47 protein-coding genes, 2 tRNA genes, 1 pseudogene, 1 riboswitch and 1 other annotated feature (1 of these 52 running past the window's edge) are annotated in these 57,671 nt (G+C 29.8%); of the genes and pseudogenes, 47 read left to right on the forward strand and 3 right to left on the reverse strand.

The window, feature by feature from the left end:
• The 12 genes and pseudogenes from J2Z39_RS07150 to J2Z39_RS07200 all read left to right on the forward strand — a co-directional run.
• A partial coding sequence (locus tag J2Z39_RS07150; RefSeq protein ID WP_483414904.1) for an EF-Tu C-terminal domain-related protein occupies positions 1 to 156 on the forward strand: 156 nt, incomplete at its 5' end.
• A 538-nt stretch (positions 157 to 694) separates the two neighbouring features.
• Entirely contained in the window at positions 695 to 1,933 is a 1,239-nt protein-coding gene (locus tag J2Z39_RS07155) for a YkvI family membrane protein (RefSeq protein WP_209814534.1), read from the forward strand.
• A 113-nt stretch (positions 1,934 to 2,046) separates the two neighbouring features.
• Positions 2,047 to 3,492 carry a PTS system trehalose-specific EIIBC component gene (treP, locus tag J2Z39_RS07160; protein WP_209814536.1) on the forward strand — a complete coding sequence of 482 codons (1,446 nt, stop codon included), beginning with the start codon at positions 2,047 to 2,049 and terminating at the stop codon, positions 3,490 to 3,492.
• Between the two features lie 9 nt (positions 3,493 to 3,501).
• Entirely contained in the window at positions 3,502 to 5,181 is a 1,680-nt protein-coding gene (gene treC, locus J2Z39_RS07165) for an alpha,alpha-phosphotrehalase (protein WP_209814539.1), read from the forward strand.
• A 118-nt stretch (positions 5,182 to 5,299) separates the two neighbouring features.
• On the forward strand, positions 5,300 to 5,458 hold the full coding sequence (locus J2Z39_RS07170; protein ID WP_209814541.1) for a hypothetical protein: 159 nt from the start codon (positions 5,300 to 5,302) through the stop codon (positions 5,456 to 5,458).
• Positions 5,459 to 5,520: 62 nt separating this feature from the next.
• Positions 5,521 to 5,736 (forward strand): annotated as a pseudogene (locus J2Z39_RS08715) (hypothetical protein); the annotation flags it as partial.
• A 75-nt stretch (positions 5,737 to 5,811) separates the two neighbouring features.
• Positions 5,812 to 6,048: an LPXTG cell wall anchor domain-containing protein gene (locus J2Z39_RS08520; RefSeq protein WP_245325743.1), complete on the forward strand. Its 237-nt coding sequence runs from the start codon at positions 5,812 to 5,814 to the stop codon at positions 6,046 to 6,048.
• 156 nt (positions 6,049 to 6,204) lie between these two features.
• A riboswitch (FMN riboswitch) is annotated at positions 6,205 to 6,317 on the forward strand.
• 94 nt (positions 6,318 to 6,411) lie between these two features.
• Positions 6,412 to 7,485, forward strand: a complete 1,074-nt coding sequence (gene ribD, locus J2Z39_RS07180; RefSeq protein WP_209814544.1) for a bifunctional diaminohydroxyphosphoribosylaminopyrimidine deaminase/5-amino-6-(5-phosphoribosylamino)uracil reductase RibD — start codon at positions 6,412 to 6,414, stop codon at positions 7,483 to 7,485.
• The gene (locus J2Z39_RS07185) at positions 7,466 to 8,083 is read left to right on the forward strand and encodes a riboflavin synthase (protein WP_209814546.1); all 618 of its coding nucleotides are present in this window, start codon (positions 7,466 to 7,468) and stop codon (positions 8,081 to 8,083) included. The genes ribD and J2Z39_RS07185 overlap by 20 nt, the downstream gene beginning before the upstream one ends.
• Positions 8,084 to 8,088: 5 nt before the next feature.
• The gene (gene ribA / locus J2Z39_RS07190) at positions 8,089 to 9,294 is read left to right on the forward strand and encodes a GTP cyclohydrolase II (protein ID WP_209814548.1); all 1,206 of its coding nucleotides are present in this window, start codon (positions 8,089 to 8,091) and stop codon (positions 9,292 to 9,294) included.
• A complete protein-coding gene (ribH, locus tag J2Z39_RS07195) occupies positions 9,294 to 9,752 on the forward strand; it encodes a 6,7-dimethyl-8-ribityllumazine synthase (protein ID WP_117522116.1) in 459 nt (152 codons plus the stop codon). The genes ribA and ribH overlap by 1 nt, the downstream gene beginning before the upstream one ends.
• A 283-nt stretch (positions 9,753 to 10,035) precedes the next feature.
• Complete coding sequence (locus J2Z39_RS07200) at positions 10,036 to 11,793, forward strand: prenyltransferase/squalene oxidase repeat-containing protein (RefSeq protein ID WP_209814550.1); 1,758 nt, start codon at positions 10,036 to 10,038, stop codon at positions 11,791 to 11,793.
• A gap of 206 nt (positions 11,794 to 11,999) precedes the next feature.
• Here J2Z39_RS07200 and J2Z39_RS07205 read toward each other — a convergent pair whose 3' ends face one another.
• Positions 12,000 to 14,735, reverse strand: coding sequence for an ABC transporter ATP-binding protein/permease (locus tag J2Z39_RS07205; RefSeq protein ID WP_209814552.1), 2,736 nt, complete (start codon positions 14,733 to 14,735; stop codon positions 12,000 to 12,002).
• Between the two features lie 87 nt (positions 14,736 to 14,822).
• On the opposite strand from J2Z39_RS07205, the gene J2Z39_RS07210 reads away from it, so the two are divergent.
• From J2Z39_RS07210 to J2Z39_RS07320, 23 genes are all read left to right on the forward strand, one after another.
• Positions 14,823 to 15,890, forward strand: a complete 1,068-nt coding sequence (locus tag J2Z39_RS07210) for a hypothetical protein (RefSeq protein WP_209814554.1) — start codon at positions 14,823 to 14,825, stop codon at positions 15,888 to 15,890.
• A 112-nt stretch (positions 15,891 to 16,002) separates the two neighbouring features.
• The gene (locus J2Z39_RS07215; RefSeq protein WP_209814556.1) at positions 16,003 to 17,292 is read left to right on the forward strand and encodes a dicarboxylate/amino acid:cation symporter; all 1,290 of its coding nucleotides are present in this window, start codon (positions 16,003 to 16,005) and stop codon (positions 17,290 to 17,292) included.
• Positions 17,293 to 17,385: 93 nt separating this feature from the next.
• A complete protein-coding gene (locus J2Z39_RS07220) occupies positions 17,386 to 18,543 on the forward strand; it encodes a nucleotide sugar dehydrogenase (RefSeq protein ID WP_209814558.1) in 1,158 nt (385 codons plus the stop codon).
• Positions 18,544 to 18,598: 55 nt separating this feature from the next.
• Complete coding sequence (locus J2Z39_RS07225) at positions 18,599 to 19,288, forward strand: beta/alpha barrel domain-containing protein (RefSeq protein WP_117522109.1); 690 nt, start codon at positions 18,599 to 18,601, stop codon at positions 19,286 to 19,288.
• 54 nt (positions 19,289 to 19,342) lie between these two features.
• Positions 19,343 to 20,287 (forward strand): P1 family peptidase, encoded by a 945-nt coding sequence (locus J2Z39_RS07230; RefSeq protein WP_117522108.1) that lies wholly within the window; start codon positions 19,343 to 19,345, stop codon positions 20,285 to 20,287.
• A 79-nt stretch (positions 20,288 to 20,366) separates the two neighbouring features.
• Positions 20,367 to 20,651 carry a 30S ribosomal protein S6 gene (gene rpsF, locus J2Z39_RS07235; protein ID WP_117522107.1) on the forward strand — a complete coding sequence of 95 codons (285 nt, stop codon included), beginning with the start codon at positions 20,367 to 20,369 and terminating at the stop codon, positions 20,649 to 20,651.
• A 3-nt stretch (positions 20,652 to 20,654) separates the two neighbouring features.
• A complete protein-coding gene (locus J2Z39_RS07240; protein ID WP_209814560.1) occupies positions 20,655 to 21,209 on the forward strand; it encodes a single-stranded DNA-binding protein in 555 nt (184 codons plus the stop codon).
• Positions 21,210 to 21,229: 20 nt separating this feature from the next.
• Positions 21,230 to 21,460 (forward strand): 30S ribosomal protein S18, encoded by a 231-nt coding sequence (gene rpsR / locus J2Z39_RS07245; RefSeq protein ID WP_117522105.1) that lies wholly within the window; start codon positions 21,230 to 21,232, stop codon positions 21,458 to 21,460.
• Positions 21,461 to 21,610: 150 nt separating this feature from the next.
• On the forward strand, positions 21,611 to 23,572 hold the full coding sequence (locus tag J2Z39_RS07250) for a sodium-translocating pyrophosphatase (RefSeq protein ID WP_117522104.1): 1,962 nt from the start codon (positions 21,611 to 21,613) through the stop codon (positions 23,570 to 23,572).
• 301 nt (positions 23,573 to 23,873) lie between these two features.
• Positions 23,874 to 24,102, forward strand: a binding site (T-box leader).
• Positions 24,103 to 24,177: 75 nt separating this feature from the next.
• Positions 24,178 to 25,419 (forward strand): argininosuccinate synthase, encoded by a 1,242-nt coding sequence (locus tag J2Z39_RS07255; RefSeq protein ID WP_209814562.1) that lies wholly within the window; start codon positions 24,178 to 24,180, stop codon positions 25,417 to 25,419.
• A 1-nt stretch (position 25,420) separates the two neighbouring features.
• Positions 25,421 to 26,797, forward strand: coding sequence for an argininosuccinate lyase (gene argH, locus J2Z39_RS07260; protein WP_209814563.1), 1,377 nt, complete (start codon positions 25,421 to 25,423; stop codon positions 26,795 to 26,797).
• 16 nt (positions 26,798 to 26,813) lie between these two features.
• The gene (locus J2Z39_RS07265; protein ID WP_209814564.1) at positions 26,814 to 28,274 is read left to right on the forward strand and encodes an ABC transporter substrate-binding protein/permease; all 1,461 of its coding nucleotides are present in this window, start codon (positions 26,814 to 26,816) and stop codon (positions 28,272 to 28,274) included.
• A complete protein-coding gene (locus J2Z39_RS07270; protein ID WP_117522100.1) occupies positions 28,267 to 28,992 on the forward strand; it encodes an amino acid ABC transporter ATP-binding protein in 726 nt (241 codons plus the stop codon). The genes J2Z39_RS07265 and J2Z39_RS07270 overlap by 8 nt, the downstream gene beginning before the upstream one ends.
• Before the next feature lie 60 nt (positions 28,993 to 29,052).
• Positions 29,053 to 29,142: transfer RNA gene (locus J2Z39_RS07275), tRNA-Leu, on the forward strand.
• A gap of 78 nt (positions 29,143 to 29,220) precedes the next feature.
• Positions 29,221 to 30,057 carry a 4-(cytidine 5'-diphospho)-2-C-methyl-D-erythritol kinase gene (ispE, locus tag J2Z39_RS07280; protein WP_209814565.1) on the forward strand — a complete coding sequence of 279 codons (837 nt, stop codon included), beginning with the start codon at positions 29,221 to 29,223 and terminating at the stop codon, positions 30,055 to 30,057.
• Positions 30,050 to 30,799 carry a glutamate racemase gene (murI, locus tag J2Z39_RS07285; protein WP_209814566.1) on the forward strand — a complete coding sequence of 250 codons (750 nt, stop codon included), beginning with the start codon at positions 30,050 to 30,052 and terminating at the stop codon, positions 30,797 to 30,799. The genes ispE and murI overlap by 8 nt, the downstream gene beginning before the upstream one ends.
• Complete coding sequence (locus J2Z39_RS07290; protein ID WP_209814567.1) at positions 30,800 to 31,708, forward strand: Ppx/GppA phosphatase family protein; 909 nt, start codon at positions 30,800 to 30,802, stop codon at positions 31,706 to 31,708.
• Between the two features lie 2 nt (positions 31,709 to 31,710).
• Positions 31,711 to 33,903: an RNA degradosome polyphosphate kinase gene (locus J2Z39_RS07295; protein WP_209814568.1), complete on the forward strand. Its 2,193-nt coding sequence runs from the start codon at positions 31,711 to 31,713 to the stop codon at positions 33,901 to 33,903.
• Between the two features lie 229 nt (positions 33,904 to 34,132).
• Positions 34,133 to 35,134 (forward strand): M15 family metallopeptidase, encoded by a 1,002-nt coding sequence (locus tag J2Z39_RS07300; RefSeq protein WP_117522095.1) that lies wholly within the window; start codon positions 34,133 to 34,135, stop codon positions 35,132 to 35,134.
• A gap of 59 nt (positions 35,135 to 35,193) precedes the next feature.
• Complete coding sequence (locus J2Z39_RS07305) at positions 35,194 to 35,565, forward strand: RidA family protein (protein WP_117522094.1); 372 nt, start codon at positions 35,194 to 35,196, stop codon at positions 35,563 to 35,565.
• Positions 35,566 to 35,625: 60 nt separating this feature from the next.
• Positions 35,626 to 36,816: an amidohydrolase gene (locus J2Z39_RS07310; RefSeq protein ID WP_245325744.1), complete on the forward strand. Its 1,191-nt coding sequence runs from the start codon at positions 35,626 to 35,628 to the stop codon at positions 36,814 to 36,816.
• Between the two features lie 44 nt (positions 36,817 to 36,860).
• Positions 36,861 to 37,313 (forward strand): redoxin domain-containing protein, encoded by a 453-nt coding sequence (locus J2Z39_RS07315; protein WP_117522093.1) that lies wholly within the window; start codon positions 36,861 to 36,863, stop codon positions 37,311 to 37,313.
• Positions 37,314 to 37,530: 217 nt separating this feature from the next.
• A complete protein-coding gene (locus tag J2Z39_RS07320) occupies positions 37,531 to 38,898 on the forward strand; it encodes an aldehyde dehydrogenase family protein (protein ID WP_117522092.1) in 1,368 nt (455 codons plus the stop codon).
• A gap of 50 nt (positions 38,899 to 38,948) precedes the next feature.
• Here the strand turns inward: J2Z39_RS07320 and J2Z39_RS07325 are convergent, their stop codons facing one another.
• Positions 38,949 to 40,169 (reverse strand): FprA family A-type flavoprotein, encoded by a 1,221-nt coding sequence (locus J2Z39_RS07325; protein WP_209814569.1) that lies wholly within the window; start codon positions 40,167 to 40,169, stop codon positions 38,949 to 38,951.
• 190 nt (positions 40,170 to 40,359) lie between these two features.
• Between J2Z39_RS07325 and nadE the strand changes: the two genes are divergently transcribed.
• From nadE to queC, 4 genes are all read left to right on the forward strand, one after another.
• Positions 40,360 to 42,174, forward strand: a complete 1,815-nt coding sequence (nadE, locus tag J2Z39_RS07330; protein WP_209814570.1) for an NAD(+) synthase — start codon at positions 40,360 to 40,362, stop codon at positions 42,172 to 42,174.
• Positions 42,164 to 42,970, forward strand: coding sequence for a metallophosphoesterase (locus tag J2Z39_RS07335; RefSeq protein ID WP_117522089.1), 807 nt, complete (start codon positions 42,164 to 42,166; stop codon positions 42,968 to 42,970). The genes nadE and J2Z39_RS07335 overlap by 11 nt, the downstream gene beginning before the upstream one ends.
• Positions 42,956 to 43,029 (forward strand) — tRNA-Arg (locus J2Z39_RS07340). Before J2Z39_RS07335 ends, J2Z39_RS07340 begins: the two co-directional genes overlap by 15 nt.
• 17 nt (positions 43,030 to 43,046) lie before the next feature.
• Positions 43,047 to 43,703: a 7-cyano-7-deazaguanine synthase QueC gene (gene queC / locus J2Z39_RS07345; RefSeq protein WP_117522088.1), complete on the forward strand. Its 657-nt coding sequence runs from the start codon at positions 43,047 to 43,049 to the stop codon at positions 43,701 to 43,703.
• Between the two features lie 243 nt (positions 43,704 to 43,946).
• Here the strand turns inward: queC and J2Z39_RS07350 are convergent, their stop codons facing one another.
• Complete coding sequence (locus tag J2Z39_RS07350) at positions 43,947 to 44,357, reverse strand: Fur family transcriptional regulator (RefSeq protein ID WP_209814571.1); 411 nt, start codon at positions 44,355 to 44,357, stop codon at positions 43,947 to 43,949.
• Positions 44,358 to 44,455: 98 nt separating this feature from the next.
• Between J2Z39_RS07350 and J2Z39_RS07355 the strand changes: the two genes are divergently transcribed.
• The 8 genes in view from J2Z39_RS07355 to J2Z39_RS07390 are tightly spaced (at most 54 nt apart) and all read left to right on the forward strand, a layout consistent with a single transcriptional unit that may run on beyond the window.
• The gene (locus tag J2Z39_RS07355; protein WP_209814572.1) at positions 44,456 to 45,619 is read left to right on the forward strand and encodes a metal ABC transporter solute-binding protein, Zn/Mn family; all 1,164 of its coding nucleotides are present in this window, start codon (positions 44,456 to 44,458) and stop codon (positions 45,617 to 45,619) included.
• On the forward strand, positions 45,619 to 46,284 hold the full coding sequence (locus tag J2Z39_RS07360) for a metal ABC transporter ATP-binding protein (RefSeq protein WP_209814573.1): 666 nt from the start codon (positions 45,619 to 45,621) through the stop codon (positions 46,282 to 46,284). The genes J2Z39_RS07355 and J2Z39_RS07360 overlap by 1 nt, the downstream gene beginning before the upstream one ends.
• Positions 46,277 to 47,095: a metal ABC transporter permease gene (locus J2Z39_RS07365; protein WP_117522084.1), complete on the forward strand. Its 819-nt coding sequence runs from the start codon at positions 46,277 to 46,279 to the stop codon at positions 47,093 to 47,095. The genes J2Z39_RS07360 and J2Z39_RS07365 overlap by 8 nt, the downstream gene beginning before the upstream one ends.
• 54 nt (positions 47,096 to 47,149) lie before the next feature.
• Complete coding sequence (locus J2Z39_RS07370) at positions 47,150 to 47,872, forward strand: YaaA family protein (protein WP_209814574.1); 723 nt, start codon at positions 47,150 to 47,152, stop codon at positions 47,870 to 47,872.
• On the forward strand, positions 47,869 to 48,969 hold the full coding sequence (locus J2Z39_RS07375) for an exonuclease SbcCD subunit D (RefSeq protein WP_117522082.1): 1,101 nt from the start codon (positions 47,869 to 47,871) through the stop codon (positions 48,967 to 48,969). Before J2Z39_RS07370 ends, J2Z39_RS07375 begins: the two co-directional genes overlap by 4 nt.
• Positions 48,966 to 52,022, forward strand: a complete 3,057-nt coding sequence (locus tag J2Z39_RS07380; protein WP_117522081.1) for an AAA family ATPase — start codon at positions 48,966 to 48,968, stop codon at positions 52,020 to 52,022. The genes J2Z39_RS07375 and J2Z39_RS07380 overlap by 4 nt, the downstream gene beginning before the upstream one ends.
• The gene (locus J2Z39_RS07385; RefSeq protein ID WP_209814575.1) at positions 52,019 to 55,384 is read left to right on the forward strand and encodes a PD-(D/E)XK nuclease family protein; all 3,366 of its coding nucleotides are present in this window, start codon (positions 52,019 to 52,021) and stop codon (positions 55,382 to 55,384) included. The genes J2Z39_RS07380 and J2Z39_RS07385 overlap by 4 nt, the downstream gene beginning before the upstream one ends.
• A protein-coding gene (locus J2Z39_RS07390; RefSeq protein ID WP_209814576.1) for a UvrD-helicase domain-containing protein crosses the window boundary here: on the forward strand, positions 55,377 to 57,671 show its 5' portion. The gene runs 1,083 nt beyond the window's last position; 2,295 of the gene's 3,378 nt are visible here — the first part of the coding sequence; its start codon is at positions 55,377 to 55,379; its stop codon lies beyond the right edge, outside the window. Before J2Z39_RS07385 ends, J2Z39_RS07390 begins: the two co-directional genes overlap by 8 nt.

A 57,671-nucleotide genomic window follows, 5' to 3' on the forward strand; every position in this document is an offset into this window, starting at 1 on the left:
TTAGAAGAAGGCGTAGAAATGGTAATGCCAGGAGACAACGCAACATTTAAAATCAGCCTACAAAAACCAATAGCCCTAGAAGAAGGACTAAGATTCGCAGTACGTGAAGGTGGTAGAACAGTAGCATCAGGTGTTGTTACTAAGGTTATTAAATAATTTTATACAATATAATTATTTTATTAAAAGAGCAGAATAATTTCTGCTCTTTTTTGTATAAAATAATAAACTAAATTTATATAAAACATACAGAAATACTTTTATTTGCAAATATAAAATTAAAAAAGGGTAAAAATTAAACTAAGATAATTTGGACTTTTACCTTAGCTATAATTATAGTTGTAATAATTTAGCTTTAAAATATCATAAAAAGATACATCTATTACAGGTTTTAGAAGGAGTCCTAGTATAAAAAAATTAGTTAAATTGTAAATACACTAATTTCTATACTGAAAAAAGTATTACCAATACTAGTCATTATATTTACATGGTTATTAAAAATATTTATGTATATTTTAATCACAATAAAGATAAAAAAGAAGTTAGATGAATTTCAAAAATGAGAGAATTATTAGAAAAAATCTGTTTAAGTTTTTCTAGAGTTACTTTAGCAATAGTCTATTAATAGATAGTGTATACATATTATCAATTATTGATTATAGTGATTATTAAAGTATACTAAACTCTTGGAGGATTTATGAGTAAAAAATCAATAGTGATAATGTTAGCATATGTAGGAATCATTACCGGAGCGGGACTAGCTTCTGGACAAGAGATCTTACAGTATTTTGTATCCCTAGGAATACCTGGACTTATAGGAGCGGGTGCAATAGGAATTTTACATATATTATTTGGAGGCATACTCTTACAGTTAGGTTCAATGTATTTAGCAACTAATCATGAAGATGTTTTTGATCAAGTAACAAATAAATACGTAGCAAAATTTATGGACTTAGGTCTAATATTTAATTGCTTTGTAATGGGTTTTGTTATGATAGCTGGTGCAGGAAGTAACCTAAATCAAGCTTTTGGCATAGATAAATGGATAGGTCAATTGATTTGCACTTTTTTGATAATATTTGTTGGTATGCTTGATTTTGAAAAAGTTTCTAAGATTATAGGCTCTTTTACACCTATTATAATCACTTTTGTTTTAATAGGTGCTATATATACATTCACCAATTCAAACCCAAATTGGGATTATTTAAATACAGTAGCAACTAGTTTACCATCTAATTTTAGCAATGTTCCACTATCTGTATTCAATTATTTTGGTCTTTGTATGATGTGCAGTGTATCAATGGGATTTGTACTAGGTGGAGAAGAGATGAATCCTAGCGAAGCTGGCTTGGGTGGACTTCTAGGAGGAGCTATCTCAGGTATACTTGGTTTACTAGTTGCCTTTACTATATTTATTAGAATTGATGAAGTAGGACAACTAGATATACCAGTGTTATATATATTAGAAGATATTCATCCAGTATTAGGAGTTTTAATGGCCATTACAATCTTTGGTATGATATTTAATACTGCAATATCACTTTTCTACTCCCTATCAAGAAGATTTTCTAAAGGAGATGAAAATAAGTTTAGAAAGATGCTTATAGTAATAACTTTAGCAGCATTTGCACTAAGTTTTGGTGGATTTAAAAAATTAGTATCTACTTTTTATCCAATCATTGGCTATATTGGTATAGCTCTTATGATTTTATTACTAGTGGCTTGGTTTAGAGATAGGCAGTCAATAAAATATGAAAATTACAAAAGAGTTGGCATAAACCATTATATGAGAAAGAAAATGGATGATAATGAAGACTTTAGTAGAGAAGACGAAAAAAAATTAAAAAAATTAATAGATAGATCTAATATAGATAATGAACAGATGCAAGAAGTAGCTGAAGAATATGTTCAAAAAGAGTTAGAGGATGAAGAATAGAACTGTGGGTCTTTATAGGCCTGCAGTTTTTTGTTTTTTATATTGGTATATTAATATGGTTTGTAAAAGGGTAATAATATCCTATAATATATATAATTATTTAAGGAGGTATTATGAGAAAGTATATTGATGATGCTCGTAAACTTCATGAATATGTTGGCGGTGACGAGAATATTTCTTCAGTAACTCATTGTGTTACTAGGATGCGCTTTGTATTAAACGAACCAGCCAAAGCAGAAATAGAAAAAATTGAAGCCTTACCATCAGTAAAGGGAAGTTTTACTCAAGCAGGACAGTTCCAAGTTATAATTGGCAATGACGTTGACCAGTTTTATAACGATTTTATGACGATTTCAAAAGCTAAGGAAGCTAGCAAGGATGAGGTAAAAGCAGATGCAAAGAAAAACCAAAACTGGTTACAGAGAGTTTCTGCAGTATTGGCAGAAATATTTGCACCACTTATACCTGCTATTATAGTAGGTGGCTTGCTTTTAGGATTAAGGAGTATCTTAGAACAGATACCTTTTGATAACCTAGGTGGACAAACAATTGTTGAGCATTCACAGTTTTGGTCAGGAACTAATGATTTCTTATGGCTAATATGTGAGGCTATTTTCCATTATTTACCTGTTGGTATTGTATGGTCTATTACTCGTAAAATGGGAAGTACACAAATACTTGGTATAGTATTAGGTATTTGTTTAGTTTCTCCTAATATATTAGCTAATGCATATACAATTGCAGAGGGTGGAGAAATACCTATTTGGGATTTTGGATCTTTTCAAATTCAAAGAGTAGGTTATCAAGCTCAAGTAATACCAGCTATGCTTGCAGGTTTTACCCTAGTTTATTTAGAAAGATTCTGGAAAAAACATATACACCAGTCAGTTTCAATGATATTTGTACCACTTCTATCCTTATTGCCAGCAGTTATACTTGCTCATACAATATTAGGCCCAATAGGTTGGAAGATAGGAACAGCTATCTCTAATGGAGTTTATGCAGGACTTACATCAAAGCTCAACTGGTTATTTGGTACTGTTTTTGGATTTTTCTATGCTCCACTAGTTATAACAGGGCTTCATCATATGACAAATGCCATAGACTTACAACTAGCCAGTGATTTTGGTGGCACTATACTTTGGCCAATGATTGCCCTATCAAATATTGCACAAGCTTCTGCTGTGCTTGCAGTTATCTTTCTTCACAAAAATGATGAAGCAGAAAAGCAAATATCTGTACCAGCAGCAATATCAGCTTACTTAGGAGTAACAGAGCCAGCCTTATTTGGTATCAATATCAAATACGGATATCCATTTATGGCTGGCATGATAGGATCAGCTATTGCTGGAATGTTCTCTGTTCTTACAAAAACAACTGCTTTTAATATAGGTATAGGAGGATTACCAGGATTACTATCTATTCAGTCTAGCTCATATATAACATTTATAATAGCTATGATCATTGCTATAGTAGTTCCAATTATTTTGACTGTAGTATTTAATAAGAAAAAAATGTTCCAGAATAAAATTGAATTTAAGACACCAAGTTTTAGTTAGGAAAAATTTATGAATTTAGGAAAAAAAGTAATTTATCAAGTGTATCCTAGAAGCTTTAAGGATACCAGTGGTGATGGAATAGGAGACCTTAGAGGCATTGCTTCTAAGGCTTCTTATATTAAAGATTTGGGAGTAGATATGGTTTGGTTAAATCCATTCTTTATCTCTCCACAAAATGATAATGGTTACGATATAGCGGATTATTACCATATAGATGAGAAATTTGGTAGTGAAGAAGATTTAGATTATTTAATAAAAATCTTTGAAGAAAATGGATTAGGACTCATGTTTGATATGGTATTTAATCATACGTCAATAGAACACGAGTGGTTTAAAAGAGCCTTAGCAGGAGATAGGTACTATCAAGATTTTTATTATATAAGAGATCCAAAAGAAGATGGATCACTTCCTACAAATTGGGAGTCTAAATTTACTGGAGATGCTTGGGCACCATTTGGAAATACTGGTAAGTACTATCTATGCTTATACGATAAAACTCAAGCAGACCTAAATTGGCATAATCCAAATGTTAGAAAAGAATTATTTAAGATAGTGAATTATTGGATAGATAGAGGTATCAAAGGCTTTAGATTTGATGTGTTAAATGTAATAGGTAAAGATCAGCTTTTAAAAGATAGTACTGGAAATATTGTAGAAGAAAAAGCTTTATATACAGATACTCCTATAGTTCATAAATGGATAAGAGAGCTTAACCAAAATACATTTGGTCGACATGAAGATATCATAACAGTAGGAGAGATGAGCTCTACAAATATTAAAAATTCTATTATGTATTCCAATAATGATAACACAGAACTTTCCATGGTATTTAGCTTTCATCATCTTAAAGTTGACTATGAAAATGGAGATAAATGGACAGACTATGCCTTTGACTTTAAAAAAATAAAAGAAATTTTAAATGAGTGGCAGGTAGGCATGGAAGATGGTGGAGGTTGGAATGCTCTATTTTGGAATAATCATGACCAACCAAGAGCTAATAATAGATTTGGAGATGTAAAAAACTACCCATACGAAACAGCAACTATGCTTGCTCAAACTATGCATATGATGAGAGGAACACCATATATTTATATGGGAGAAGAAATAGGTATGAGTGACCCAAACTATGATTCAATAGACGATTACAAGGATATAGAAAGTCATAATGCCTATGAAATGCTTATAAAAGAAGGAAAATCTAGTGAAGAAGCCTTCTATATAATTAGCAAAAAATCAAGAGACAACTCTAGAACACCTATGCAATGGGATAGTAGCGAGAATGCTGGATTTTCAAATATAAAGCCTTGGCTTAGAGTAAATAGTAACTATAGACAGATCAATGTAGAAAGTGCATTAAGCAATAAAAATTCAGTCTATTATTACTATAAAGAACTTATTGAACTAAGAAAAGAAAAAGACATAATATCCGATGGGTCATATACTCCAATTCTGGAAGATCATCCAAGGGTTTTTGCATATTTGCGTAAATATAAGGATCAAGTTTTAATAAATTTAAATAATTTCTATAAAGAAGAAGTGGAGATTGACTTATCAGCAATACTTCCAGATTATAAAGACTTTTCATATCTTTTAGGTAATTATGGTAATAGAGAAATGAAAGAAAAAATAATATTACGAGCTTACGAATCTATATCTTTTATAAAATTTATAAAGGATAGTAACATTTGAGAAACTATATGATTATCAATATATATTAAGGATTTTTATATATTTTGGTATATTTAAGAAAGTGATATAATAATATCGATAAATAAATATATAAGCTTAAAAAGAATAGTGAAGTACTATGAAAACAAATAAATCTAATAAAAAATCTGTAACAATCTTATCGTTAGCTATGATTTTATCTTTACCGATTACTAGTCATGCTGATGGACAAGCAAATCAAAACAATCATTTAAATATTCAAGGTTGTTGTCCTAGAGAGATTACATCTAAAAGCTAAAAGATGAATCAACACATAATTTTAATGAAGAAAAAGGTTCCTTCCAAGAACATCACGTATATATAACAAAAGATGAAAATGGCAAAGAAATAACACGTGAAAAAGTAGATGGTAAAGAAAGTGAAGGAACAATCCACGAATTCTACAACACAGGTAAAAAAGAAAAAGATGGATATAAATTTGTACGTACAGAAGATGCAAAGAATACTCCAATAGTAAATGAAGACGGAAGTGAATCAGCAGGCAATTATGTACCAGGCAAAAAACAAGAAATCACTTATGTATACGAAAAAACAGTAAAAACGCCAGTAAAACCTTCCAAGCCAGAAAATCAAGGTGTTCCATTAACTCCATTGGAACCAGCAGATTCAGTTGATCCAGAAGTTTCAGAAACTCATGAAAAAACTGAAGTTATAAAAGTTCCAAGGGCTCCTCAAAAAGTAGAAAAAGCTATTACTAGAAAATCTAATAACAAATCTAACAATCCAAAAACAGGAGTAGGATCTTCAGCAGGTATAGTTGGTGTAGCAATTTCTTCAATACTTGCAAGTCTTGGATTAGGTAAAAAGAAAAAAGAAGATGAAAACTAAATAAAAACTGAATAACAAATTTATTTCAAGAGGCTCTCTAATAGAGTCTCTTCTTTTTATTATAAATGCTTATTGATGCATTCATTAAAAATATATTATGCAATCGATTTGACAAATAATTTATTATCTATTACAATATAATTGTAAATTAAATATCAAATTCTTCAGGGCGGAGTGCAAGTCTCCACCGGCAGTAAAGTCTGCGAGCGTAAGCTGATTAGGCGTGATTCCTAAACCGACAGTTATAGTCTGGATGAGAGAAGAAATATAAAAGTAATACCGTGTGTATTACTTATAATCTCACTATTTAAGTCCCTGAGTTTAGGGGCTTTTTTAATTGCCTGAAGCTTATAAGGAGGCAAGATGAATGATGAAAAATTAATGAGAAGGACTTTCGAACTTGCAAAAAAAGGTGAAGGAAAAGTTCTAACAAATCCTTTGGTTGGAGCTGTAGTTGTAAAAGATGGAAGGATCATAGGAGAAGGTTATCACCATAATTATGGAAATATTCATGCAGAAAAAGATGCATTTAATAACCTTACTGAAGATGCCAAGGGTGCAAGCTTATACGTGAACTTAGAGCCTTGTTCTCACCAAGGGAAACAACCACCATGTGTTGATGAAGTTATAAGACAAGGTATTAGTAAGGTCTATATTTCAAATCTTGATACCAATCCTAAGGTAGATAGTATAGAAAAGCTTAAAGGTCATAATATAGAAGTTCATAGCGGCATACTTGAAGAAGAGGGAAAAAAGTTAAACGAAGTATTTTTTTATAATATGAAATATAATAGGCCTTTTGTTTCCTTAAAGTATGCTATGACTTTAGATGGAAAAATTGCTTGTGCTAATGGTGATTCTAAATGGATTAGCAATGAAAAATCTAGAGAGTATGTCCACAAATTACGTAGCAAATACGATGCGATTATAGTAGGTAAGGCTACAGCTATACATGATAATCCTTCCCTTAATTCTCGAATAGAAGCTGGCATAGATCCTGTTAGGATAATAATAGATAGTGAACTAGAACTACCAATGGATTTAAAGGTATTTGATCTAGAGTCTGATAAAAAGACTTACGTAGCAACTTGTTCAGATAAAGAAAATCCTTACAAAGCAGATTTAATCAGATGTAAGGAAAAGAATGGAAAAGTAGATATTAATGATTTACTAGAAAAGCTTTATGCTATGAATATAGGTTCAATATTAGTAGAAGGTGGATCCCATATAAATAATGCTTTTCTAGAAGCTGGTCTAGTAGACAGGATTTATGAGTTTATTAGTCCAAAAATCATTTCTGGGGAAAGGTCTATTTCTCCTTTTACTGGAAAGGGATGCGAATTTATGAGTGATGCTTATAATTTTGAGATAGAGGATATAAATAGATTTGATACTGACATTTTGATAGAGGCAAAGAATGTTCACTGGAATATCTGAAGAAATAGGAGAGGTTGTAGCTTTTACTCAAAAATCTGACCATGTAAGTGTAGAGGTTAAAGCAAGTAAAGTTCTAGAGGGAATAAAGATGGGGGACTCTATAATGACTGATGGAGTTTGCCTAACTGTTACGTCTTTTACTGATAAATCTTATACAGCTGATATAATGAATGAATCCTTAAAAGTTACTAAATTTGATAGGTCTATCTTATCAAAAAAGGTTAATCTTGAAAGAGCTATGAGAATAAACTCTAGGCTTGATGGACACATAGTTCAAGGTCATGTAGATGGTAAAGGAAGCATAATAGCTATAAATAAGAATGTATTTAGGATAAAGACAGATAGAGAAGTGTCAAAATATATAGTAAAAAAAGGATCAGTTGCCATTGATGGCATATCACTTACCGTATCAATGGTAGATAAGGATATTTTTGAAGTTTCTCTTATTCCAGAAACATTGGAAGCGACGACTTTTAAATACAAGAAGATAAATGATTCAGTTAATATAGAAACTGATATTATAGGAAGATATATAGAAAAATTGACAGAAGATAAAGAAAGGGTGGACAAAAACTTTTTATTAGAAAATGGTTTTTAAAGATTATGGAAGAAATATTACAAGCACTAAGAAATAATGAAATAATAATAGTCACAGATGATGAAGATAGAGAAAATGAGGCAGACCTTATCTGTGCAGGTGAAAACGTAACAGGAGAGATGATCAATCTAATGGCTTGCTACGGGAAAGGGCTTATCTGTACACCTATTGGCAGCAAAGTTGCTGAAAGATTAAATCTAGAGCCAATGGTAGCTACAAATACTGACAATCATTCTACAGCTTTTACAGTGTCTATAGACCATGTTGATACTACAACAGGAATATCAGCATATGAAAGAGCAGATACTATCAGAAGCCTAAGTGAACTATCTACTAAGCCAAGTGACTTGAGACGACCAGGCCATGTATTTCCACTAGTTGCAAGAGAAGGTGGAGTTTTAGTTAGAGATGGACACACAGAAGCAACAATTGACCTTATGCAACTTGCTGGATTAGAAGAAGTTGGAATTTGCTGTGAAATAATGGCAGATGATGGTCATATGTTAAAAGGTCAAGCAGTTAAAGATCTAGCAGAAAAGCTTGGACTTAAAATGACAAGTGTTGAAGCCATAAAGGAATATAAGCTAGAAAAACTTCGTAAGGAAGAAAAGTTAATAGAACAAACAGATGTTATAAATCTACCTACAGACTATGGAACATTTAAGGCTCTAAGTTTTCTAGATAAAGAAAATGGAGAAGAACATATAGCACTTATAAAAGGGGATATAAACAAAGAAGACGTTTTATGTAGGGTACATTCTGAATGTCTAACAGGAGATGTATTTGGATCACACCGTTGTGATTGTGGATCACAATTACATAAGTCCTTAGAAATGATAGAAAAAGAAGGATCTGGAGTTTTAGTTTATCTAAGGCAGGAAGGTAGAGGTATTGGTTTATTTAATAAAATTAAAGCCTACAAACTTCAAGAAGAAGGTTATGATACTGTAGATGCCAATATTAAGTTAGGCTTTCCTGCAGACATGAGAAATTATAGGGTAGCTGCAGATATTCTAGAAGAACTTGGGGTAAAATCTGTAAGACTTCTTACAAATAATCCTGATAAAATTGAGCAAATAGAAAAATATAATATAAAAGTAAATAATAGAGTTCCAATAGAAATTCATTCTAATGATATTGATAAAATATACCTAAAAACAAAAGCTGATAGAATGAGACATGACCTAAAAGAATTTAAAGGAGCAAACTAATGAGAGAATACAGTGCAGAATTAACAAGTGTAGGCAAAAAATACGCAGTAGTAGTAGCAAGATTTAACCATTTTATAACAGATAGACTTGTAGAAGGATGTCTAGATACACTAAAAAGACATGGTGTAAAAGACGAGGAGATAGAAATTATAAGAGTACCAGGAGCATTTGAAATCCCACTAGCAGCTCAGAAGGCAAGTAAAAAAGACTACGACGCAATAATTACACTTGGAGCAGTCATTAGAGGAGATACACCACACTTTGATTATGTATGTGCAGAAGTTTCAAAGGGTGTAGCAAATGTAAGCTTAAATACTGAAAAACCAGTAATATTTGGAGTAATAACAACAGATACCATAGATCAAGCAATACAGCGAGCAGGTGTAAAATCTGGCAATAAGGGAGCAGACGCAGCTTTATCAGCTATTGAAATGGCTAATCTAATGGAACTTATATAGGAATAGAGTAATAATCTCTCCAGAAATCAAAATCTAGGGAGATTTTTTTGTGCGTACATTGTGATTTTATATTATAAGTGTGATGAGTAAGCTAGTATATAATATTTGTGGATCTTTGAACTTATATATTGGCTTATTTTGGTACTATCTTAAGTTTTCTAATTAAACAACTCCATTAATATTAAATATATCAATTAGAAAAAGATTTACTATATGATGATATTTAGATGATATACTAATAATATAGAATTAATTGTTAATTTGAAAAAATATAGAGGTTATTATGAAAAAGAATAGACTATATTTCCTGTTATTTATATTTATGATGATAATGGTAGGATGTGGAACTAATAAATTTGATGATAATGAAAATGAAGAAAAGATTAATTATATAGAAAAAGAAAAAATACTTCATGAACTAAGTCAGAGTAAAATGCCAGATGGTGGCTACAGGTTTGCTAACCAAGAATTTGAAAGTTCTTATAGTATATACTCAAGTTATTACATAAATGCTGCAAAGGCAGAATCAGGGATCGATGACATACATTTATCCGATCATACAAAAAATAAGATAATAGGTAGATTTTTAACATCAGATAATTTAAATTTGATAGATGTATACTGTGCACTATCATCACTAGAAGATCAACATATTTTCACTAGCATTAAAGATAATATAAGAGAGTATTTAAATACTTTATATATTAAGGATGGAGGCTATTATACTTTAGATGCAAATAAGAATGAGTCTAATTTAGATATGGAAATTTTTGCAAATTATTATGTTTATGAAGTAGCCAGAATGTCAGGACTATTAGAAGAGATAAAGATATCAGATAAATGGCTTAGATCTATTGTAAAAAAAGTATTTGTAGAGGAAAAACTTTCTAAAGATAAAATAAGTTTGTATAAAAAGCTTATTTATTTAGCTGATAAATATGATATAGAAATTAGTGATGATGTAAGAGCAAATATAGCTAATATGTGTGAAGATAGTTTTATAAGCTTGGATAATCTCTCTAATGATATTAATCAATATGGCATAGAATATATAATGGATAGTTTAGAAGTAGATGATTATATATCTGGAATAAAAGAAAAATCTAAGAAAAAAGAATTTCTACTAGACTGTATATTTGATAAAGATTCTATAAATGAAGAATTATTTGGATACGATGTTTATAAATTATATTCAGCAGTACATTCATTAAAACTCTTAGGATATAACTTTAATGAAGATAAGAGAATATCTAAAACATTTGATAGTATAGAAAAATTTAGTATTAGTCAAGATGAATATATTAGCCCAGGATATACAGAGTCAAATTTATTTGATACTTATTATGCTTATTCTTTATTAAGTAAAATAGATTCTTTTGATAAAAATAAACTTATTAAATATTGTAAAAATATAAAGGAGTCTATTGTAAAATCAGATAATGTAGTAGAACTTGAGTTATATTTAAAACTATTGGATTTAAGCGATTCTTTTAATTTGATTCATAATGACTTGCCGACTATTGAAAATAAATTGGATACAAAATGGAATGATTTAATAAATGATAAGGATAATTTTACTGAAAATTTAGGAGAGATTAATAGTTTAATTGAATGTAGACAAATGCTTAACTTAGATTATTCTATAAACGAAAAATTATACGAAGAGCTAAGTCAAGAATTTATGCAAGATAATGGCAAAGAGCATATTTATAATTATATAGAGTTAATCAAATTTGTTGATAAAATTGGAAAATCTAATAATGCTTATATTAATTCTCTTTGTGAGAATCTAGAAGATAAGCTATATTCCCTTAAAAATGAAGATGCTAGAAATAAATTGATTTTACTTAGCAAATCTTATAGCTTATTTAATAAGACAAACTATAAAATATCAGCTAAATTAAGTGATTATGCATATGATATTTTGATAGATAGTAAGTCAGATAGTGGTTTATACTATGGAGGTGATTTTGATGAGGATATAATAAATTTTTATAATACCTATTATGCTGTAGAATTGACCCAATTATTATCGAAATAAGATAAGAATAATTATATCTTTTGTAATCACAATTGTTCTATTTAAATATAATCTAAGGTACATGCCAAAGATAATAGATTGATTCATTTATATAGTTATAGTGTAAGCTTATACTCAGATTTTAATTTGAAAAATTAAATAAATATAGAGCTAATTATGATGTTACAGATTTAATACTATGAATCTGTAACATCATTTTAATTATTTTACTCAGCAGATAAAGCCTCGACAGGATCTTTCTTAGCTGCCATAGATGATGGTATGATTCCAGCTATTAGGGTTAGGACTACTGATATTAGTATTAGTATACCAGCAGCTTTTGCTGGTAGGGTGGATGTTATATAGTCTATTCCTGTTAGATTTCTAATTAGATTTGTAATTGGTATATTTAAAATCATAGTAACTCCTATGCCGATTAAACCTGATAATAAACCTATGATAAAGGTTTCAGACATGAAAACTTTTATGATATCTGCCTTGCTAGCACCAATTGATCTTAGGATGCCTATTTCTTTAGTACGTTCTAAAACTGATATATAAGTTATAATTCCTATCATTATTGAAGAAACTACCAAACTTACTCCAACAAAGGCTATTAGCACATAGGAAATAGCATTAATTATATCTGTGATTGATTTTGTTATTAGTCCAATAATATCTGTATAGTTTATTTGCTCGTTTTCACTTTTACCTTGATTGTATTTATCTATTACATTTTTGATATTTTCACGATTTTCAAAGTTTTCTACATAAATGTCTATTTCTGCTGGTGCATCCTTGCTTACAACTCCTAGATCTTCTAAGTTTTTGTTGTAGGAATTGCCAGATAAAAACTCATCGTAAATATCAATTAGAGTATCTTTGTTGTTTTCCTCTAAAACGTATTGGGCAAGTTGGTTTTGATCTTTAATACCTACATTTTGCTTATTTTTATCTTGTGCTTGTATAAGACTTGGATTAATCATAGCTTGCTTTTGCATTTCTCCAGCTTTTTTTTGTGCTTGTTCTGCAATTTTTGGCTTATTTTTAACTATCCAAGTAGAAAAGGCTAATGAGTCTTTGTCATTTAAATTTTCTAGATAATATTTTGCTGCCTTTTGTTTGTCATCATCATTTTGTGCTTTAAATGGCAGATTATTTAGAATATTTTTGTCTTTGTCTGCTATTTGTGCTTTTACAATTTCAGATGCATTTGCGTGCTCTATCATCATATCAGTTAGACCTTCTGTAAATCCAATAGTACCATTTACAACTTGATTATCTTCATTAGTTTTTCTTTTTGCTATACCAACTATTTTTGCACTTACGCCATCTTTTACTATTTCATCTACTTTTATTTCATCATCTTTTATGTTTACAAAACTATCACCATTTTTTTCATAGTAATCGGAAGGGGATACTATTTTGTATTCATGGTCTAAAATATCAGATGATTTTATCCCGATTTCATCTAGGTCAACTTTTTCATTATTATCTAGTTTTGCAATAATATTTTTATAGTCTTTTGCTGGCAAAAATCCTAGTTCATACATATGAGATGTTAGGATTTCATTATTATAATCGGTAAATAACACTAGCTCATTGGATTTTCTTGGCCAGTGGCCATCTACTATTTCATATTCATCTGTTATTATTGGGCTAATACTCCTATCATCTTTGCTTATTAATTGAGTGAAATTTTTATTATCTTGGCTAGGCTCAAACATACTAGCAAATTCTGGACGATTATCCTCTTCAAAATCTTCTCCGTTTGTATTTACTAGCTCTCCTTTTGGATCTTTGGTAAATATATCAAAGTTCATATCATAAAGATAGCTAACAAAGTGCGGTCCTACATTTTTATTTAAATCGTCTTTGCTTTTTTCTATATATTTTTTAAAAGGGGTGAGATTATTTTCCTTTACATTTGAAGCAAAATCTGACCTACGATCCAAGATGAAGTTATTGGTGTATATTTTATTGTCCTTGTGGTTTTTCTCTTCGGTTTTTGGTGGTGTTATAAGAGATGATATATTTACTGATTCTTTTTGTACTTGTATGGGATAAGCTTTTAAAGCTTTTCTTTGGCTATCAGCTATAAAATCATTGGCACCAGTAGATATTGATAAAATAAGAGCTATACCAATTATTCCTATAGATCCCGCAAATGCCGTTAAAATTGTTCTTGCCTTTTTAGTTAAAAGATTATTAAAAGAAAGGCTTATAGCTGTAGGAAATCCTAATTTTATTTTTCTTGTTTTAAAATTATCATTTTCATTTATTTCTTTATAAGGGTTGCTATCACCAATTATTTGTCCATCTTTTATGCGAACTATTCTTGTAGAATAAGTTTCTGCTAGTTCTGGATTGTGAGTTACCATTATTACTAGGCGATCTTTGGAGATTTCTTTTAATAATTTCATTATCTGCTGGCTAGTTTCCGTATCCAAGGCTCCTGTTGGTTCATCTGCAAGTACTATATCAGGATTATTTACCAAAGCTCTTGCAATGGCAACTCTTTGCATTTGCCCACCAGATAATTCTGAAGGTTTTTTATTAATATGTTTGCCAAGCCCCACTTTTTCTAAGGCTGATATAGCTTTTTTCTTTCTTTGATCTTTGGAAACTCCAGATAAGGTTAGAGCAAGTTCTACATTTGATAATATGTTTTGATGGCTAATAAGGTTGTATGATTGGAAAACAAAACCTACTGATACATTTCTGTAATAATCCCAATCATTATCTGTAAAATTTTTAGTTGATTTATCATTTACTAAAAGGTCACCTGAAGTGTAGTGGTCAAGCCCACCTATTATATTTAACAAAGTGGTTTTACCACCTCCTGACTGACCCAAAATAGAGACAAATTCATTTTGCCTAAAAGATATGGAAATATTATCCAAAGCTTTTTGCTCAAAATCTCCCGTCTTGTAAATTTTAGATATATTTTTTAGAGTTAACATTTATGCCTTCTTTCTGTAATCAAAATATTATACCCTTAAAATTTGTCAAAAGTAAAGTAAAATATAATATACTTTAGAGGGGCAAATATGGGAGATTTAGTAGTTTATAAAGAAAATCAAATAGATATTATAAAAAAAATCACATATTATAAAAAACTTGATATAAATGCCATTTTACTAGATCCATTTATAAAATTAGATGAAGAAATTATAGAAAAAGTTCTATTTATAAACTCTTTACTTGCAGATAAGAGCATAAAATTATTTGTAAAAATAGATATGAAAAAAATATCTAGCTTACTACTGGACACTAAAGAAGAGGATTTGCCTTGGAATGATCCTAAAATACGCAAGTCTTTTTATCAATTTATTAACTATTTGAAAAAACATGGTATAAGTGGACTTTACTTTAGTAATTTTGAAGATTTGTTTTTTGACAATTCAAGTTTTTATCTAAGAGAAATGAGCAAAAATATACTAGCTACGAATGAAATAACTTCTATTGTTGAAGTGGATTCGGATGATTTGAACTATCAAAATTACTTATCCCATGGAAAGAGTGGATTATTTTCATATGTATTTAATAAAAACTTAATTGACAATTCAAATGATTTTTTAGATAGCAAAAAATGCTTATCAGCTATACAGGATAGAAATATAAATCAAATATATACTACAGATAATAATTTAAAAAATTTTACAAATAATAAAAATTTCCCGTTTTTAACTAGCTCTTTACTTGCAGGAGTAAGTTTTCTTTTAAAGGGAGCGATTATTTTAAAAGATTTTGAGGAGCTAGGCATATTTTCATCTTCAAACTACAGCAATGATTATAAAGTTTTAGATCAAACTAATAAAACTTTTGAATTTTATCAAAAACTTATTAAAATAAAAATCCAAAAAGAGGCCATTATAGAAGGAAAATACAGGGAAATTTTTAATAAAGATCCTGATATATTCGCCTTTATAAGAACTTTTAAAAATAAGAAAATTATTGTATTCGCAAATTTTACTCAAAAGGAAATTCTTGCTGATATTAGATTTCATTTTATAGATAGAAATGATTTTCACTATTTACTTGGCAATTATGGTAGAAGAAAAATAGTTAAAAATTTATTACTTAGACCTTATGAATTTATAGCCTTTATAAAATGATTTGTAAATATATTGTATAAGTGAAATATTATATAAAAATATTGTATATTTTATGCTAAAGTGTTAAAATAATATCTGATAGATAAAATATATACAAATCAGGAGGAAATATATGCAATTTGTGGCTGTACTAGTGACCCTAGTATTGTTTTATGTACTCTATCAAATGAAAAAACGTGGTATTTCATTTGGTGGCAGAGTAATAACAGGTACTATTATAGGTCTTATTTTAGGATTTATTTTTAAAGACAATACCGAGTATGTATCTGTTTTTGGCAGTATTTATGTAAACTTGCTATACGCAATGGTTATTCCGCTACTTCTAACTACTATTATAAGAACTATGTTAAATACTGGTTCTCTTACAAAACTTAGATCAGTTGGTTTAAAATCAATTGGGATTTTAAGTTTGCACAATGTAATGGGTTCTATTGTAGGTCTTATTCTAGCAGTTGCTTTTAAAATTGGTCAAGGTGTACATTTTGATGTACCAGTAGATTCAGAAGTTAAGGAAGTGCCAACTGTTAGTGAAACTATTATTAACTTCTTCCCTTCAAATATAGTTTCAAATGCAGCTGAAGGTCAAGTTGTACCAATTATTATATTTTCCGTTTTAGTTGGTGTTGCTACTTTAAAATTAATTGAATCTGGCAAAGAAGAAACTGTTCGTCCTTTTGCTGAATTTATAAATTCTTTTGCAGAAGTTATTTTTAAATTAACAAGTATGATTACAAGCTTAACTCCATATGCAGTGCTTGCTTTAATGACAAATGCTGTTGGTAGAGTGGATTCTACAGCTATTGCACCATTTATATTAATTTTGGTATTAAACTATGTAGCATCAGTAATCCACACTTTCCTTGGAACAGGTATCCTTGTTTCTTCATTTGCAAAAGTAAATCCTATAGCGTATTTCAAAAAGGTATGGCCAGTAACAATGATTGGCTTTACAACTCAATCATCAATGGGAGCTATTCCTGCAAATGTTGAAAATCTTAGGGAAAAACAAGGTGTTGCTGAAGAAATAGCTTCATTTACAGCTCCACTTGGAGCAACCATGGGCATGCCTGGTTGTGCAGGATTTTGGCCAGTAATGAACGCGATTTTTGTTGCAAATATGATGGGACTTGGCTGGGGAGTAGGAGATTATATAAAATTAGTTTTAATTGCTCTTTTAGTTTCCCTAGGAACAGTAGGAGTACCAGGAACAGCTACAATTACAACAACAGCATTATTTGCAGCTATGGGATTGCCACTAGAAATGGTAGTACTTCTTGCTCCAATTTCTACACTTGCAGATATGGGCAGAACAGCTACAAATGTAACAGCTGCAAACTCATCAGCACTTATAGTAGCAGCAAGTGAGGGTAAATTAAATAGAGAAGTATTTAATAGAGCCTAACAAAAAAATAAAAGCTTGGTTTTTACCAGGCTTTTTTTATTGTAAAAATTAACTTTTCTTGTAAAATAATCTTAACTATTTTAAGGAGAGTTTATGAAAATTTTAGTTTTTGGATTAGGCTATGTGGGACTAGCAAATGCTATTTTACTTAGCCAATCAAACGAAGTCATAGGGATAGAAACAGATGAAGAAAAAATAAATCTGATAAATCAAAGAAAATCTCCCCTAAATGACGAAATGATTATTGATTATTTAAATAATAAAGATTTAGATTTAATAGCTACAAAAAACTATGAGGATCATTTATTAGATAGTGATCTAGCAATTATTGCAGTACCTACAAATTATGATGAAAATACCAGATATTTTGATACAAGCTTTGTAGATGATGTAATAACAAATATAAAAAATGATAATGAAGATTTGCCAATATTAATAAAATCTACGATACCTGTAGGCTATACAAAAGGAAAAAGGGAAAAATTTGCCTGCCAAAATATTATATTTTCTCCAGAATTTTTAAGAGAGGGTAAAGCCTTAGCTGATAGTTTAAATCCTTCTAGGATAATTGTTGGAGATAAGACAGATATAGGCAAAAATATAGCTAGTCTTTATAAAAAAGAATCTTTAAATGATACAGAAGTTTTATATATGGATTCTACAGAAGCTGAGGCAGTAAAACTTTTTGCAAATACTTATCTAGCTATGAGAGTTTCTTATTTTAATGAACTGGATACTTTTGCAGAAATGAAAGGTCTATCAACAAAAGATATAATTATGGGAGTTTCTGCAGATCCTAGAATTGGCAATTATTATAATAATCCTTCCTTTGGCTATGGTGGATATTGCTTGCCAAAAGATACTAAACAACTTTATGCAAACTTTGAAGATGTTCCTAATGCTATGTTTGGTTCTATAATTGAATCTAATAAGATAAGGAAAGACTATATTAGCCAAAGAATTTTAAGGGATAATCCTAAAATAGTTGGAATTTATAGACTTATTATGAAAAAAGATTCTGATAATTTTAGAAAATCAGCTATTTTTGATGTAATCAATAATATTAAAGATAAAACAAATGTAGTGATTTATGAACCCAATCTTGAAGGTCAATCTTTTGAAGGATTAAAAATTATAAATAATTTGGAAGAGCTCAAGAAATCAGATATTATTGTAGCTAATAGACTAGATGATGCACTAGAGGATGTTGCAGATAAAGTATACACAAGGGATATATTTAATAAAGATTAATTTTTGATAACACTGGGTATTATATTAAAAATTGATTGGGAAAGCAGGTGCTTCTATGACAGAAAAGAAAGAAAAATACATACCCTTGGTTCATTCAAAATTAAGGAAATCATTTATAAAAGTTCCAGAAGAAATTTATAAAGCATCTGGAATAGTAATATTTGAAAAACGTATCAAATCTTTATTATTTACAACAGACTTGGCTATTATAAGAAATACAAATGCAGATAGCATTATGGCAGTGTATCCTTATACACCTCAAAGCTCAATTTCAAATGCTATTTTAAATGTATCCAATGTACCATGTTTTATCGGCGTTGGAGGAGGGACAACTCAAGGATTAAGGTCCAAATATGTGGCAATTGATGCAGAATTATCAGGGGCTTATGGGGTAGTAGTTAATTCACCTATGCCTAATAAAGATTTAAAAGAAATTGCAAGTTTCGTCGATGTTCCAGTTATAGCAACCGTTACAAATTCAAAAGATGATTATATTGGCAAGATTGAAGCCGGAGCTGAAATTTTAAATATTTCAGGAGGGAAATATACTGCAGATTTAGTAGAGGAGGTTAGGAGCGAAATAGGTCCTAAATTTCCAATAATTGCAACGGGTGGCAAAACTGGAGAACAAATACTCGAAACTATAAATGCTGGTGCAAATGCTATTAGTTATACTCCACCATCCAGCTCAGAAGTATTTGGAGAAATGATGGATAAATATCGTAACCAAAATGTAGCACATTAATAAATAATTTAGAGATTCCAAGATAATTGGAATCTTTTTTTGAAAGGAAAAATTATGTATGAAGGTTATATAACAGATGTTAAGGGAATTAAAGTTGGTCATGCTGAGGATATCAAGGGAGGAACAGGTGTTACAGTTATAATTCCTCCAAGTGGAAATAGCTGTGCAGTAGAAGTCAGGGGTTCAGCTCCAGGTACACGAGAGACAGATTTACTAAATCCTGTTAATACTGTAGAAAGTGTTAATGCTCTTATTTTAAGTGGAGGATCAGCTTACGGACTCAATGCTTCTAGTGGTGTAATGCAAGCTTTAGAAGAAGATGGATTAGGTCTTGATGTAGGAGTAGGCATTGTGCCTATCGTTCCCCAGGCTGTATTATTTGACCTAGCATATAAAGATTACAAGTGTCGACCTGATAGTAATATGGGAAAACTTGCTTATAAAAATGCTGGCATTAATGAGAATCGCCAAGGAATAGTAGGAGCAGGAACAGGTGCTACTGTTGGAAAAATTTTAGGAATGGATAAGTCTATGAAATCAGGTTTGGGATCTGCAAGTATATGTCAAAGAAACTTGGTGGTTTCTGCTATGGTAGCTGTAAATGCATTTGGTGATATATATGATTACGAAAAAGGAAAGCAAATAGCAGGTCCTATTGATGATGGCAAAATAATAAAAACAGTTGATGTCATGGGCAAGATAATAAATGACTTTTCAGATTTAGCCGATAAAAATACTACGATAGGAATAGTTTCAACTAATGCTAAGTTTGATAAGACAAAACTTACAAAAATAGCGCAAATGACTCACGATGGTTTTGCTAGATCAATTAACCCAGTGCATACTGGTTTTGATGGAGATACAATCTTTGCACTTTCAACAAATGAGATAGAAGCCGATTTAAATATGGTGGGAGTTATGGCAGCAAATGCTATGAGTCGTGCTATAGCTAATGCAATATACGCAACAAATAAGAAAGAATCTATTGACTTAATATAGTATTGATAGTAAAATATACCAGTACACTCTACTCCGCAATAAATTAGCGGGGTCATAGACCATAGGGAGGTGAAAAAGAATGAATAATTACGAAGCAGTTTTAATTTTCAAACCTGACATGAGTGATCAAGATAGAACTGAACTATTTGATAGATTCAAAGCTGTAATCGAAGAAAATGGTGAAGTTACTAATGTTGATGACTGGGGAAAAAGAAGATTAGCATACGAAATTAATTATATCAGAGAAGGATATTATTATATCGTAGAGTTTAAATCTGAACCTGATCATATCAGAGAATTTGAAAGAAGACTTAGACTTTCAGATTTCATAATCAGATACATGGTTATCAGAAAAGAGGACTAATCTATGAATAGAGTTATACTTATTGGAAGACTAACTAGAGATCCCGAATTAAGGTATACTCAAAATAATCAGGCGGTCGCTACATTTACCCTAGCTGTTGATAAAAGAATGAGCAGGGAAAAAAGACAAGAAGCAGAATCTCAAAATCGTCCTACAGCTGATTTCATACGTATAACCGTTTGGGGTTGGCAAGGTGAAAATGCATCTAAATATTTAAGAAAAGGAAGTCAATGCGCTGTGGAAGGTAGCATCAATACTGGAAGCTATCAAGATAAAGAAACAGGCAAAACAGTCTATACAACTGATGTTTGGGCTAATAATGTTGAATTTCTAGGATCTAGAAGCGATAATCAACAAAATGGAAACTATAATGGATCTAATTATGGTGACAACCAAGATTACGGCAACAACAACTATTCCCAAACTGGTTATCAAAATAATAATTATAATAACAATAATGATTCTTATAATCAAAATCAATCAGGTTTTGATAGTAGTGATGATTTCTTTGATGATGATTTTACCGAAATTGAAGATGATGGCAGGATTCCATTCTAAAATATAAGGAAAGGAATATCATGGCAGGAAATAGAAGATATAAACCAAGAAAAAAGGTTGATCCATTTGTAAAAGATCCTTCTAAAGTTATCGATTATAAAGATACTGAAACTTTAAAAAGATTTATTTCTGATAGAGGAAAGATCTTACCAAGAAGAGTAACTGGCCTTAATGCAAAACATCAAAGAGAAGTAACTCGTGCTATTAAAAGAGCAAGACAAGTTGCATTATTACCATACGAAGAAAACTAAGAAAATTTTAATATAAAATACATTCAATAAGCAAATTAGATGCTAAGTGGTCATTTATAAGATTTCTGCTTAGCATCTTTTTTATTAAATTAATAATATATAAATTCTTATGTTATAATATATAAGAACAAAATTTATAAAGGAGGAAATATGTCAGTTGAGATTTTATCTCTAATAGTTGCCATACTAGCTGTATTATTTATGCTTTTTACTGTAAAAGCAAAGATAATGCCATTATCTGCTGGTAATGATCGTATGGTGCAAATCTCTAATTATATAAGAAATGGTGCAATGACATTTCTTAAAAGAGAGTACAAATTCATTGCAATATTTGTTGTTATAGTAGCAATCTTACTTGGAATATTTATAAATGTAAAAACTATGGTTTGCTACATCCTTGGTTCAGTTTTATCAATGCTTGCTGGATTTATAGGAATGAGAGTTGCTACAGCATCCAATGTTAGATGTGCCAATGAAGCAAAAGAAAGTGGTCAAAATGGTGCCCTAAAAGTAGCTTTCTCTGGTGGATCAGTTATGGGTATGGCTGTAACAGGATTAGGTTTTATAGGAATTATTTTAACTTACCTTTACTTTAAAGATCCAACTATCCTAATGGGATATTCTCTAGGTGCTTCATCAGTTGCTCTTTTTGCAAGAGTTGGTGGTGGTATCTATACAAAAGCTGCCGATCTTGGAGCTGACCTTGTAGGTAAAGTAGAAGCAGGAATCCCAGAAGATGATCCAAGAAACCCTGCAGTTATCGCTGATAACGTAGGAGATAACGTTGGGGACGTTGCTGGTATGGGTGCAGACTTATTTGAGTCATATTCAGGTGCTATAATTTCTTCAATGACACTTGGTGCAGTATATTTTGCAGAAGCTGGTGTAGGATTTACCTTATATCTAGCATCTATAGGTATACTTGCTTCAATAGTAGCATCATTAATATTCTTAGCAAGAGAACATAAAAACCCACAAAAATCTTTAATGGGAACATTATATATCTCAGGAATAATAGTATTAGTTGCTGCATTTATCCTATCAAATAAATATTTTGGTAACTATCAAGCTGCATTTGCAGTAATTACAGGTCTTGTTGCAGGTATTATTATAGGTCTTTTAACAGAAGTTTATACTTCAGATAAATATAAACACGTTAAACATATATCTAAAGAATCATCAACTGGTGTTGCTACAAACATCATTGCTGGTCTTTCAACAGGTATGCTTTCAACAGTATTCCCAATATTAGTAGTAGCAATTGCGATAATGCTTGCATTTAACCTTATGGGAGTATTTGGTATAGCACTTGCAGCTGTAGGTATGCTTTCAATTACTGGTATTACAGTAACAGTAGATGCTTACGGACCTATTACAGATAATGCTGGTGGTATAGCAGAAATGAGCTACTTACCAGAAAATGTACGTGATATTACAGATGGTCTTGATTCTATTGGTAATACTACAGCAGCTATCGGTAAAGGATTTGCTATTGGATCTGCAGCTCTTACTGCACTTTCACTATTTATTACTTATTCAGAATCAATTAACCTAGAAGAAATATCAATTCTAGATAGTAAAGTAGTTGCTGGTATGTTTATTGGTGGTATGCTACCATTTCTATTCTCAGCTCTAACAATGAACTCAGTAGGAAAAGCAGCAAGCCAGATGATAGAAGAAGTTAGGAGACAATTTAAAGAAGACGATCAAATCTTAGCTGGTAAAAAAGATCCAGATTATGAAAACTGTATTAGTATTTCAACAACAGCTTCACTTCAAGAAATGGTTGTTCCAGGAATACTTGCTATAGTAGTACCTATTATAGTTGGTAAGATCCTTGGACCATATGCTTTAGGTGGTCTACTAGCAGGTGCTCTTGTAACTGGTGTTATGATGGCAATCTTTATGTCAAATGCTGGTGGAGCATGGGATAATGCTAAAAAATACATTGAATCTGGTGTAGAAGGTGGTAAAGGATCTGATGCTCATAAAGCAGCAGTAGTAGGTGACACAGTAGGTGATCCATTCAAAGATACATCAGGCCCATCACTAAATATCCTTATCAAACTTATGACAATAGTGTCTGTAGTATTTGCAGGATTATTTGTTTAATAAAATTTTTAAAAACGGAGGAATTAATTCTCCGTTTTTTTGTTTACTTAAGTAAGTAGATTTATAAATCTGATGGAAATAAAGATATCTTTTATTCATATAAAATAAGCAATATTAAATTTTGTAATAAACTTTATAAATCATTGTATCGGAAAATATTGAAAATTGATAATAAGAATTTATTATAAGTTATGTGAAAGCAATATTTATAAATGTAATTTTTAAAATAATATTAAATAGTAATTTTATTTGACAAAAAATATAAATGAGGTTATAATGCTCTTAATCAAATCATTAGTTTATAAAAGTGTTGAAGAGAAGAGTATCTATCCTAAAGCTTCAAGCGAGTCCTGGTTGGTGTGAGAGGATAAGTAGTAAGATAGAAAAAAGAACCTCTGAGCTTATGAGTCGATACAAGGAGATTCATACGGGAACTCCCGTTACAGAGTTAGAGTATGTTAGTACTTGATGAGGTTTATTTTGTGAAAAATAAATAAATATGGGTGGTATCACGAGCTTTCGTCCCTTTTGGGATGAAAGCTCTTTTTTATTACCCAAAAAGACACAGATAACTAAATTTGATAATAAATTATATGGAGGAAATTATGTTAAAAAGCGAATATGAAATTTTAAAAGAAGCAAACAAGGTAGTCCTAGCGTATTCTGGAGGTCTTGATACATCCGTAATGGTAACTTGGCTAAAAGAACATGGAGTAAAAGAAGTTATTTGTGTCTCAGTTGATTTAGGTCAAGTAAAAGATCCAGATGCATTAGAAACTAAAGCTTTGGGATCAGGAGCTAGTAAGTTTTATAATATAAATGTTGAAGAAGAATTTATAGATCAATATGCCTTTAAATCATTAAAAGCAGATGCAAAATATGAGAATGTATACTTATTAGGAACAGCTATTGCTCGTCCACTAATTTCAAAAGTATTGGTAGATATTGCAAAAAAAGAAGAAGCTGAAGTTATAGTTCATGGTTGCACAGGAAAGGGAAATGATCAAATACGTTTTGAAGTATCTATAATGGCCTTAGCACCAGAAATTAAAGTAGTAGCACCTTGGAGGTTCTGGGATATCAAAGGACGTAGTGAAGAAGAAGCTTATGCTAAAGAGCATGGTATTGAGCTTAAAGTAACCAAAGAAGAAGATTATTCTATGGATGAGAATATCTGGCACTTATCACATGAAGGACTTGACCTAGAAGATCCAGCAAATTCGGCGGATTTAGAAAAAGTACTATATTGGGTAACACCGCCAGAAAAAGCAGCTGATAATGCAGAAGTTGTAGAATTAGAATTTGAAAAAGGTATCCCAGTCGCCTTAAATGGAGAAAAACTAAAAGGATTTGAACTGGTTAAGAAATTAAATGAGATAGCTGGTAAACATGGGATCGGTATTGATGATATAGTCGAAAGTAGGATGGTAGGTATGAAATCAAGGGGAGTTTATGAAAATCCTGCAGCATCTGTACTATACTTTGCTCATGAGAAGCTAGAAACAGTTACTATCCATCCTGATGCTTTACAATATAAGCAAAAGATGGCACATGATTATGCTGAACTAGTATATGCAGGAAAATGGATGACTCCACTTAAAGAAGCTATGGATGCATTTGTTGATGTAACCCAAAAAAATGTTACAGGTAAGGTTAAGGTTAAATTATACAAGGGAAATATGCAACCTGCTGGAATTACTGCAAAAAATTCTCTATATTTAGAGGAATATGCAACATTTGAGGAGGATGATGTATACAATCAATCAGATGCTACAGGCTTTATAAACTTATTTGGACTAAGTTCAAAAATATACTCTAAAGCAATTCAAGAAAGTGAAGATAAATAATATGAAACTTTGGAGTGGAATGTTATCAGGCGATTTAGATAATATTGCAGAAGAACTTAACTCATCCATAAAAGTAGATAAGAGATTGGTCTTTGATGATATAAAAGGATCAATTGCACATGTCAAAATGTTAGAAAAAACTAATATCCTTAAAAGTGAAGAAGCAGAAACTATTATCAATGGTTTAGAATTAATTAATAAAAAGTTGAAGTCAGGTGAAATAGAAGTAGATGAGTCTAGTGAAGATATTCATACTTTTATAGAAGCTACTCTCATAAATGAAATTGGAGATCTTGGTAAAAAAATGCATACTGCAAGATCTAGAAATGATCAAGTAGCAACTGATCTTAAGCTTAACCTTAGAGATGAGTGCGAGATTATCGAAAATATCTTAAAAGATTATGTTAAAACCCTTTGCTTATTAGCTGAAAAAAATACTGATTCTATTATGCCAGGCTATACCCATCTTCAAGCAGCTCAGCCTGTAACATTTGCTCATCATCTTATGGCCTATACTATGATGGGACTTCGTGATATTGATAGAATTAAAGATTATAAAAAAAGACTTAACTCGTCTCCGCTTGGTGCTTGTGCTCTAGCAGGCACATCCTATCCTATTGATAGAGAATTTAGCGCAAGAGAACTTGGTTTTGATAGTATAATGCAAAACTCTATGGATGCAGTCAGTGATAGAGACTATGTATTGGAGTTAGAATCTGTCTTATCTATTATAGCTATACATTTATCAAGACTATCAGAAGAGTTAATAATTTGGTCATCTCAACCTTTTGGTTTTGTAAAAATTGATGATATGTACTCAACAGGATCATCAATCATGCCTCAAAAGAAAAACCCTGATATGGCTGAACTTTTAAGAAGTAAGCCAGCAAGAGTTATAGGAAATATGAATCAGTCATTTATTATGATGAAAGGTATTCCTTTAGCCTATGCTAAGGATATGCAGGAGGATAAAGAGGCTATATTTGATAGTATAGATACAGTAAAAATATCCTTAAAGGTTATGAAAGGTCAAATGGATACTTTGACTGTTAATAAAGACAAAATGTTAAGAGCCTGTAAGGAAGGCTTCCTAAATGCTACTGACGTAGCAGACTATCTAGTAAATAAGGGTCTTGCTTTTAGAGATGCTCATCATATATCTGCTAGACTTGTAAAATATGCTACAGATAACGGTATAACCTTAGAAGAAATTGATTTGAATACTTACAAAACAGAATCAGATTTATTTGAAGATGACATTTATGATAATATAGATATAGTAAAATGTCTTAACTCAAGAAATTCTTTAGGGGGACCTGCTAAAGGAGAAGTTAAAAGACAAATAGATTATGTCTTAGATGAGCTTAAAAATAGTTAGATAAAATGGAGTTAGAATGAAAAACAAAATAAAGAGTGTATTTGCATTTTTACTTATAATGGTAATATTATTACCATTTAAGTCAAATGCAGAAAAAGAAGTTATAGACTTTGGAACAAGTGCGGATTTTCCACCTTATGAATACTATGAAGGCGACGAAATCGTTGGTATAGATCCTGACATATTAAAGGCTATAGGAGATTATATGGGAGTTGAAGTAAAGCTTCACGATATGGACTTTAATACTATAATAGCAAGCATACAATCAGGAAAAATTGATGGTGGAGCAGCAGGCTTTACAGTAACTGAAGAGCGTAAGAAATCAGTAAATTTTACTGATTCTTTTGCAAAGACAAGTCAAGTTATTATTATAAAAAAAGATTCTGACATAAAAGAAGTAGAAGATTTAGAAGATAATAAAACCATAGGTACTCAGCTTGGAACAATAGGTGACACTCTAGCAAAGGATGATTTTGGAGAAGAAAATGTTAGTGCCTTTAATAAAGTTCCTGATGCTATTTTGTCCCTAAAGTCTAATAAGATTGATGCTATTATATTAGATAAACATTCTGCAGAAAATTTTCTAAATGCAAATAAAGACCTACAAATTATAGATACACCTTACCTTGAAGAAGAATATGCAATAGCTATTAGTAAAGATAACCCAGAATTATTAGAGAAAATGAATGAAGCTATATCAGCACTAAAAAAATCAGGGAAAATAGATAAGATAATGGATAAATATCAAAATTCAGAAACTTCTGAAGAATCTAAAGGTCTATTTGGAAGATTTAAGAGTACTATTATAGACAATGGAGCTTATAAATATTTAATAGATGGATTAAAAATTACATTAACAGTAACATTTTTTGCACTTATCATATCTTTTGTCCTAGGTTTAATAATAGCTCTTGTTAGAGAGGCGAATATAAATATGGATACTTCTAGTAAAGGTTTTGGTAGCATATTAATAAAGATACTTGATAAGATATTTGGTCTTTTTATATCTATAATTCGCGGTACGCCATCTACAATCCAATTGCTTATAATGTTTAATGTAATACTAGTAAACTTAGATAATTTAATGCTTGTAGCAATTATATCTTTTGCTCTAAATTCATCTGCTTATATGGCAGAGTTGTTTAGAGGTGGTATAAATTCTGTAAGCAAAGGAGAAAAGGAAGCAGCAAGAAGCCTTGGCTTAAGTAGTTTTCAAACTATGAAAAAGGTAGTTATGCCACAGGCTGTCAAAAATTCACTACCTGCACTTGGAAATGAGGTAATCACCTTGTTTAAAGAAACCTCAATAGCTGGTTTCATAGGACTTGCTGATCTAACTCGCGGAGCATCTATTGTAATAAGTCAAACATTTGATGCAGCCACAGCATACTTTTCAGCTGCTTTTATATATCTATTAATAGTATTGATAATAGAAAAAATCTTCAAACAATTGGAGAAAGGACAAATATATGCTTAAAGTGAAAAAATTAGAAAAATCATATGGAGACCTTAAGGTTTTAAAGGATATAAATCTAGAAGTATCCGAAAATGATGTCATATCAATTATTGGGCCTTCAGGCTCTGGAAAATCTACCTTTTTACGTTGCTTAAATCTTATAGAAAAACCAACAGCAGGGGATATTTATTTTGAAAATAAAAAAATAAATGACAAAAACATAGATATAAACAAACTCAGAGAAGAAATTGGTATGGTTTTTCAAAACTTTAATTTGTTTTCCAATATGACTATAATAGAAAACTTAACACTTGCACCAGTTATGAGAGGCAAGATGAAAAAAGATCAAGCTATAAAAGAAGCATCAGATCTCTTAGATAGAATAGGACTTTTAGATAAAAAAGACAATTATCCATCAAGCCTTTCTGGTGGTCAAAAACAAAGAGTAGCAATAGCAAGAGCACTTATGATGAAACCAAAGCTTATGCTATTTGATGAGCCAACTAGTGCTCTTGATCCAGAAATGGTTGGAGGAGTTTTGGAACTTATGAGAGAACTTGCTGAAGAAGGTATGACAATGATCGTAGTAACCCATGAGATGGGTTTTGCTAGAGAAGTTTCAAATAGGGTTATATTTATGGATGGCGGATATATAGAAGAAGAATCGGATAATCCTGATGAATTTTTTACAAATCCCCAAAATGAACGTAGTAAACAATTCCTATCACAAGTCTTATAAATGTTTTTACATTTATTTGACTTATGATAAAAACGGGAGTATATTAAATAAGTATTTTATGCAGGATTGGCGGAATTGGCAGACGCGCAAGACTAAGGATCTTGTGACCGATTTTAGGTCGTGGAAGTTCAAGTCTTCTATCCTGCACCAACAATTATAAGGGTGGATTATCCACTTTTTTTTTGCTTAAAATTAGGAACTTTTGTTATAATTATTACTGAGGTTAAAATGAACAGAAAATGTTTTGCGAAAATAAATCTTAGCTTAGATAGCTTATACTTAAGGAAAGATGGATATCATGAGATAGATACTATAATGGCTCGTATAAGCTTATTTGATGAACTTAAAATTAATAAAAGCTCAGATAGTAGTTTTCACTATATATCCAACCTACCAGATATCTGTAGTTTAGAGGACAATTTGATTTTCAAAGCCTGGAATATTTTAAAAGATAGAGTAGATAATCCAGGAATAGATGTCAAACTTAATAAAAAAATCCCTATAGCAGCAGGCCTTGCAGGCGGTTCAACTGATGCGGCTGAAATGATTAAGGGTCTAAACGAACTTTGGAAACTTGATCTAAGCAAAAAAGAAATGATGGATATAGGAGCAAGGCTTGGAGCAGATATACCATTTTTCTTTGAAGAAAAAATGGTTAGAGCTAAGGGCGTAGGTGAAAAAATCTATCCCTTTAAGAATAAACTTAAAATGAAAATTCTTATTATAAATGATGGGACAGAGATCTCCTCAGCTTTCGTATATAAAAATATGAAAGATTATGGTCACATAGAAAACAATAAAATTGTAGAGGGACTTAAGGATGGTAATAAGAAAATTATAGATGACTTTGAGAATGTTATGGAGGATGTTATATTTGAGAATTATCCTCATTTAGAGAAAATCAAAGAAAATCTTTTAGAACTGGGAGCTAATAAAACTTTAGTAAGTGGTAGTGGAGCTAGTATTTTTGCAATATTCTTTGATGATAGTTTATACGAAAATGCATATAAGGTTTTATCTAATAAATATAATCTTGTAGAGAAAGTAGAGCTTATAGATGACTAATATAGGAGTTTTTGATACAGGACTGGGTGGTCTTAGCGTATTAAGTGAACTTATTAAAAAAAAGAATGCAAATTACTTTTATCTTGGAGACTCAAAAAGAGCACCTTATGGTTCGCGAGATGAGGATGAAATTATAAAATTTGCTGATGAAATAGTTAATTTTTTAGAAGAGTATGATATAGATGAGTATGTTATAGCATGTAATACTATATCAGTTATAGCTACAGATTATCTAAGTGAAAAGTATAAGAAGAAATTTTATCCAATTCCAATTTATGGAATAAAGCAGGCAAGTAAATACTCAGGAGACTTTATGGTCTTAGGAACAGAAGCAACAGTAAATAGTCACTATTATAAACATTATTTAGAAACTCCTGGTAAGTCAAAAGTTTATGAAGTAGCAGCTAGGAATTTAGTACCTCTTATAGAAGAAGGAATAATAGAAGGAAAAGAAATTGATGATAACTTAAAAAAATATCTATCAATAGCTAATGAAAAAAAGATTCCTAATCTGATTTTAGCTTGTACCCATTACCCTATTATAAAGGAGGCAATAAAAAAGAACTTAACTTATAATGCAAATATAATTAATCCTGCAACATGTCTTGCTAGCGAGGTTAATTTTTATGAGACTGAGAAGAATAATATAGATATATTCTTTACAGAAATAAATGATTCTACAAAAATTATAATAGATAAATTTATAGATACTGACTACAGCTTAAAACTAAAGGAGATATAATTGATTTACGCAGTAATAGATATCGGTTCAAATACAGTAAGACTTTCTGTTTATAAAATTTCTGAGGATAAGGTGATTAATCTTTTTAATGAAAAAGAGCAAGCATCATTAAGGTCTTATGTAGATAATGGTTCTTTAACAGAAAAAGGAATAGACAGACTTATTAGTACTCTTAAGAAATTTAAGCTGGTGGTAGATAACTTTGGAGATATAGATGAGCTTCATCCTTTTGCAACGTCAACTATAAGAGATGCGGCAAATAGGACAGAGATACTTAAAAGAGTAAAAGATGAATTAGATCTAGATATTGAAATTATAAGCGGAGAAGAAGAAGCTAAACTTTCCTTTATAGGAGCTAGCTCATCAGTGGATGTTTCTCGAGGTGTTCTTACAGATATAGGTGGTGGGTCTTCGGAAGTAGTAATCATTGAACAAAGTAAGGTCATAAAATCAACATCATTAAATATCGGCTCCCTTTCTGCTTTTAATGATTATGTAAATGGCTTATTTGTTAGTAAAGATGAGAAAAAAGCAATTGATAGTGAAGTAAAATCATTATTAGAATCAAGTAAGTTATATAGGGAAGATCATGACTTATTGTGCGCAGTTGGTGGATCAGCCAGAGCTAGTCTTAAGTACTATAACGAATATTATGATTTGGACTCATCAAATACTGTTATGGATGCTAGTAAATTTAATAGTATGCTAAAAGAAGTCATAGATAAGGAACCTAGAGTAATACTTGACTCTATCCTTGCAGTTAAACCCGATAGGGTACATACATTATTACCTGGTATGGTAATACTTAATCGCTTATGCAAATATTTTTATTGTGAAAAAATTAGTATTAGCCAAACTGGGGTAAGAGAAGGGTATGTATATAGTAAACTATTAGGAAGGAATAATTAATCATGCATGACATATCTTTTACTCAAAATAGAGAACTATCTTGGTTAAAATTTGACCAGAGAGTTCTAGAAGAAGCCAATGATAAAGACGTAGAGGCCCTTGAAAGATTAAAGTTTTTTTCAATATTTGATACCAATCTTGAAGAATTCTTTATGGTGAGAGTTGGAAGTTTAACAGATTTTAAAAATTTAAAGAAAAAGCCAATTGATAACAAATCAGGACTTACTAGTGATGAACAAATAGAAGCTATACTTCGTGAATGTTTAGACTTATATCGCAGGAAAGATCAAGTATATAATCAAATTGTAGATGAGTTAAAAGTAAATGGTATAAATCTACTTAAAGTATCTGAACTAAATGAGAAAGATAGAAAATATGTTGAGTATTACTTTAATACTAAGATAGAACCTATTTTAAATTTTCAAGTTGTAGATAGAGTTCATCCATTTCCAAGATTGCCGAATCTCGCCTTGTATGTAGTATTTTCATTAATTACTAATAAGGAAGATAAAAGTAAACATGTAGGTTTGATTCAGGTTCCAGATAAGATTAAAAGATATTTAAAAATTAATGATACAAGCTTTGTATTTATAGAAGATATAATTAAAGAGTTTGGTGACCAAGTTTTTGAAGGCTATGGTGTAGAAAATAGATATACCATATCTTTAACTCGTAATACAGACATAAGTTATGACGACGATGACTATGATATAGATCAAGATTTTAGAGACTATATGAAAAGTAAACTTAAGAAAAGGAAGAGACTTCATCCAGTAAGACTTGAAGTTGATACGGATCTTGATGATGATTCCATAAAGTTTTTGACAGCTCAATTTGATCTTGATAAAGAAAATATATTTGTAACTAAGTCATTAATGCAGGCAGGATTTTTATTTGGACTAGTAGATGATCTTCCAGAAAATATAATAGCAAAGCACACTTACGAACCTTTTTATCCACAACAATCAGTCATGGTCGATGATAATAAGAAAATGATCGATCAAATTAATAAAAAAGATATTATACTCTCATATCCTTATGAATCTATGGATCCAGTTATAAGACTTCTTGAAGAAGCAGCTGATGATGAAAATGTCGTTTCTATAAAGATAACCCTATACAGAATTGCAAGTGATAGTAAAATTGCAAAAGCACTTATAAAAGCAAGCGAAAATGGCAAAGATGTAATTGTTCTTATGGAGCTACGTGCAAGATTTGATGAAGATAACAATATATTATGGTCATCAAGATTAGAAGATGCAGGATGCAAAATTCTATATGGTTTTGATAATTACAAAACGCACTCGAAAGTATGTTTGATAACAAGAGTTGATAATGATGGAAATATTAACTATATTAGCCAAGTAGCTACAGGAAATTATAACGAAAAGACAGCTAAGCTTTATACTGACTTTTCTCTAATGACATCAAATGAGGCAATCGGACAAGATGCTAAAGACTTATTTGATAATATTATGCTAGGTAATTTAGAGGGTGAATATAACAATCTGCTTGTTAGTCCTAAGTCTATGCAAGAAGGACTTGATGAATTAATAAATGAGCAAATAGAAATTCAAAGAACAAGTGGAGAAGGTTATATAAGATTAAAGCTTAATTCTATATCCGATAGAAAACTAATAGATAAATTATCTGAAGCATCTAATGAGGGTGTTGAGATAGTAATGCTTGTAAGGGGTATATGTTGTATACTTCCAGGTATAAAAGATCGTACAGAAAATATACAAGTATATTCACTTGTAGGAAGATATTTAGAGCATCATAGAGTCTATCAATTTGGAAGAGCTGATAATTGTAAATTATATATATCTTCTGCTGACTTTATGACAAGAAATATAAGAAATAGGATGGAAGTTGCAGTTCCAATCTATGATGAATTCATCAAAAAACGCATATTAAAATTTATGGATGTAATGTTATCAGATGATGTAAAGATTAGAAGACTGCTTCCAAATGGAGAATATACAAAAGTTCAAAATATTCATAATATCAATGCTCAAGTAAAACTTGTAGAGGATGCTAAAAAGCGTACAATTGAAGCCAAAGAAGCCAAATCATTACAAAGAATAGCTAATAAAAATAGAAAACGTAATGAAGAAATAATGAGCGAAGAAAGAAAAAAATTAGTAAAAGAGAAAAATTATTTCCAAAGAATCATAGATATATTCAGAAAATAAATATAATTATAAAAAAAATGCCTAAATCGATCCTATGGATCGATTTTTTTTTATAAAAGTAAGTGATTTCTAGGTTTAGCCCTATTAATTTATTATAAAACATGCTATAATGAAACTAAGTAATAAAAGATTCATCTATATTTAAAATTGAAATATATTTTATGATGAAAACTTTATTTTCCCACAGTCAATACAACTATATTATTGAAATAAATGAATAGGAATTTTTATGTCTAACAAAGGTATCAGAGAAAAGAAGAGAAAACAAGAACGCAAAAGAAAAGCTCGTAACAAGAAAATTTTTAGAGGCTCAGCTTTGGCAATTACTGCTGCAGCAATATTTAATTTTGGAATTAAAAGTAACAATGATGACTTTAAGATCACAAGACCTTCAGAATATAGGCAAGCTGCTGGTAATTTTAGTGAACTAGAAGAAGAAACAAAAGAAGAAACAAATGATAAAATTCATGTAGCTACTCAAGCAGGTTTTGATGATGCAAATGTAGATAAATCTCATGCAATAGAAGATGATAAATATCAAGATAAACTTATATCCTACGTCTTATGTGAGCAAACACAATATGCCTACCAATACCCCAATGATTTTTCAAAGACAGAAAAGTACATAACAAAGGGATCATATATACCATATTATGGCACTGAGAATGGATTTTCCAAAGTCAAGATTGATGATACCTATTATTATGTAAATAAATTTGGCTTAGCAAAGCTTGATGATGATAAACAAATAAAGATTGTAAATGGTCTATGTTATGTGAGTAAAGAATATCCTCTTCCAGCTGACTTTAATCCAGGAGTAGATAAGACAGCAAGAAGATCTTTTGAAACAATGAGACAAGATATGGCTAGAGACGGCCTAGATATTAAGATTGCTTCAGATTATAGGGATTATGATCTTGAAAAAAGAATGCACGAAGCTAACGAACCAGATAGCTCTCTTCCTGGCGAAAATGAACATCAAACAGGTCAAGCATTTGATTTTTTTACAGAAGGTAGCAAATATAACGATAAATTTGAAAAGACTGCCCAATATGAATGGCTATCAAAAAATGCTTATAAGTATGGATTTATAGAACGTTATCCAAAGGGTAAAGAAGATAAAACTGGTCATGAGGCACAATCTTGGCATTTTAGATTTGTAGGTGTAGAAAATGCCAAAGAAATATACGAGAATGACCTTACATTAGAAGAATATTTAAAGCTTAAATAATTTACATAAAAATTATTTAAAGTAAGATAATACTATTACTAAAACTAAAGGAGATTAATATGAAAGCATTTCACACAGATAAAGCACCAGCAGCAGTAGGACCATATGTTCAAGCTATAGGAACAGAACAATTTGTTTTCACATCTGGACAATTATCACTTAATCCAGAAAATGGAGAATTAATTACGGAAATCTCTGCTGCAGCTAGACAATCATTAGAAAATGTAAAAGCTATTCTAGAAGAAGCAGGTTCATCAATGGATAAAGTTGTAAAGTGCAATGTTTATCTTGCAGATATTAACGATTTTGCTGCAGTAAATGAAGTATACAAAGAATTCTTCACAGATCATAAACCAGCAAGATCAGCTGTCCAAGTAGGAGCACTTCCATTAGGTGGAGTAGTAGAAATTGAAGCAATAGCAACTTTATAATTTAACTTTTAAAGATTGAAATCAAGGTGGGTTTATCCCACCTTTTTTAGTAGAGGAAATATGGCTATAGAAAATAAGCAAATTATAAAAAGTGTGGATAATTTAAATGATTATTTAATAAACACTAGAAGATATTTACATGAAAATCCAGAATTATCTGGTAAGGAAATTGAAACTAGTAAGTTTCTGAAAGAGCAGGTAAAAGAATTAGGCCTTGATATAAAAGAAGTTCTTGGTACTGGATTTTATGCAATCCTTGACACAGGTAGGAAAGGCAAAACCCTAGGTCTTAGGACAGATATAGATGCCTTGCCAATTTTAGAAAATAGGAATAACTTAAATGGAGCAAGAATTTGTAGGTCTAAGGATGATGGTGTATTTCATGCTTGTGGGCATGATGGACATATGGCAATTCTTTTGGGGGTAATGAAAATTTTAGTAGAGAATAAAGATAAATTAAACGGTAAGATTATTTTTATTTTTGAAGAAGGAGAAGAAACAGGTAGTGGTATATCTCCTATGATAGAATCCTTAAAAAATGAAAAAATAGATGCCATATATGGTAATCATTTAGCATCATTTCTAGAAACTGGAAAAATAGGATTAGATGCTGGCCCCGTTATGGCTGGATTTGGAATTGTAGATTTTACAGTTAAAGGTAAGGGTGGACATGGATCTAGACCAGACTTATCAGTTAGCCCTATATTTGCAGCAAGTAATATTATAAATTCTCTTGCAAGTGCATGGGTAAATAGGCTTGATGTAACAAAGACAGTTACCCTTGGCTTAGGATCTATTAATGGAGGTACAATTGCTAATGTCATACCAAATGAAGTTAGGGTTACAGGAACTATTAGATTTTTTGATAGGAAAGAAGGAGAAAAAGCTGTTGATTTAATTAAAAAAGTTGGTAAACTTACTGCACAAGCCAATGAATGTGAATTTATAGCTAACGATATAAGAGTGGAGTATAATCCGGTTATAAATGATGAAAGTCTATCTGATCTTTCTAGAAAAGCCAGTGAAGATATTATGCCAAATTCTGTAAAAGAAGATGTTATATGGTTTGGATCAGAAAGTTTTTCTGATTACAATAAGATTGCCAAGACTATGTTTGCTCTAGTAGGAACAAAGAATGATAAGCTAGGATCAGGGGCTGAGCATCACAATGAGTACTTTGATATTGACGAAAGGTCTATATCTATAGCTATAAAGTCTATGGTAAAATTTGCCAGTATTTATTTATCTTAACTTTGGGTATAAGATTATTGAAGTAAATAATAAAGGAGATAGTTATGACAGTTAAAATTGGTGATTTAGCTCCAGACTTTAGATTAAAAGATCAAAATAAAGAAGAAGTAAAATTAGCAGACTTAAAGGGTAAAAAGGTTATTTTATCATGGCATCCGTTGGCGTTTACATCAGTATGTACTGATCAAATGAGGAGTCTTGAAAGAAATTACGATAAGATTCAACAAAAAGCTGATACAGTTGTTATAGGACTTTCCATAGATCCATTCCCAGCTAAACAAAAATGGGCTGACATACTTTGTATTGAAAATGTAAAAATAGCTTCAGACTTTTTCCCATATGCAGAAATAACAAGGGCCTATGGTTTATTCAACGAAGAAAATGGAGCTAGTCAAAGAGCGAATGTAATCATTGATGAAGATGGAAAAATTCAATGGGTTAAAATTTATGAACCTTCACAATTGCCTGATGTAGAAGAACTAATAGAAAATCTATAAAAATACTTACCTCCAAGTGTAACTTGGGGGATTTTTATTATTCAGAAAATATTGTCCAAAACAAAATCTGTAAGTTTTTAATTTTTCATCTAGTACTTATAATAAGTTAATATATTTACTTTAATATGATAATTTAAATTCAATCTATTTAAACAGCTTATTTAGGGTATCAATAATAAATAAGAATAAGACTTACTAATATAAAGGAGTTTATCTAATGAACTTATCAAATGTTGTTGATCTACAAAGAGAATATTTTTTTAGTGGGCAAACAAAAACTAAAGAATTTAGAATAGAAAATCTCAAAAAACTTAATAGTATACTTGAAATGTTTGAGGATAATATACTGATGGCTTTAAGCAAAGATTTAGGTAAATCAAACTTTGAAGCTTATGCATCAGAGCTTACTATGGTTTATGATGAAATTGACTTGGCTATAGAAAATTTGGGAAAGTGGATGGAACCAATTCAAGAAAAAACTTCAGTAGCATCTATGCCTGCTAAATCTTATACTCTTTATGAACCTTTGGGTGTAACGCTCATTTTATCACCATGGAATTATCCATTTTTACTTTCTATAGATCCTATAATTGGAGCGATGGCTGCTGGTAATACTATTATCTTAAAGACTAGTAGAAAATCAAAAAATACTACAGAACTATTAAAAGATATATTAAATGCAAATTTTGATCCTGAATATTTATTTGTGGTAGATAACGATCAAGTATCTCACGATGAACTATTATCATACAATTATGACCATATTTTCTATACAGGTGGCTATAAGATTGGTAAACACATTATGGAAGTTGCTAGTAAAAACTTAACAAAAGTAACTTTAGAACTTGGAGGAAAATCTCCTACTATAGTAGATAAAGAAGCAAATATTGGGCTTGCAGCAAGATCTATTGCCTGGGGTAACACAGTTAATGCTGGTCAAACTTGCGTATCACCTGACTATATTTTAGTGCATGCATCTATAAAAGAGAAATTTATTAATGAATTACAAAAGGCTTTATTTGATTTTTATGGTCCAGATTCTCTAAATAATCATGATTATCCAAAAATAATTGATGAAAGTCATTTAGAAAAATTAGTTTTTTTATTAGAAAATCAAGATATTATTTATGGTGGTAAATATGATAAAGAATTATGTAAGATAGAGCCAACTATAGTAGATAATGTTGATTTTAATAATAAACTAATGGATGAAGAGATATTTGGACCAATATTTCCAATAATAACTTATAGTAATGTCAACGAGGTCTTATATAAGATTAAAACACTTCCAAAACCATTAGCTTTATATCTGTTTACAGAGAATCAAAGGCTAGTTGACAAGGTTATGTATAATATGGAATTTGGAAATGGAATGGTAAATGATACATTAATGATGGTTTCTAACCCATACTTACAGTTTGGAGGTGTTGGCAATAGCGGTCAAGGTGGATATCATGGTTATTATGGATTCCAAAATTTTTCTAATAGAAAATCAATAATGAATGCATCCTCAAATATAGAAGTTAAAATTAAATACCCTCCTTATGATGATACTAGATTAAGAATACTTAGAAAATTAAAATAATATATAAAAAATAGAGAGCATGGTTTCGTAGACCTTGCTCTCTATTTTTATTAGATTTCTGTATTGTCTAAATCTTCTTTAATAGCTTTTGCTAGAGCTTTTATTTCTTTTACTTGCTCCTCTTTAACAGATGAATTAATAAGTACATCTTCACCTATATAAGTATGTTTGCCAGCTTCTAGAATTTCTTTAGATTTTTTGAGACTTGTACCTCCCCATGACCAGTTATTTAAGAAAGATACATGTCTATTTTGATAACCTGTTCCTACCAATTCTTCTAAGAAGGCCTCCATTCTGTAGTAAAGACCTGAATTATAGTTAATTGGTGCAAAAACACTGTGACTATATCTATGACAATCTGAGATTATATAAGATGGATCCCAATCAGATACATCATATAATTTAATATCTTCGCTAACTCCTAGATCAGCTAGTTCTCCTGCAAGTATATCAGCTGCTTGTTCTGTATCTCCATACATTGATGCATAAACAATTGCTATACCTTTTTCTTCTGGAGTAAATGTTGACCATTTATTATATTTATCAAGGATAAATTTTATTGATTCTGGATCATCATAGACTGGTCCATGAAGTGGTAAGATAGCGTTAAATTCAAGCCCTTCCACTTTTTTAAATAGTGCTTGAACTTGTTTACCGAATTTACCAACAATGTTGATATAGTATCTACGAGCTTGATCTAACCAATTGCCCTTGTGAATTACATTTTTTGCTTTTAAGTGTCCTTCTATAGCATTAAATGAACCGAAAGCATCAGCACTAAATAAGATCTTGTTATTTGTTTCATAAGACATCATCACTTCTGGCCAGTGTACCATTGGAGCAAAAACAAATTTAAGATTATGATCTCCTATATTTAATTCATCACCATCTTTTACTTCATAATATCTATCTTTGAACTCATCATTATAAAACTGTTCATATAATTTGAAAGTTTTTGTATTACCAATAAGTTTAGCATTTGGCCATCTTCTCATACAAACATCTATATTTCTACAATGATCTGGCTCCATATGATGAACAACTATATAGTCTAGGTCTTCACCATCCAATGCTGCTTCAACATTTTCAATATATTGTCTACCAAAAGCTGCATCAACGCTATCCATTAAAATATTTTTCTCATCTTTTATAAGATAAGAACTGTATGCAACCCCATTTTCTAGAGGGAACATATTTTCAAATCTATCAATTCTTCTGTCGTTTACACCGACATAATACACATTATCTAATATTTCTCTAATATTATGCATAATTCCTCCTTATAGAAATCACTCATATAAATACTATACAACTGTTAAAAAGTAAATAAAGTTATTTTGTAGAAGCAAACATTATCGAATATTTTAATATATTAGCGTAAATTGAAAGTAAAAATACTACTAATAAGACTATAAAATCACATATTTTATTTGGGGTAAAATGATATCAAGAGGTAAAATTATGAGAAAAAATTTAAAAATTAGATCTACCAATTTTGAAGTTAGTATTGGTAATGTAAATAAAAATAAGGAAGAGATAAAAAAATTAGTAAAAAAAGCAGATGAAGAAGGAGTAGATATCTTATCTTTACCAGAACTTTCTTTAACAGGAGCAAGTTTATATGATGGATACAAAGACTTAACTAATCAATGTGAACAAGCTTTATATGATTTAATAGAATTTTCTAAAGAACATATGGTATTTTTTACTGTAGGATTTCCACTTTCCTATAATAATAAGATATACAACGCCATTGCCTTAATAATAAATGGCAGCATTGCAACTCTTACTACTAAAAAAAATCTTGGGGTTTTAGAAAAAAATGTATTTGCTAATGATATGCCAGAAGATGAATGCATTAATGCTATGGACGGATGGCAAGATATAAATATGAATTGGTATACAGTTAACGGTCTTTCAATAGCTATTACTATAGGAGAAGATGAGCTAATGACTATTCCTAGAAGTTTAGCTTATAAAGCAATAACAGAAGCTCAGCAAGAAATTATCTTAAATCCTTCTGCCCAAGCAAAATTAGTACTTAATGAAGATGAAATTATAAATAGAGTTAAGTTCTTGTCTAAAGATATAACTTATGTTTATACATCTGCAGGTAGGGGAGAAAGTACAACAGACTTTGTATATAATGGTTTAAATATAATTGCAAATAACGGTGAAATAATCTCCTGTGCTACAAATATTTCCAGTGATTATATAGGCAAATATTATTTAAACTCAGATACCGATAGCTTATTTTATAAAGAATTTACTAATAAAAGGTATAAAATTGAAAAGTTTCCTTATTTACCAGATTATGAGGATAGGGATAGGTATGTTCAAGATGTTTTAGATATTGGAGCTATAGGACTTTTAACTCGAATGGATCATATTGGAGTTAAGGATGTATTTTTAGGTGTATCTGGTGGACTTGATTCTACCATGGCTCTTTTAATTTTAGTTCATGCTTATAGAAAAAAGGATCTGGATTTATCATCTATACATTGCTATACTATGCCTGCTTTTGGAACAAGCCATAAGACAAAATCTAATGCCTTTAAACTATGTAAAGCTTTAGGACTTACTTTAAATGAAATAGATATAAGTGAATCTGTAAAAATTCACCTAAGAGATATAGGTCATGATGGAATTACTCAAGATACTGCTTATGAAAATGCCCAGGCTCGAGAGCGTACACAAATTTTATTTGATTTAGCTAATATGCACAACGGTATAGTCATAGGTACTGGGGACCTATCTGAAAATATGCAAGGTTTTGCTACCTTTAATGGAGATCAAATGAGTAATTATTCTCTAAATGCTTCTCTTACAAAAACAGAAATTAGATATATAGTAGCTGCTATAGCTGAAAGCACTGAGAATATAGAGCTTAAATTAGTATTGAACGAAATATTAGATACACCAATATCTCCAGAACTTATTAGCCAAGATAAGGGTGAAATCAGCCAAAAAACTGAGGACATAATAGGACCTTATGAGTTAATAGATTTTTTTATATATGAACATTTAACTTACCATTTATCAGCTGAAGAAATACTAGAAGATGCTGTATCAGCTTTCTCTGATAAATATGATAGACAGACTATTAGAAAATGGGTTATTTCTTACTTTAAAAGATTTACTTTTAGTCAATTTAAGCGATCTACTAGCGTAGATGGACCAAATATGACAGGTAGGTCATTTAGTCCACGTGCAGGGTTTAAAATAGCATCCGATATGAGCTTCTCATCTTATATAGAGGGACTAGATGAACAATAAAAATAAAGTAAAGTTAGGCACGGGTTTAATTGTCGCAGGTCTTCTTATAGGAGCCTATATAGATAAACAATGTTTTGTGGCCAAGGAAGAAAAGGTAATATTAAAAAGTGAGAAAATTAAAAATCCTATTAGAATAACACAAATATCAGATTTCCATTCCAATGCTATCAAAAATTTGGATGAACTTTTAATAAATGTCAAAGATTTTGATCCTGATTTTATCATACTTACAGGTGATATGATAGATTATGGAACGGATGCTAAGATTGACCGTAGCCTGTATTTTTTAAAAAAATTAGCAGGACTTAATAAAAAAATTTTCTATATTACTGGTAACCATGAGGAAACGGGTCCTAATTTAGATAGATTTTTATTTGAGTTAGAAAAGCTAGGAATTGTATATTTATATAATGAATGTTACGAACTTAATATAAGAAATCAAGATATTTATTTATATGGAACTAGTATGCTTGATTTTTCCTATAAAAACTATAAACCTAAGAAAAATAGCATAAATGTAATTCTTAGTCACTATTCTAAAATTGTTAGAGATAATTATATAGGAAACGAAGATTTTATTTTCTCTGGTCATACTCATGGCGGACAGGTACGAATGCCGATAATTGGTGGATTAATAGCTCCAGGAGAAGGAGTGCTGCCTAATTATGATAAAGGGGTCTTTAACTACAAAGACTCAATTATATATGTAGATAGTGGTTTGGGAAATACGTTTTTACCATTAAGATTTTTGGATCAAATAGAGTATAGTAATATTACTCTTGCGCCAATAGTTTAGTGGTAAAACAAAGGTGTCCGAAGCCTAAGATGGGGGTTCGATTCCCTCTTGGCGTGCCAAATAGAAAGGAAAATAAATGAAGTCATTAGTATTACTTAGTGGAGGAGTTGATAGCTCCACGTGTCTAGCTATGGCATTAGATAATAAGGAAGAAGTTATAGCAATTTCAATTGAATATGGACAAAGTCATGGTAAAAGAGAATTACAAGCTGCAAAAGATATAGCAAATTATTATAAGGTAGATCATAGGATAATTGATCTATCTAATATATTTAATGCATCAAAATCATCGCTTAATAAGAATAATAACTTAGAGGTTAGCAAGGGAGACTATGCTGATCAGGAAAATATAAATACCGAAGTAGAATTTAGAAATGGGGTATTTTTAACTGTAATGGCATCTTTAGCTCTACAATTTGACGCTAATAAGATTTATTATGGAGCCCATTTAGACGATAGCGGAGCCATTTATGCAGATACTTCTGAAGAGTTTATAGACTCTATAACAAGGACTATAGATATAGGGACTAGATCAAAGGTAGAAGTAGTTACTCCTTTTAGAAATAAAAGAAAAGAAGATATAGTTAGAACTGGTTTAAAATTAAATCTTCCTTATGAGTTAACTTATAGTTGCTATGTTGGCGGTGATGAGCCTTGTGGTGAATGTGGAACATGTATAGATAGGAAAAAAGCATTTTTAGCTAATGGAATTACAGACGAAAAGTATTTTTAAGTAAAAATAATATGTAATAAGAGCCCGCTATTGATAAATATCAATAGCGGGCTCTTATGCATATAAAATATTTACAAATAGTAAATTCTTCTTATGATTATATTATTTAGAATTTTTAAAATTTAAAGCTTAATAATTTATTATTTATATTATTATAGCTTTAATAATAAATAAAAGTGTACTATAATATTGGTTTATATCAGTCTATATTATTTATTAAATTTTAAACTTTCGTATGAAGTTCTATAAATTTTTTTGGCAATCTGGGCAGATACCTGTGAATTCAAAGTTGTGTCCTTTTATTATAAATCCAGTCTCTTTCTCTATAATATTCTCTAGATTATGAACTGGACAATTTTCTATTACAAACTTTTTGTGGCAATTATTGCAAGTTATAAAGTGCTTGTGATCCTCGTTATTTAGCTGATAAAAACTTACTCCGTCAATCGTAGATTTTAAAAGAACATTTTTTTCTTCAAGTAAATTTAAATTTCTGTAAACTGTAGATAAATCTATATAAAAGTTTTTACTAAGTTTATTGTGAATTTCTTCAGCTGCTAGCGGATTATTTTCTTTTTCTAAAATTTCTAATATTAATTTTCTTTGTTTTGTGACTTTTAAATTCTTATCTTTTAATATTTGGTTAATACTCATTATTACCTCTTAAATAATATTATACAATTATTTGACAGAGAAAAAAATTATTATATAATTATAGATGCAAATCATTTGCATCTATATAAGGAGGAATTATGAAAAAACAAAATATAGCATTAATTTTAGCACTATCAGCTACTTTAGCTGCTTGTGGTAATTCAAATCAAAATCAAGATACAGATAAGGCAGCTACTAACCAAAAGCAAGAAGAAGTAAATACAGAAAATAGCGATAACAAGCAAGATAATGATATAGAAAAAGAAGATAGCAACATAGATAATGAAGATAAAGATACAGAAAATAATGAAAGTAAACAAGTAGTATACACTTCATTTTATCCTATATATAACTTAACAAAACAAATTGCTGGAGATAAAATGGATGTCAAAGCTTTCACTAATTTAAAAACTGAAAGTCATGGTTGGGAACCATCAGCAAAAGACATGGCAGACTTATCTGCTTCTAATATCATGTTTATAAATGGCGCAGGAATGGAAGAGTGGGAAGAATCTGTTGAAGATTCATCAGATGTTGATTTAATTAACACTAGTGAAAATATAGATTTAATTAAAGCATCAGATGAAGATCATGATCACGAACATGAGGATGCTGATGGTGACCATGATGAAAGTGAACATGTAGATGCTGATCACGAACATGTAGATGCTGATCACGAACATGAAGATGCTGGTCATGATCACGAAGAAAGTGAAGAACATCACCATCATCATGGAATGTATGACCCACACATTTGGCTTTCACCAGTAAATGGTAAAGAACAAGCTAAAGTCATTGCAGATAAATTAGCAGAAATAGATCCAGATAATAAAGATTATTACATGGATAATTACAAAAAAATTGAAAAAGAACTTGAGGATATGATTGATGAGTATAAAGAAAAATTTGATGGAGTAGATAATAAGGACTTCATGGTAACTCATAAAGCATTTTCATATTTAGCACGTGATTTTGGTCTTAATCAAATGGCACTTACAGGTTTAATGTCAACAGGTGAAGTTAATCCAGATGTATTAAAAGATGCAGTTAATGATGCTAAAAATTCAAATATTAATACCATCTTTTATGAAATGGGAGGATCTGACAAACAAGCAAAGATCTTAGCAGATGAAATAAAGGGAGATGTAGCTCCTCTAAATACTATGGAGTATGCAACTGACGAAGACTTAGATAATGATATAAGCTATCAAGACCTTGTAAAAGCTAATCTAGAAGCCTTATATCAATCAATGTCTAAATAATGAATATACTAGAAATAAATAATTTAAGTTTTTCTTATGATAAAAGTCCTATTTTAGAAAATATAAATTTAACTATCAAAGAAGGTGAATTTGTTACTATAAGCGGAGCTAATGGATCTGGTAAATCTACTTTGATAAAATTAATATTAGGTCAATTAAAAGCAAATAATGGATATATAAAATTATTTAATGATCCACTTGAAAAATTCACTGATTTTGAAAAAATTGGCTATGTACCGCAAATTAGAGAAGCATCAGGACTTTCTTTCCCTATAACTAGTCGTGAATATGTAGTTTTAAATTTGTATAATAGCTTTAATAAATTTAATAGACCTACAAAAGATAACTGGCTTATGGTGGATAGTGTATTAAAATCGCTTAATATCAAAGAGCTTAGGGACATTCCTATAAATAAGCTTTCAGGAGGACAAGCTCAAAGAGTTATGATAGCTAGAGCTCTTGTTAATAATCCGGAGTTTCTAATACTTGATGAGCCTACTGTGGGTATTGATAAAAAAAGTAAGGATGATTTGATTAAACTGCTCATACACGTAAACCAAAATTATCACAAGAGTATATTAATGATTAGCCATGAAAGTGACTTTAATAAAAAGCTTGGAGCAAAAAATGTAGAGCTAAAGGATGGTGAATTAAAATATGCTTGAATTTGACTTTATGAGACGCTCTCTTTTAGTAGGACTTATGATAGCTCTTATTATCCCAATGATTGGGGTGATAATGGTAAATAGAAAAACGTCTATGATTGGTGATGCTCTTAGTCATAGCTCTCTAGCAGGGATTGGATTTGGCCTTATAATAGGGATAAATCCAATCTGGACTTCACTTTTAGTTTGCATACTAGCAAGCTTTGCAATAGAGTTAATCAGATCAAAGTTTAAAAACTATGGTGATATGGCCACAGCACTTGTAATGAGTACAGGAATTGGTATTGCAGCTATACTCTCTGACTACACGCCAGGAGGAACAACTTTTGAATCCTTTATGTTTGGATCAATAGCTACAGTTAGCAGAGAAGATGTAATAATAGTAGGAATTATTTTTATTATTGTGTCATTAATCTCCTTTTATTTTTATTATGCACTATTATATAATTCAATAAATCCAACTATGGCTAGACTTGCTGGTGTAAAAATAAATACAATTAATAATATATTTACATTTATTACAGCAGTTACTGTAGCCATATCTTCAAAAACTGTAGGTGCTTTAATGATTACTTCTTTAATGACAATACCTGTTGCTTTATCTTTGCTTTTAGCAAGGTCTTATAAAAGTACTTATAAGTTATCTTTGATATTTTCAGTAATATTTACTATGATAGGAATAAGTGCTAGCTATTATATAGGTATAAAGCCAGGTGGAGCTATAGTATTGGTAGGGATAGGATTTTTGATTATAGTTAGCATAATACTTGCTATAAAAAATAATTTAATAAAAAACAAACATTCAAAGTAGGTTAATAGCCTACTTTTTTTCTATGTTATAATTAAGATAGGAAAGAGAGATAATATGAAAATAATTTTATCACCAGCAAAAAGTTTTAAGGAAAATAAAGGTTTTAAGACAGAAGACCTTTTATTTGAAGAAAAAACAAAAATCTTAGTAGATAAATTTAAAAAATATACCATGAATGAAATGGGCAATCTAAATCGAACCAACGATAAGCTAACAGAAAAAGCTTATTACGATTATCAAGAATTTAATTTTGATCATCTAAATAACCCAGCAATTTTTGCCTATGATGGCTTAGTTTTTAAACAGTTTTCTAGTAAAGATTTTAAAGATTTAGACTATCTTAATGATCATGTATATATAATTTCAGCCTTATATGGATTACTAAAACCATTAACTGGAATATCTGACTATAGACTATATTTTGATAATTCTGATATAAATTTATATGAATTTTGGGGGCGAGATTTGTATGATGAGTTATTTAAAGATGATGAATTAGTAATAAATTTAGCTAGTAAAGAATACACTAAAACTATTAGACCATTTCTTAAAGATAAGGATAAGTTTTTAAGCTTAAGCTTTAAAGACAATAAGGATGGTAAACTTAGATCTTATACAGCATGGATGAAGCAGGCTAGAGGTCAAATGCTAAAAGAAATAATTACGAAAAAAGTTGAAAATGTAGAAGAAATAAAAAAACTTAGTGTAAATGATTATAAGTATGATCCTTATAACTCAACTGAAAGTGAATATGTGTACATTAGGAGTCATTCATGAGACTACTTCATTTATCAGATTTACATTTAGGAAAATACATAGGAAATTACTCACTTATAGAAGATCAAAAGTATGCCTTAAATCAGATAATAGATATTATAGATAGGGAGAAAATTGATGCAGTTATGATAGCCGGAGATATTTTTGATAATTCAATTGCAAGTGTAGATGCCCTAAAGTTATATTCAGATTTTATAGATGAAATAATTTTTAAAAGACAAAAGCCTGTTCTCGCTATAAGCGGAAACCATGATTCAGCAAAAAGGCTTGATATTAATACGAACTTTTTCACTGAACGCAATTATCATATATTCGGGGAATACAAGGATGAAATAGTCAGTTTAGAGGATGAATATGGTAAGATTAACTTTCACTTAATTCCCTATATTTCATTAAATCACGCGAAAATTTTATTTGATGAGAATATAGAAAATTTTACAGACCTTTATAAGTTTCTATTAAAAGATAAAACTTATGAAGATAGAAATATTCTTATTACTCATTGCTATGCAAACAATATAGGTATAGAAGAGAGTGATGAATACAATGAAGGGCAAAAACCTTTAATAATTGGTGGTTCAGACGCTATGGATGGACACTTATTTATGAGATTTGATTATGTAGCCCTAGGACATTTACATGGTAAACATTATGTTATAGATCCTAAAATTAGGTATGCTGGTACATTTATGCCATATTCCTTTGATGAAACTAAAGCTTGTAAGAGTGTAACTGTTGTTGATATTACAGATCAAGTTAAGACTTATGACATAGGCATAAAGCCTTTAAGAGATTTTAAAACTATTGAGGAAAAATTTGATCAAATAGTAAAAATGAATGCAAGTGATGATTATATAAAGTTTATACTAGAAGATGAACATACAATTGATAATGCCATGGGTAAACTTAAAGAAAAATTTCCTCATGCCGTTCAAGTAACTTATAAAGATAGAGGAATATTTAATTCACCTAGTGGTTTGGATTTAGATTTGGAAAATAAAAATTCTTTAGACTTATTTAAGGAATTTTACAAATATAAGATGGATGAAGAATTGAGTAAAGAAGAACTTTCTGTCATAGAGAGGATTATAAAATGAAGCCTATCAAGTTAGAATTTAGAGGCTTTATCACATATAAAGAGAAAATTGAAATAGATTTTACTAAACTTTATCATAAGAAAATATTTATTATTTCTGGAGATACAGGGTCAGGCAAAACTAGCTTATTTGATGCTATTAGTTTTGCCTTATATGGAAAAACCTCAAGGGATATACCTATGGAAAAATTAAGGTCAGACTTTTTGACTCCAGAGGATTATTATACATATGTAAAGTTTTATTTTGAAGTAGACGGTAAATACTATGAAATAGAAAGAATTCCAACGCAAATAGCAAGAAAATCCAAGTCTAATCAAAAGATAAGTCATAGTGCAAGCCTTTATGACACCAGCAATGAAAAAACTCTTATAGCTGAAAAAATAAATGATGTAGAAAAAGAGATAAAAAATATAGTTGGTTTAGATAAAGATCAATTTACTAAGGTTATGCTATTAGCACAGGGAGAATTTCAGCAATTTCTAAATGCTAGTTCTAAAGAGCGAACTGAACTTTTAGGTAAGATTTTTAGAACTGATAAGTATAAAACTATCCAAGAAATAATTAAGGAAAAGTCTCTTGATAGTAAAAAAGAATTAAAATATATAGATAAGAATTTGGAAAATGAGATTAATAAAGATGAGGAAATAAACGAAGCTATAGATAGCGGTGAGAAAATAAATCATGAATTTAAAATTATAAAAGAAAAGATAGGAAAAATAAATAATAATTATAAAAATAATTTGAAAGAAAAACAATCTTCCTATAAGTATACGAATAAATCCTACACTGCATTGATCGAACAAAAGGAAAAATGCAAGAGCATAAATACTAATATTATTAAATTTCAAAAAGTAAGAGAGGATTTAATAGAATTAGAAAAAGAGGAAGATTACTATATAGATCTTAAAGAAAAAAAAGATAAAGCTAATTTTGCAAAAAATATAGAGTTTATAGAAAATAATTTAGATAGAAATAAGTTAGACTTACAAGAAAGTAATAAACTTTTAGAAAGTTCTCGTAAACTCTTAAAAGAGATTGAAGATGATATTCTAAAAAGTTATAAGGATTATTCTCTTGTAGATGAAAAAAGTTTAAAATTGGATGAGCTTAAAATTTATAAAACTAAAATAAATGAATCTATAAATAAATTAGATCAATTTAAGCAAAAAGAAAAAGAATATTTTCAAATTGAAAGGTATTTACAGCAAGCAGAAAAAATAGATAGAGAGATTGAAATTTTAAAAGAATATTTAGAAAATAATCGCAAGAATCTTTATGAAGTAAATAATAATATAGATGATAAAAGAAATACGATCCTGTCAACAGAAAAAGAATTATCTTCTCTTTTAGATAGACAAAGAGAAATAAATATGGAAATAGATAATTTTGAGAAAAATGAGAAGCTTAGAGAAAAAATAAATAATAATGATACTATAATTGCTAAAAAGAAAAGAGAAGAATCTAAATTATTAGTAAAGATAGATTTATATGAGCAAAACAAAAGAATAATTGCTATAAATAATCTAATAGATGAACTAAATGAAACAGGAAAGTGTCCAATTTGTGGAGATACACATGAATATCATTTTGAAAAAATAGAGATTAATGATATTGATATTAAAAAAGTCAATAATAATTTAACAGAAATTAATAAGGAGATTACTAAGTTAAGAACTCAAAATCAGCTTTATAAGGAATCTATAAGTAAAACAAGAGATATAAAGGAAATCATAACAGATAAAACAAGCTTGAAAATAAAAATTAGTGATATAAATAAAGAAAAAGAAAGCTTAGAAAAATCGTTAATAGAACTAGAAAAGTTATCTACAAGCAAAAAAGAAAATTTAAATAAGACTAGCTATGAAATTCAAAAAAATCAAAATAAACTGATAGATTTAAAAGAAAAGACTAAGGACTCTGAAAATATTATAAATTACTATCAGTCGAATAAAGATGGTATGAAGAATTTAAATTTTGATAAGTTAAATAAAGATCTAGAAGAGCTTGATAAAAAAATAATGTCTTTAGATACTGAAATAAAAAAAATAATTAAAGGGCACAATGATTTACTTAATCAACAAACCAAAATTAAAACAGAGATTTCTAATTATAAAAAAAATATTATTAAGACTTGTGAAAATATTGAGTATTTGAAAGTTGATTTAGAAAAAAAGATTAATGAAAAGTTTACAAGCTATGATGAGTATAGGTCATATCTTGATATTTATATGGAAATTAAGAGTAAAGATCAATTAATTAATAGTTATTTTAATAAATTAAATGAATTAAGAATTACTTATAAAAACTTAGAACAATATGAAGATAAAAAATTGGTTGACTTAGAGCATATAGATAGTCAAATTAAGGTTAAATCAGATTCTATAAAGCTACTTAATGAGGAAATTTCAAATATTAAAGTCAAAATCATTTCAATAAATGAGATTTTCGCTAATATTGAAAATCTAAATTATAGATATGAAAAATTATCAGATGAGAGTGTAATCCTTGATAAACTATCTGAAATTGCAAATGGAGCTATAGGTAAGGTAGCTGGCAGACAAAAAGTTGATTTTCAAACATTTGTATTAAGCTATTACTTTGATAGGATCTTAAATTATGCAAATAAGAGGTTACTTCAAATGTCAAATGGTCAATTCAGTATGGAGCGTAGTTCAGAAGGGAAAAATCTTAAATCTCAGTCAGGTTTAGATATAGAGATTTTGGATGCTAATACTGGCAAGACTCGCCCAGCATCAACTCTTTCTGGAGGGGAATCATTTTTAGCCTCCCTATCACTTGCTTTAGGATTATCAGATGAAATATCTGCAGAAAATGGTGGTATTACAATTGATACTATATTTATAGACGAAGGCTTTGGAACTTTATCTGATGAGTACCTAGCAAAAGTAATTGAACAAATGGAAAGACTTTCATACGATAACAAATTCGTAGGTCTAATAAGCCATGTAAGTGAACTAAAAGAGGCTATAGATGGGAAAATTTTAGTAAAATATAGCCAAGATAAGGGAAGCAATATAGAGGTAATAGCATGATTACTACAATTATTTCAAGATCTCCTAGTGCTAATAGCAAATATATTTATAAAAAAATAGAAGAAAATTTAGATAATAAAGAAAAGGCGTTTTTAATTGTACCTGAACAATATACCTTACAATCTGATATCAATCTTATGGAGAATATCTCTTATAATACTGTTATGGATGCTAAGGTGCTATCATTTTCATCCCTTTCTAGACATATTATTGATAAGACCGGAGGGCTTTCTGATAACATTTTAAGTAAAAGTGGAAAAATTATACTTTTATCTAATATTCTTAGAGATATAAATGATGATCTTACTTTGTTTAAGGGAAAGAGTCACAACATCGACTTTATAAATGACATAGAATCTTTTATTACTGATATAAAGGACAACAAATTTGATGAAGAGTTTTTTAAAACGATAGATAAAGACTTAGATGATGAGATACTTAAGCTAAAGTTTAGAGAAACAAAGCTCATTTATGATGCTTATCAAAAGGAAATAGCCGATAAATATCTCGATACTGAAGATAGGTTAAATCAAGTTATTACTAGACTTTCTTATTGTGACTTTTTAAAAGGAGCTAATTTTTACTTTGATAAATTTGATTATATTTCTGATATCAAAATGGATTTTATAGGGGAACTCTTAAGACTAGGTTCCAATATCAACGTAGCCTTAACTCTTGATAAAACATTTATAAATAATCCTATGGCAAAGGATTTAGAAATATATGATATGGCTAATAAGTTTTACTATAGACTTAGTGATCTTGATAAAATCAAGGAAATAAATCTAAACGCATCTTTAAATAAAAATGAAGATATAAATCACTTGTGTTCAAATTACGAGAGATATAATCCAAGTTTTTATAGAATGAAACCAGCCAATATTCATGTTTTAGAGTCTATTTCTTCTAAAACAGAAGTAGAAAATATTGCTTTAATAATTAATAAACTAATCTATGAAAAAAATATTAGATATAAGGATATAGCTATATATATTTCTGATGAAAGGCAATACGAAAATGAAATAAGTAAGGTATTTAATAGGTATAATTTACCTGTATTTATGGATAAGACTAATAAACTATCTGATAATCACATAGTAAAAACTTGGCTTGCAGCTCTTAGACTTATTATTTATGGCTTTAATAGCCATGATTTAAGTTATTTTTTAAGGTCGAATATATTTGATTTTGGAGAAAATTCTGTTGATAAAATTATAATATTTCAAAATTATATTATAAGCAGAAAAATAAAAGGAGATATGTTCAAAGAAGATAAGTATTTTGAGCTTGATATAGATTATTACAAAAATCTCTATAAGGATGATCCATCTGGAGATGAAAAGTTAATATATAAAATAAATGAAGAAAAAATAGTAAATGATATAAGAAAAAAGATACTAAAACTTTTAGATCCATTATTGTATATTGATAAAGAAAATTCTAAAACTTATGATATGGTTATTGCAATTTATGCTATGATAGCTAATTCTAGTTTTATTAAAGGTATCAATAATTATCAGAATATTCTCCTAGAAGAAGGAGATCTTGATAATTATAATGAAAATGATCAAGTTTGGGATAAATTTATATCTATCTTGGAAGAATTAGCAAGTCTTATGGGCGATAGAAAATCTTCTTTAAAGTCAATTTATAATACAATAAAAGCTACTGCAGATGATGTGGATATAGGGATTATACCACCTACTAAAGATCATATTATTATAACTAATTTTAGAAGACCTAGGGTGTCACAAAGACCTATTAATTTTGCTTTGGGTCTAAATGATACGTTTTTTCCATCTAAGTCTAAGAGAGATTTTTTATTAGGTAAAGATGAAAAAGACAAACTAACTAATATAAATCTAGACCTTAAAATTTATGAAGAAGATTTAGAAGAAAGAGAAAAGCTCAACCTATATAAGATGATAAGTAGTAGTGAAAAGATATATTTTTCTTTTGCCTTAAGCGATAAAGATGGATCAGCAATAAATAAATCTGTCGTTTTAAATGGGATCCTTAGGATATTTCCAAACTTAAAAATAACAGATCTTACAAGTATTCCTTTATCAGAAATGATGTATTCTAGAGAACTTTCTCAAAAACATAGCTTGGAAGTTTTATGGAAGATTCACAAAGGGGAAGAAGTAGAAAGACAAGATATTGATTTTACCAAGTCCTATATATCTTATCTAAAAGATTACGGAGATTTTGAAATTATATTAGCTGGGATTTATTATACCAATAATAAAAATAGTATCGATCAAAGTTTGGCTAAGTCCTTATATCCTAAAAATCACTTTAACGTAACGGAGATAGAGACTTATTCTAAATGTCCTTATAGATATTTTGTAAACTTTGGCATAAAGCCATATTATGATGAAAATTATGACGTAGATGCCAGAGAGTTAGGGTCTATAGTTCATAATTCATTAGAAGATGTATCAAGACTTATAAAAGATAGTAATTTAGATGAAATAACTAACCAAGAACTTGATAAATTAATTGCTCAAAATTTTAATTCTAGTATCAATAATTACTTAGATAAAACCCGTAGGGATGATCCTCGTAATCAATTTATACTAAGTAATTTAGCTAAAAATACAAAAAATAATTCAAAGGAAGTTATAAGCCAACTTAAAAAGGGAGAATTTAATGTTTTAGATGTAGAAATAGATTTTGGTTATAATAAAGAAAATAGTTTGCCAGGGGTATACGTAGATGATGAAAACTATTTAATAGGAAGAATTGATAGGATTGATAGAGCTGGTAACTATCTTAGGATTGTAGACTATAAAACAGGCAAGAAGGTTTTTAAGATAGTAAATATACTAAATGGACTAGACTTGCAATTATTAGTTTACATGATGAGTGCTAAAGCAATGAGTGATGGTATCATTCCAGTAGGATCATTCTATATGCCACTTTCTGATGAATTAGAAAAGATGGATGATACTTATGATAAATCTAATATAGAAAAAATTTATGAAGACAAATTTAGGATGAACGGTCTAATAATAAAAGTAAATGAGGAGGTTTTTAGGCTAATAGATAAAGATAACTTTGATAATAAAAATATTGGTGTAATTGATAGGAGAAATACAAATATTTTAACTATTGAGGAAGAAGATCTTATCAATAATTTTGCAAAAAATCTTGTAAGTAAATATATAAAAGAAATAAAAATGGGCAATATTAAGCTTAATCCTATTAGATATAGCGAAAGTCAAAATGAATGCCAATATTGTGACTTTAGGGGCATTTGTAAGTTTGATGAGAGCATTGATAGCGATAAGTATAGAGATTTTGATAAGAGTAAAGCAATCACTGATCTTTATAAAAATGAGGAGGATATAGATGGCTGATATAATTTACACAGCTAGCCAAAAGAGAGCTATAAAAGAAAGAGGAAAAAATATAATTATATCCGCCGCTGCAGGATCTGGGAAAACTAGGGTATTGGTAGATAGGGTTATCGATCTTATATTAACTGAAAAAGTTGATGTGGATAAGATGATTATAGTTACCTTCACCAACAAAGCATCTATAGAGATGAAAGATAGGATAAGATCTGCTATAGAAAGAGAAATAGAAAATGATCCTTCAAATAAGTTTTTAAAGGATCAGCTTAAATTGTTAAAGCATGCTCATATTCAGACACTTCATGCCTTTGCTTCTGACATGCTTAGGGAATATTTTTATTACTTTGATAATCTAAGTCCAAATTTCACAGTGATAAGTGATAATGAAAATGTAATTTTAAAAGAGGAAGCTATTGATGAAGTTTTTTATGAAGAATATAAAAAAGCAGATCAAGATTTTCATAACTTCATTCATAATTTTGCCACAAGTAGGAGTGATAGAGAAGCTAAATCTATTGTCCTAAAAACTTACGATAAGATTACATCTGAAATAAGTCCAATTAGATGGCTAGATGAGAAAACAAAGAATCCTTTTGATTTTAATACTTTTAAAGATATGATAAGACAACGCATTGATCTGCTTTTAGAAGATATAAGAAAAAATAGGTCTTTAGTTTTTGACAATAACATGCGTGATAAATATACAGAAATGATCGAGGGAGATTTTAGCTTAGTAAATGAACTTAATAATTTAATATATACTGATTGGGATTTATTTATAGAAAAAATAAAAAAAGCTAAATTTTCTACAATGGTAAGAGCTAGAAAAGATGAAAAAGATATTCAATCAATTATTAAAGCAAATAGAGATTTGTATAAAAAAGAATTATCCAATATTTCTTCATTAGTACTAAATACAAGCTCAGATATTATAAGGGAGTTTAGTAAAAAAGAGATAACTGTACTTTCTGAGCTTAACTATCTTACAAAGAGATTTATGAAAAAATATAAGGCGAAAAAATTGGATGGATCCTATCTTGATTTTAATGATATGGAAGAAAAATTCATAAATCTCTTAGAAAATAGAAAAGCGAATTCTATTATAAAGGAAAGATTTCAATACATTTTCTTTGATGAGTATCAAGATAGTAATGAAATTCAAAACTATATTATAGAAAAACTAGCAGGAGAAAATAATTTATTTTTTGTAGGGGATGTCAAGCAATCTATCTATGGATTTAGAAGAGCTGAACCTGAGATATTTTTAAACAAGCTAGATTCTTATGAAAGTAAAGAAAATAAAAATTCTATAAGAATTAATCTTAATGAAAATTTTAGGACTGATAAGGATATAATCAAATTTATTAATTATATTTTTGATAGGATAATGACTAAAGATCAATCAGCAATTGATTATAAAAATGGAGGACATAGGCTAAATCCAACTCAAACTTTTGATAAAAAATATCCTAAATCGGAAATACATATTTTAGATGACAAGCTAAATGAAGAAAATCATATAGCAAATGTCATTGAAAATCTTACAGAAGAAGGCTATGAGTATAGGGATATAGTTATACTTTTAAGAAGTGGATCCAAGTCCTATCTATATGAAAATTCATTGAAATTAGCTAATATACCTTTCTTTAATGATATAAACAAAGTATCATTTAGGGCGACTGAGGTTGCATTTTTTATAAATATACTAAAACTTATAGCTAATCCTAAAGACGATATTACGCTTTTATCAGTTCTAAGAAGTGAAATTTATAATTTTTCTGAAGAAGATATAGCAAATATAAGATTAGCATCAAATGATATTAGATTTTATCAAGCATTTGAAAATTATAATGAAAACAATGGCTTATTAAATAAAATAAATGACTTTAAAACTTCCTATGATAATTTCTCCTATCAGTTATCTTTGATGAATCTTTATGAATTTGGAAATTATGTATTTGAAGTATCAAATTTTTATGAGTTTCTTATGGCAAGAGATAGAGGAGGTGATAGGATAGCTAATGTTGAAGCATTTATAGATTTGATGGCAGATTATGAATCCAATAATGATAATGGTCTATATGGTTTTTTGGATTATATAGAAAATCTATCCTTATACCAAACTGATGATATCAATCCTGCCCGTGACTTATCAGAAAACGAAAATTTGGTGAGAATTATGACTATACATAAATCTAAGGGATTAGAATTTCCTGTTGTAATTTTGGCTGATGCAGCTAAGAGATTTAATAATAAGCATCTTAGAGAAAATATTGTATTTGATGATAAA

The sequence above is a fragment of the Anaerococcus nagyae genome (assembly GCF_017874535.1).
GTDB lineage: Bacteria > Bacillota > Clostridia > Tissierellales > Peptoniphilaceae > Anaerococcus > Anaerococcus nagyae.

Bases quoted from the DNA above. Each gene is read 5' to 3' on its own strand.
- J2Z39_RS07210 (WP_209814554.1), top strand. From the start codon at position 14,823: ATGGGAGATTTAGTAGTTTATAAAGAAAATCAAATAGATATTATAAAA.
- J2Z39_RS07300 (WP_117522095.1), top strand. From the start codon at position 34,133: ATGTCTAACAAAGGTATCAGAGAAAAGAAGAGAAAACAAGAACGCAAA.
- ispE (WP_209814565.1), top strand. From the start codon at position 29,221: ATGAACAGAAAATGTTTTGCGAAAATAAATCTTAGCTTAGATAGCTTA.
- rpsF (WP_117522107.1), top strand. From the start codon at position 20,367: ATGAATAATTACGAAGCAGTTTTAATTTTCAAACCTGACATGAGTGAT.
- J2Z39_RS07310 (WP_245325744.1), top strand. From the start codon at position 35,626: ATGGCTATAGAAAATAAGCAAATTATAAAAAGTGTGGATAATTTAAAT.
- J2Z39_RS07360 (WP_209814573.1), top strand. From the start codon at position 45,619: ATGAATATACTAGAAATAAATAATTTAAGTTTTTCTTATGATAAAAGT.
- J2Z39_RS07200 (WP_209814550.1), top strand. From the start codon at position 10,036: ATGAAAAAGAATAGACTATATTTCCTGTTATTTATATTTATGATGATA.
- J2Z39_RS07385 (WP_209814575.1), top strand. From the start codon at position 52,019: ATGATTACTACAATTATTTCAAGATCTCCTAGTGCTAATAGCAAATAT.
- J2Z39_RS07185 (WP_209814546.1), top strand. From the start codon at position 7,466: ATGTTCACTGGAATATCTGAAGAAATAGGAGAGGTTGTAGCTTTTACT.
- J2Z39_RS07255 (WP_209814562.1), top strand. From the start codon at position 24,178: ATGTTAAAAAGCGAATATGAAATTTTAAAAGAAGCAAACAAGGTAGTC.
- J2Z39_RS07250 (WP_117522104.1), top strand. From the start codon at position 21,611: ATGTCAGTTGAGATTTTATCTCTAATAGTTGCCATACTAGCTGTATTA.
- J2Z39_RS07270 (WP_117522100.1), top strand. From the start codon at position 28,267: ATGCTTAAAGTGAAAAAATTAGAAAAATCATATGGAGACCTTAAGGTT.
- ribD (WP_209814544.1), top strand. From the start codon at position 6,412: ATGAATGATGAAAAATTAATGAGAAGGACTTTCGAACTTGCAAAAAAA.
- J2Z39_RS07325 (WP_209814569.1), bottom strand. From the start codon at position 40,169: ATGCATAATATTAGAGAAATATTAGATAATGTGTATTATGTCGGTGTA.
- J2Z39_RS07220 (WP_209814558.1), top strand. From the start codon at position 17,386: ATGAAAATTTTAGTTTTTGGATTAGGCTATGTGGGACTAGCAAATGCT.
- J2Z39_RS07170 (WP_209814541.1), top strand. From the start codon at position 5,300: ATGAAAACAAATAAATCTAATAAAAAATCTGTAACAATCTTATCGTTA.
- rpsR (WP_117522105.1), top strand. From the start codon at position 21,230: ATGGCAGGAAATAGAAGATATAAACCAAGAAAAAAGGTTGATCCATTT.
- J2Z39_RS07205 (WP_209814552.1), bottom strand. From the start codon at position 14,735: ATGTTAACTCTAAAAAATATATCTAAAATTTACAAGACGGGAGATTTT.
- J2Z39_RS07155 (WP_209814534.1), top strand. From the start codon at position 695: ATGAGTAAAAAATCAATAGTGATAATGTTAGCATATGTAGGAATCATT.
- J2Z39_RS07350 (WP_209814571.1), bottom strand. From the start codon at position 44,357: ATGAGTATTAACCAAATATTAAAAGATAAGAATTTAAAAGTCACAAAA.
- murI (WP_209814566.1), top strand. From the start codon at position 30,050: ATGACTAATATAGGAGTTTTTGATACAGGACTGGGTGGTCTTAGCGTA.
- J2Z39_RS07370 (WP_209814574.1), top strand. From the start codon at position 47,150: ATGAAAATAATTTTATCACCAGCAAAAAGTTTTAAGGAAAATAAAGGT.
- nadE (WP_209814570.1), top strand. From the start codon at position 40,360: ATGAGAAAAAATTTAAAAATTAGATCTACCAATTTTGAAGTTAGTATT.
- J2Z39_RS07225 (WP_117522109.1), top strand. From the start codon at position 18,599: ATGACAGAAAAGAAAGAAAAATACATACCCTTGGTTCATTCAAAATTA.
- J2Z39_RS07315 (WP_117522093.1), top strand. From the start codon at position 36,861: ATGACAGTTAAAATTGGTGATTTAGCTCCAGACTTTAGATTAAAAGAT.
- treP (WP_209814536.1), top strand. From the start codon at position 2,047: ATGAGAAAGTATATTGATGATGCTCGTAAACTTCATGAATATGTTGGC.
- J2Z39_RS07215 (WP_209814556.1), top strand. From the start codon at position 16,003: ATGCAATTTGTGGCTGTACTAGTGACCCTAGTATTGTTTTATGTACTC.
- ribA (WP_209814548.1), top strand. From the start codon at position 8,089: ATGGAAGAAATATTACAAGCACTAAGAAATAATGAAATAATAATAGTC.
- queC (WP_117522088.1), top strand. From the start codon at position 43,047: ATGAAGTCATTAGTATTACTTAGTGGAGGAGTTGATAGCTCCACGTGT.
- J2Z39_RS07230 (WP_117522108.1), top strand. From the start codon at position 19,343: ATGTATGAAGGTTATATAACAGATGTTAAGGGAATTAAAGTTGGTCAT.
- J2Z39_RS07305 (WP_117522094.1), top strand. From the start codon at position 35,194: ATGAAAGCATTTCACACAGATAAAGCACCAGCAGCAGTAGGACCATAT.
- J2Z39_RS07355 (WP_209814572.1), top strand. From the start codon at position 44,456: ATGAAAAAACAAAATATAGCATTAATTTTAGCACTATCAGCTACTTTA.
- J2Z39_RS07335 (WP_117522089.1), top strand. From the start codon at position 42,164: ATGAACAATAAAAATAAAGTAAAGTTAGGCACGGGTTTAATTGTCGCA.
- J2Z39_RS07265 (WP_209814564.1), top strand. From the start codon at position 26,814: ATGAAAAACAAAATAAAGAGTGTATTTGCATTTTTACTTATAATGGTA.
- ribH (WP_117522116.1), top strand. From the start codon at position 9,294: ATGAGAGAATACAGTGCAGAATTAACAAGTGTAGGCAAAAAATACGCA.
- argH (WP_209814563.1), top strand. From the start codon at position 25,421: ATGAAACTTTGGAGTGGAATGTTATCAGGCGATTTAGATAATATTGCA.
- treC (WP_209814539.1), top strand. From the start codon at position 3,502: ATGAATTTAGGAAAAAAAGTAATTTATCAAGTGTATCCTAGAAGCTTT.
- J2Z39_RS07365 (WP_117522084.1), top strand. From the start codon at position 46,277: ATGCTTGAATTTGACTTTATGAGACGCTCTCTTTTAGTAGGACTTATG.
- J2Z39_RS07295 (WP_209814568.1), top strand. From the start codon at position 31,711: ATGCATGACATATCTTTTACTCAAAATAGAGAACTATCTTGGTTAAAA.
- J2Z39_RS07375 (WP_117522082.1), top strand. From the start codon at position 47,869: ATGAGACTACTTCATTTATCAGATTTACATTTAGGAAAATACATAGGA.
- J2Z39_RS07320 (WP_117522092.1), top strand. From the start codon at position 37,531: ATGAACTTATCAAATGTTGTTGATCTACAAAGAGAATATTTTTTTAGT.
- J2Z39_RS07240 (WP_209814560.1), top strand. From the start codon at position 20,655: ATGAATAGAGTTATACTTATTGGAAGACTAACTAGAGATCCCGAATTA.
- J2Z39_RS07380 (WP_117522081.1), top strand. From the start codon at position 48,966: ATGAAGCCTATCAAGTTAGAATTTAGAGGCTTTATCACATATAAAGAG.